The organism is Nitrospirillum goiasense, assembly GCF_034427435.1.
GTDB lineage: Bacteria > Pseudomonadota > Alphaproteobacteria > Azospirillales > Azospirillaceae > Nitrospirillum.
Map to the genome: position 1 here is coordinate 113870 of NZ_JAXQNP010000001.1, position 55835 is coordinate 169704.

Genomic DNA, 55835 nt, shown 5'->3' on the forward strand with positions numbered 1-55835 from the left:
CAGCAGTGGCAGGCCCAGGGCGGCCAAGCCCACAGCCGGAGCGGCATAGGCTGCCTTGATCAAAACACCCATACGGACCCTGTGCCCCCGATCCATTCAATCCCAAGAGCGCCAATCGTTCCTGTGCCGACGGCGGCGCGATCCTGCCACCCCCACCGTCCGAAATCCACGCCGGTGCGGCCGGGGTGTGCAGCCGGGGCGGGAGCGCCCCAGGGACCTCAGGCGCTCAGCGCCTCACGCTCGCATGTCGTGGGCAGTTGCGAGGCGGGCGGGGTCAGGGTCAGCTGGTTGTGCCTCAGCGCGAAAGCCAGGGCCCGCGCGGTCATGGCCAGGGCGGCCCTGTCCTCCTCGGCGGCCAGCCAGCGCAGTTGGGCATCGAACTGCGCATCCTTGCCGTTCTGCGCCGCCGCGACCAGCAACAGAACCTGGCGTTCGTCCGCCGTTAGGCTGGGACAGCCAGGATGGCCGATGGACAACTCCCGCCGACAGGTATGGATCAACGCCAGCAGGAAGGTGTGCAGGGTGGCCAGCACCTCGCGCCCATCCTCGCCGCAGGTGTCGGCGAACTCCCGCCCCACCAGGGGGCCATAGTCCTTGCCCTTGACCATGCGGCGCAGGGCCCAGACGAGCAAATGCTCCCCCGGCCCGAATTCCGGCGCCTGGTCCATCGTCCCGCCAATGGCATCCATCAACGACATCATCATGTCCCCCGGCGGCTTCCGCCCCGTCCCGGAGGCAGCCAAGCGCCGTAGATGCAAATCATTCTCAAATCATAGCCCATCTCAAGGCTATTAGCAAAGGCCGGCATCACAGGTGGGTATGTCCATCGATCCCGGCTCCAGGCATCCTATACCCATGGACCCTGACTCCGCCATCGCGGCCGCGGAGCTATGCCAGAGGGGCACCAGAGCGTCACGGCGGGCACAGGCGAGATGTCAATGGCCGAGGGCGACAGCCGTCCGTCGGCATCCTATTCTGGCGCGGCCCGCACCTGGCTGTTACCGCTGGGATTGAACTGGGGGCTCTTCCCCCGGATGGCAAGGGGCATGACAGAAGGACCTGGCAGAATGGCCCCCCGCTTCGATATCGACCTGCTGATGCCCGCACCCATGATGCCCTTCGTCTTGGAGCGGCTGGACCAGGCCTTCCGCGTGCACAAGCTGTGGCTGGCCGAGGACCGCGAGACCATGTTGGCGGAGGTGGCGCCCCATATCCGCGCCATCGCCGCCGGCGGGGCCGCCGCCGTCACCGCCGAACTCATGGCCCGTCTGCCCCGGCTGGAATGCGTCGCTGGTTTTGGCGTGGGCTATGACGCCATCGATGCCAAGTGGGCGGGCGCCCACGGCATTACCGTCACCAACACCCCCGACGTGCTGACGGAGGAGGTGGCGGACACGGCGCTGGCCCTGATCCTGATGACCGTCCGGCGCCTGCCCCAGGCGGAGCGTTACCTGCGCGCCGGCAGGTGGCTGGAGAAGGCCTTCCCCTTGTCCCCCACGCTGCGGGGACGCACGGCGGGCATCCTGGGGCTGGGTCGAATTGGCAAGGCCATTGCCCAGCGTCTGGCCGCCTTCGGCGTGGCCGTGCACTATCATGGCCGCCGGCCACAGGCGGACGTGGCGTTGCCCTATCACGCCACGCCCCTCGATCTGGCGCGGGCGGTCGACGTGCTGGTGGTGGTCACCCCCGGCGGGCCGGAGACGCGCGGGCTGGTCGATGGCGCGGTGCTGGAGGCCTTGGGCAGCGATGGCGTGCTCATCAACATCGCCCGCGGCACGGTGGTGGATGAGGATGCGCTGATCGCCGCCCTGAGGGATGGCACCATCCTGGGTGCCGGCCTGGACGTGTACGCCCGGGAACCAACCGTGCCCCAGGCCCTGCTGGACCTGGATAACGCGGTGCTGCTGCCCCATGTCGGCTCCGCCACCCTCCACACCCGCCAAGCCATGGGCCAGCTGGTGGTGGACAATTTGCTGGCCTGGGCCGAGGGACGGCCGGTGCTGACGCCCGTGCCGGAGACTTCGGCGCGGCCGGCGCGGACTGGCGCCTGACCCGGAAGCGGGCCGCGCGGTCAGCTAAGGCTACAGCCAGCCCCGACGGCGGAAATACCAATAGGGCAGGATGGCGGAGATGACCATCAGGCACAGCGCGCCCGGATACCCGAACACCAGATCCAGTTCCGGCATGTGCTTGAAGTTCATGCCATAGATCGAGGCGATCAGTGTCGGCGGCAGGAAGATGACGGCCGCGACGCTGAAAATCTTGATGATGGCGTTCTGCTGGATGTTGATCAGGCCCAGGGTCGAATCCAGCAGGAACTGCGTCGTCTGGGCCAGATAGAGGTTGTAGTCCAGCAGCGATTGGATGTCGCCGTTCAGGGTATTCAGGATCAGCTTGGTTTCAGGCGCGATGGGTGTGGCCTTCTCCGCCGCCTTGAGGAAGGACACGGTGCGGGCCAGGCTGTGCAGGCTTTCCCGCACGCGGGACGCCAGGTCGCCGCTGCGGCCGATACGCTTTAGCGCGTTCTGCAAATCGGCGTCGATGATGCTGGGCGACTGATCCTCCCCCTGGCTGAAGACGGATCGGGAAAGGGTGTCCAGCCCATCCTTCACCTCCTCCAGAACGTCGGCCACCCGGCCGACGATGGCGGTCAGAATACCCAGCAGGATGGCTTCGGGATCGGTGGGCACGTCGGTGCCCTGGTCCACCCGCCCGGCGAAGGTGCGGAAGGGCGTGCTGTCCAGGTAGCGCACCGTCACCAGATGGCCCGGCCGCAGGATGAAGGTGGCATCGGCCAGCGCCGGGCCCAGCGGCGTCTGCCGGGTCAATACCCGCACCGTCATGACCAGCGCGTCGCCGGATTTGTAAACCTGGCTGCTGGTCTCGATTTCCCGCATCTCTTCCCGGGTGGGGATCTCCACACCCAGCGCGGCCTCGACCGCCGCTTCCTCTTCCTTGGTGGGCGCGACCATGTCGATCCACAGGTCGTCCGCCAGGCAGTCGGCGCCCGCTTCACGTCGCGTCAGGGTGCCCTTGTCCAGGCGGTACAGCGTCAGCATGCGTGGGATTCTTTCCGAAGGGTGTCGCCCGCAAGAAGAAAGGGTGGCCGTTGGCAAAGGCAAGTGCCATCGCGTGTGCGCCAGTGTCCGCCTCATGTGCTGTAGGCAATTGACCAAGTTTACCGGTGCCGCTGTGGCATGCGGCCCCCATACGCAGGGGGACACGCGTGGGGGCCGTCACGGCTTCGTCAGCGCCTGGATTTTCCGGCCCAGTTCGTCCAGGTCGAAGGGCTTGGCGATATAGTCCATGCCGTCGCCGACGAAGGCGGAACGTTGGCTGGCCCCCTCCGCATAACCGGTGGCGAACAGGATCTTCAGCCCGGGACGCAGACGCCGCGCCTCGGCGGCCAGATCGCGGCCATTCATGCCGGGCAGGCCGACGTCGGTCAGCAGCAGGTCGATGGTGCCGGGGCCCTGAAGATGGGGCAGGGCGTCGGCCGCCGTCTCGGCCTCGATCACGCCGTATCCATGTTCCTCCAGGATGTCGACCACCACCATGCGCACCACCAGCTCATCCTCCACCACCAGCACGGTTCCCCGGCCCCGGTGTGGATTTTCCGCCGCCCGCGCCCCGGGATTCTCCAGGCCGTCCTTGGCGGTGACGTCGCGGGGCATGTAGAGGCAGATGGTCGTGCCCTTGCCCGGCGTGGACGACAGCGTGACATGGCCGCCGACCTGGCGGGCGAAGCCATAGATCATGGACAGGCCCAGGCCCGTGCCCTGGCCGATGGGCTTGGTGGTGAAGAAGGGGTCGAACGCCTTCTCCAGCACGTCCGGTGGCATACCGATCCCGGTATCCGTGACACAGGTCAGGACATAGTCACCCGGCTGCAGGTCGGCGGAGGCGCGCTCATCCCCGGCGGTGACGGTGACGTTGCTGGTCTGGATGGTCAGGCGACCGCCCCCCGACATGGCGTCCCGGGCGTTGATGGCCAGGTTCAGCAGGGCGCTTTCGAACTGGTTGGCGTCGGTGATGGCCGGCCATAGATCCGGCGCCAGGGCGATCTCCAGCTCGATGGCCTGCCCCAGCGTGCGCCGCAGCAGATCGTCCAGCGATCCGACCAGCTGGTTGATGTTCGCGGTCTTGAGGTCCAGCGTCTGGCGCCGGGCGAAGGCCAGCAGGCGATGGGTCAGGCCCGCCGCGCGATGGGCGGATGACAGGATGCTGTCGACGTAGCGGCCGATGCTGTCGAAACGTCCGTCGCGCATGCGCTTCTGGATCAGGTCGGCGGCACCGACGATGCCGGCCAGCATGTTGTTGAAGTCATGGGCGATGCCTCCGGTCAGCTGGCCGATGGCCTCCATCTTGTGCGATTGGCGCAGCGCCTCTTCCTTGACGCGCAATTCCTCCGTCCGCGCCGCCACCTCCGCCTCCAGCGCGTCGCGCGCCAGCTTGGTCTCGGTGATGTCGATGGCGCAGCCGACATAGCCCAGGAAGGTTCCGGCGTCGTCGAAGCGTGGGCTGCTCTCGCAACGCAGCCAACGCACCTCGCCCGTGGGTTTGCGCACCCGGATGTCGTCCAGGAACAGCGCCCGGTCCCGGAACAGCGCATCGCGCGTGGCCCGGAAGGCGCGCCAGTCCTCCTCATGGATAAGGGCGGCCCAGCCTTCCTCTTCCACCCGGGCCGGCGGCACGCCGAACTCCGTCTCGAAGCGGCGGTTGGCGAAGACGATGCGGCCGGTGGTGTCCACCGACCAGATCAGGGCGGGCGCGCTGTCCGCCATCAGGCGGAAGCGGTGCTCACTTTCCCGCAGGGCTTGGGCGGACCGCCGGGCTTGGCGCCTGTCCTCCGCCTCGCGCAGGGCGCGGGTCACCACCATGGGAATGCGGGCCAGGTTGCGCTTCGTCACATAGTCGGTGGCGCCGGCGCGCAAGGCCTCGGTCGCGAACTCCTCGCCGATGACGCCCGAGATGAAGATGAAAGGCACCGCCGGGTCCCGCGCCCGGGCCAATTCCAGGGCGGCCAGTCCGTTGAATCCCGGCAGGGAATAATCCGACAGGATGATGTCGAAGCTGCCGGAGGCCAGGGCCGCCTCATACTCGGGGCGCACCGCCGCGCGGGCCATGGCAACCGGCTGGTCGATCTTGCGGAACTGGTGGGCGATCAGTTCCGCATCGATGTCGCTGTCTTCCACCAACAGCAGGGACACAGGCTTTTCCGCGGGTTCCGACACTAAAAATCTCCAGGCACGGGCTCGTTCAGCACCGCCCAGAAGATACCTAGGTCGCGGATCGCTTCGAAAAAGGCCTTGAAGTCGACCGGCTTCACCACGAACGAATTCACGCCGTAATGATAGCTGCGCACCACGTCGCTTTCCTCGCGGGAGGAGGTCAGCATCACGATGGGGGTGGCCCGGTGCTTGGGGTGGGATTTCACCTTCTCCAGCACCTCCAGCCCATCGACCTTGGGCAGCTTCAGGTCAAGCAGGACCACGGCGGGCGCGCCCGGCTCACGGTCCGCATACTGGCCTTCGCTGAAGATGTACTCCAGCGCCTCCACCCCGTCGCGGGCCACGATGATCTCGTTGGCCAGCTGCGTTTTCCTGAGGGCGGCGAGGGTCAGCTCCACGTCGGCGGGATTGTCCTCGACCAGAAGGATGGGTCTAAGCGATGCCACGGTTTCCTCCTGTCTGGCGTTTCGGCAGGGTGAAGCTGAAGGTGGCGCCTCGGCCGACCGCGCCCTTGGCTTCCAGCGTGCCGCCGTGCCGGTCGATGATGCGCTTGGTCAGCGCCAGGCCGATGCCCGTCCCCTCGAAATCCTCCTGCCTGTGCAGTCGCTGGAAAACCTGGAACAGTTTGCCGGCATAGTTCATGTCGAATCCCACGCCGTTGTCCTCCACGCAGTACACGACGTCGGCGGCCCGCTCCTGTCCCCATATCCTGATGCGGGGTGGATTGGCGCCGCGGCTGTATTTGGCGGCGTTCTCCACAAGGTTGAACAAGGCCTGGCGCACCAGGGTGGGATCACCCCAGGCGGTGGGCAGGGCGCCGATGCTCCATTCCACCCGGCGCTGCCGCTCGTCGATGTCCAGGCTGCGGCGGATTTCGGTCACCACCTTGGCCATGTCGATGCGCGTCATCTTCAGGCTGGTGCGGCCCAGTTGCGAGAAGTGCAGCAGATCGTCCACCAGCTGGCCCGCCGACAGGGCGGCGGCGATGATGCCGTCCAGGTAATGACGGGACAGCGTCTTCAACCCCGGCTCCTCCTCCCCCAACAGCTCGGCATAGCCGGCGATGTGGCGGAACGGGGCCCGCAGGTCATGGGAGATGGAGTAGGAGAACGCCTCCAGCTCCTTGTTGGACCGCTGCAGCTCCTCCGTCAGTTGGGCGCGCTCCTCGGCCCGTTGCAGGACGAAGTTGACGATGGCGCCCCGGAAATCGGCGGCGCTCAGCAGTTCGGCCGCGCGCCAGGGCTGGGCTTTTTGCCGCACCTCCTGCTTCCATGCCTCGAACGACAGACGGGGGTGCAGGCGCCCGGCGAGGTCCACCGCCTTGGTGGCGCGCGGGTCGCCGCCCCAGCGCACCGTCTCCACCACCTCCGGCCGGAACCAGAAGATGAAACTGGCATGGATGCGGGAGATGGGCACGGCGATGACGCCGCTGGCCACCTCCGCGATGTCCGCGCCGGGTGGCCAGTCCGTGGCCAGGCTATTGGTGGAATAGAGTTGCGCGATGTTCCGGGTACGCAGCCAGTCGGCCAGGGCCAGGATGCTCTGGATGGGGGGGCCTTGCCGGTGGACAGCACCATCCCGTCGGTGACCACGGCGGCGCCGGCGCTGTTGGTCAGGGCCAACCACTGGGGCGCGCAATCGACCAAACCGGCCTGGAAGCCCGGCGCCCGCGCCAGGTGGGCCACCAACTCCGTCTCTATGGACTTCAGCCTCAGCCGTTCATCGATTTCCGCCGCCCGTTCCCGTGCCGCGATCTGCTGCGCCACGATGCGGCCCAGGAAGTCGCAAGCCGCGCGGATCGGGGGTCCTATGTAACGGGGCTGGGCATGGTGGCAGGAGATCAAGCCCCACAGCCGGCCATCGATGACGATGGATATGGACAGCGAGGCCGCCGTGCCCATGTTGCGCATGTATTCCAGATGCACGGGCGACACGCTGCGCAAGGCCACGAAACTCATGTCCAACGGCGCGCCGTCCGTCGGGCACAGGGTCGGCACCAAGGGAATGGGCGTGTATGTGGCGGTGGGAATGAGGCGGAGCCGGTTCAGCCGGTACAGCTCGCGCGCCTGGGCCGGGATGTCGGACGCGGGAAAACGCAGGTCGAGGTAGGACGGCAAGGTGCCGTCGCCCGTCTCCGCGACGACCGTGCCGTTCCAGTCCTCATCGAAGCGGTACACCATGACCCGGTTGAAGCCGGTCAAGGCCTGCACCTCCGCCGCCACGCCGGCGCAGATGTCCGCCACCGTGGTCAGCCCGTCGGACCTGTCCAGGAAATTGCGCAGCAGTTGGTTCAGGCTGGCGTTGCGGGCGCGTTCGGCCTCGTCGAAGGCCTCGAATTCCAGGATGATGCCTTGCGGGACATGCTGGCCGGTGACATGGAACACCCGGCCGTCGATCTGGTATTGCTCCAGGAAGCCGGCTTCCGCCCCGGCACGCCAGCGGCCGACATCCCCTTCCAAGGCCGAGCCGGGGCCCACCAGGTCGCCCAGCGTCTGGCTTCCATCCAGGGCGACGGGACGGTCGAGGATGGCGCCGAGGTTGGCGCTGGCCTGCACCAGGACCAAGTCGGTCGGCCGGAACACGGCTACCGCGCCATGCGGTTGGATGCCGCCGGGAATGCGGATGGGTTCCTGGGCGCACTGGTCCAGCACTTCCTGGGGAACCAGCGGCACGGGCGTGGACGGTGCATCCACCGCCCTGCCGTTCTCGCTCTGTCCTGGATTGTGTGACGTGACCACGGGTTATCCCATCTGTCCGCCCGGCCGCTGGCCGCGCGCACTGCGAAAATTTAAGTCAATTGCCGGGCGCGGCTCAGTTTTCTGACACCCGGCGGCGGTCATGGCTAGCCTCATAATGGTACAGCGCTTGTTCGACAGCCTTCTGGAATAAACCGAAGGACAGGATCGCGGCCTCCACGGCCTTTGCCCGAAGGGTTGGGTCCGACGGCTCCGCGTTCAACAGCGCCAGGAAGTCGCGCCAGTACGGTCGCCCCCGGCCGTGGGCCAGGAAGCGCGTGGCAAGGGGTATGCGCGGATCTCCACCGGCCAGGGCCCGGCGCAACAGCACCTCACCCCCCAGCCGCGATCCTTCAAGCACGTACAGGTGGCCCAGGGCCTCGGCCCGGCAGCGGATCGTGGGTGTCTCCACCAGAACGGCGGGTGGATCGCCCCACACCTCCAGCGCCACCAGGTCGGCCTCAAGGGCATGGCGGCGGCGGCGTTCGGACCAGTCGGGCAAGAGGGCATCCACGCCCGCGGCCTCAAGGCTCATTTCCACGGCGCGCAAGGCGGGATACTGGGCTTTCAGCAGCAGGGCGTAATCCGGCAGGTGGCGGACATCCAGGCCGGCGAACCGCTGATCCAGGGCGGCGTGGCACGCCGCCGTGCCGGCGCGCAGCACCTCTCTGTAGTCCGTCACAGGCGTCCCTTTCACTGTCCAAACACCAAAAGTCACATAACGCCCGGTGCCGGGATTTCAATACAGCGCCCGGCTATCGAAGGTAAAGCCTTGGCCGAGCGCGCCAGCGCCCGGCCTATTCCCTTGGGCTGTCCATGACTTGGGGGGCCATGACTTGGGGGGGGGGCGGGTGCGCCCCCAGGGTGGGGCCATCGTCCGAGGAACCCTCCGCACCGTCCCGGCGTTGCTTCATCCAGTGACTTGATCCCGTGACTTGGGCGCCGACGGAGGAACCCCACGATGGAACGCAAGAAAGACCATGTCGTCCTATCCGCCCGTGAGGCGCGCGGGGCGACCCTGGGCCGGCCCGTGCTGGCCGTGCTGCTGACCAGCTTGGCCTTGGTGATCATCGCCTTCGCCCTGGCGTGGTGGCTGGGCAAGTGGTGGTAGGGTGGCGGGAAGGACGCGCGGCATCATGGCGACCCCGGCGGACGTCCGCATCGGTATTTCCGGCTGGACCTACGCCCCCTGGCGCGGGGCGTTTTATCCGCCCGATCTTCCGCAACGGCGGGCGCTGGAATACGCCAGCGGTGTTTTTCGCAGCATAGAGATCAACGGCACCTTCTATGGCCTGCAAAAGCCCGACGTCTTCGCCCGGTGGGCGGCGGAGACGCCCGCCGGCTTCGTCTTCGCCGTCAAGGCGCCGCGCTATATCACGCATATCCGCCGCTTGAAGGAGCCCCTGGCGCCGCTGGCCAATTTCCTCGCGTCCGGGCTGCTGCGGCTGGAGGACAAGCTCGGCCCGATCCTCTGGCAGTTTCCGCCCAGTTTCCGGTTCGACGCCGCCTTGCTGGGCGACTTCCTGGCCCTGCTGCCCCGTGACACCGAACACGCGGCGGATCTGGCCCACCGCCATGACGCCAACCTGAAGGCTCGCGCCTGGATGCGACCCGGCCCCCATCGCCGGCTGCGCCATGCGGTGGAAATCCGCCATGACAGCTTCCGCGACCCGGCGTTCACCGACCTGTTGCGCCGCCACGATGTGGCCTTGGTATGCGCGGACACGGTCGAATGGCCGCGCCTGATGGACCTGACCGCCGACTTCGTCTATTGCCGCCTGCATGGGTCCAGCGAGCTTTACCGCAGCGGCTACGGGCCGGATCAGCTTGACCGGTGGGCCCGGCGGGTCGCGGCCTGGACGGCGGGCCGGCCGTTGGCGCCGGGCGATTATGGGCCGCGGGATTATATCGAGCGGCCGGAGGAGGCCAACCCGGCGCCCCGCGATGTCTTTCTCTATTTCGACAACACCGACAAGCTGCGGGCCCCCGACGACGCCCGGGCCCTTGTCGACCGCCTGAAGCCGGTTGCCCAGACCAGGGAGGGGAGGGACGCATGAGCCATGACGAATCTGCCAAGGATGCGGTCCTGGACAAGACGCATCCAGATAAGGCGCATCCGGACAAGGCGCAGGCGACGCCGCTTAAGGCCGGTCCCCCCGTGACGCTGACACACGCCGACCGCGTGCTGGACCCCGTATCCCATCTCACCAAGCAGGGCTTGGCCACTTATATGAGGGCGGTGTCGGCGCGCATGTTGCCCCTGGTCGCCGGCCGTCTTCTCAACCTGCTGCGCTGCCCCGAAGGAACGGCGCAGGCCTGCTTCTTCCAACGCCACGCCGCCGCCGGCACGCCGGTGCAATGGCGCCGCAAGCTGGTCAAGGAAAAGGACGGGCGGGCCGTAGACCATGTCTACCTGACGGATGTCGACGGGCTGGTGGCGGCCGCCCAGATCGGCGTGTTGGAACTGCACCTGTGGGGCAGCCAGGCGCGCAAGCTGGAATCCCCGGACCGCCTGGTGTTCGACCTGGATCCCTATCCCGACCTGCCGTTCAACGAGGTCAAGGTCGCGGCGACCGCCGTGCGCGACGTCTTGGCCGCCCTGGACCTCGCCAGCTTCCCCCTGCTGACGGGGGGCAAGGGTATCCACGTCGTCGCCCCGCTGGGGCCGGGCGCGGGGGGCGGGCGGCGGCAATGGCCGGTGGTGTCCGTCTTCGCCAAGGCGGTGGCCGAACAGCTGGTTGAGGCGCGGCCCGACGCCTACGTCGCCACCATGAGCAAGGCGCGCCGCCAGGGCCGCATCTTCATCGATCATTTTCGCAATGCGCGCGGCGCCTCCGCCATCGCGCCCTATTCTCCCCGGGCCAAGCCGGCGCGAGCGGGTGGCGGAACCCCCGTCGCCTGTCCCGTCACCTGGGAAGAACTGGCGGCCGCGGAACGGGCCGATGCGTACACGACGGCCGACGCCCCGGCCCTGATGCGCCGGCCCGATCCCTGGGCCCGGTATTTCGAGGTGCGGCAGGATTTGGGCAGTGGCGCCTGCCGCGTGTTGGGGGTGAAGGTGGGGGCGGGGGCCTACAATTCATGAGCCATGAAGCCGTCACCCTGGCCGTGCTGATGTATGGCATCGTCCCCTTGTGGTTTCTGGCGGGCCTGGCCGATTGGCTGTGCCACCGCGCCACCGACATCCAGCACACAACCGGCGCCAAGGAATCGCTGCTGCATCTGCTGATGTTCAGCGAGGTGGCGGTGCCCTTGCTGGCGTGCCTGTTCCTGGAAATCAACGCCCTGGTCATCGCCCTCATGGTCGTGGGCTTTCTCGCGCATGAGGCGACGGCGCTGTGGGACGTCAGCTATGCCGTTACCCGGCGGCGCGTCTCCCCCATCGAGCAGCATGTGCACAGCTTCCTGGAACTGGTGCCGCTGATGGCCTTGATCTTGGTTGGCACCCTGCACTGGCCGCAGGCGCTGGCGCTAGTCGGACTGGGCCCGGAACCGGCGCGGTTCACCCTGAGGTGGACGCTGGGCGACCTGCCCGTGGGCTATGTCGCCACCATCCTCGGCGCCGCCTTCGTGGTGGAGTTCCTGCCCTATGTGGAGGAACTGGCGCGCGGATGGCGCGCCGCTGGCGGTCGCCTTGCGCCCACGCGCCGGCCGGCGGAGGGCAACAGGCATGCCTGAGGCGGTGGACATGATCGGCTGGGCGGCGGCCTTGGTGCTGTTCCTGACCCTGGCCGGCCAGATCAGGACGCAGTGGCGGGAGCGTTCCACCAAGGGCGTCTCGCCGTGGCTGTTCGCGGGTCAGATCGCCACCTCCATCGGCTTCGTGGTCTATTCGTGGGCGTTGGGCAACTGGGTGTTCGTCACCACCAATGCCGTGATCCTGGCCACCGCCATCGTGGGCCAGGGGCTTTATCTTCTTCAACGCCGTTGGATGGACCGATCCGGGAACCGGCCCGAGGCCGCTGAATGAGCGACGCGGCGGGCTTGGTCTATGTGGGTGACGGCGAGCCTGGCATCCGCCGGCTCAAATGCGGGGCGGGCTTCCGCTATCGCCTGCCGGATGGCGCCACGGTGCGGGACCCAGCGCTGCGCGCCCGCATCAAGGCCCTGGTGATCCCGCCGGCCTGGACCGACGTGTGGATCTGCCCCGATCCCAACGGCCACCTGCAGGCTACCGGCCGCGATGCCAAGGGGCGCAAACAGTACATGTACCATCCCGCCTTCCGCCAAGCGCGGGATGGTGCCAAATTCCACCATCTCATCGATTTCGCCCGGCGTTTGCCGCGCATCCGCGAGCGCGTCGCGGCGGATTTGACGCTGCCTGGCCTGCCCCGTGACAAGGTGCTGGCCACCATCGTCCACCTGTTGGGCACCACCCTGATCCGTGTGGGCAATGCCGACTACGCCCGGACCAACCAGAGCTACGGCCTGACCACCCTGCACGCCGCCCATGTCAGTGTCGAGGAATCGGCCCTGCGGTTCGATTTCAAGGGCAAAAGCGCCAAGATATGGCGCCTGAAGGTGACCGACCGGCGCGTGGCGCGCATCGTCAAAGCCTGCCAGGAATTGCCGGGGCAGGCCCTGTTCCAATACCTGGACGGCGACGGCCACCGGCGGGAGGTCAGCTCCGCCGACCTGAACGCCTACCTGCGCGATGCGACCAGCCAGATTGGCGGCCGGGCGGACGGGGGCATCACGGCGAAGGACTTCCGCACCTGGGCGGGCACCGTGATGATGGCGCTGGCGCTGAGCGACAGCCCGCCGCCCACCAGTCCCACCCATGGCCGCCGCATGGTGACCGCGGCCTTGAAGCGGGTGGCCTCGCGGCTGGGCAATACCGTGGCCATCTGCCGCCAATGCTACGTCCACCCGGTGATCATGGACGATTACCTGGCTGGCCGCTTCCATCTGCGCCCGCGGCGGGACGGTCCGCCCGGCCTGTCGCCGGCCGAGGGCGCGGTGCTGACGGTGCTGCGCCGGGCGGAAAAGACGCGTGAGACGGGAACCTGAGCGTTGCCAGGGGGTTGGGGGCCTGCGTCGTGCCCGCCCCGCGCCCCTTTCCCATCCCGCTTTCCCGCTTCGCCCTGGAGAAGACCCCCTATGTCCGACACCCGTTTCGATGACATGCCCGTGCATCCCCTGCCGCCCCCGCCCAGCCCCACGCCGGACGCCCCCTTTCAGCCGGCGGCCGGCAAACCTGCGATGCCCGGCGTGCCCTTCGTTGGCGGGGACACCGCCAAACAACGGGACTTGGCGGCGGATACCCATGAGGCGGGTGTCGCCCTGACCACCAACCAGGGCCTGAAGGTCAGCGACGACCAGAACTCCCTGCGCGCCGGTCCGCGCGGCCCGACGTTGATGGAGGACTTTCATCTTCGGGAAAAGATCACCCACTTCGACCACGAGCGCATTCCCGAAAGGGTGGTGCACGCCCGTGGCGCCGGCGCCCACGGGGTGTTCCAGGTCTATGAACCCCTGACCGACCTCACGACCGCGGCGCCGTTCCAGGACCCGGCCAAGGAAACGCCGGTGTTCGTGCGCTTTTCCACCGTGGCGGGCTCGCGCGGATCGGCAGACACGGTGCGGGACGTCCGGGGCTTCGCCGTGAAGTTCTATACCGATGAAGGGGTGTGGGACCTGGTGGGCAACAACATGCCCGTCTTCTTCATCCAGGATGCCATCAAGTTCCCGGACCTCATCCACGCGGTGAAGCCGGAACCGCATAACGAGATACCGCAGGCACAGTCCGCCCACGACACCTTCTGGGACTTCGTGTCGCTCACCCCGGAATCGGCCCACATGCTGATGTGGCTGATGAGCGACCGCGCCATCCCCCGCAGCTACGCCACCATGGAGGGCTTCGGCGTTCATACCTTCCGCCTGGTGAATGCCGAGGGGAAGGCGCGCTTCGTCAAGTTCCATTGGAAGCCGCTGAAGGGTGTCTTCAGCCAGGTGTGGGACGAGGCGCAGAAGACCGCTGGCAAGGACCCCGACTTTCACCGCCGCGACCTGTTCGACGCCATCGAGCGCGGCGACTTCCCGCAATGGGAACTGGGCCTGCAGGTCATCGAGGAGGAGGATGAGTTCAAGTATGGCGTCGACATCCTGGACCCCACCAAGATCATTCCGGAAGAGGTGGTGCCCGTTCGGCGCGTGGGCCTGATGACCCTAACGGCCAACCCGGGCAATTTCTTCGCGGAGACCGAACAGGTTGCCTTCCATGTTGGCCATGTCGTCCCCGGCATCGACTTCACCAACGATCCGCTGTTGCAGGGGCGCCTATTCTCCTACCTCGACACCCAATTGCGCCGCGTGGGCCCCAACTTCGCGGAGCTGCCCATCAACCGGCCCTTGCAGCCGGTGGACAACAACCAGCGGGACGGCATGGGCCGGCGCCAGATCGACAAGGGGCGGGTCGCCTACTTTCCCAACAGCCTGGCCCATGGCTGCCCCATGCACTCACCCGAAGCCGCCGATGCCTTCCGCAGCTATGCGGAGAAGGTGGACGGTGCCAAGGTCCGTGTCCGCAGCGCCAGCTTCGGCGACCATTTCAGCCAAGCCGCCCTGTTCTGGAACAGCATGTCGACCTGGGAGCAGGATCACATCGCCGCCGCCTTTTCCTTTGAATTGAACCAGTGCGCCGATTCCCTGGTACGCCAGCGGGTGATGGACGACATCCTGGGCAATATCGCCCCGGATCTGGCCCAGGCGGTTTCCGCGCGCACGGGCCTGTCTCTGGCCGGCGTCAAGCCGCATCCGCCCTCCGTTCCCGGTGCCGAACGCTCCCCCGCGCTCAGCCAGGACCATCCGGCCGAGGACATCCGCGGTCGCAAGGTGGCGGTGCTGGTCGATGCGGGCGTGGAGGCCGAGCAGCTCAGCATCATCCAGGAGACCCTGATGGATGAGGAGGCGATTGTGGAGGTCGTGGCCCCGGTCGCCGGCACCATCGCCGGCGGCGATGGCTCCCCCATCCCGGTTACCCGCGCGGCGCCGAACGCGGCCTCCGTCCTTTATGATGGCGTCATCGTTCTGGGTGGGGACAAGCCAGCCCCTTGGGGGAGGTGGGTCCCACCCGCCATTTCATCAATGAGGCTTTCCTGCATGGCAAGCCCATCGCCGCCATCGACGCGGGCGAAGGCGTGCTCGCCGCCGCTCACCTGCCGACACGGGTGAAGGAGCAGGGCGTGATTACCGGGGAAGCGCTGGAGGACATGCTGACGCTGTTCGTCGAGGCGTTGCGCCGCCATCGCTTCCCCCAGCGTGACGTCAGGCTGGTTCCGGCGTGAGGTCGGTTTTCCGGAACGGCTTCAGTGTTTGCGTTTCTTGTGGGTGTCCAGCCGGTCGACCAGGTCCAGAAGGTGTTGGGGAACGGGTTCGCCCACCTCGTCCTCGAACATCTCGCGCAATGATCGCTCCAACGCGTCGTGCGGCCCGGGTGGCATCGGCCGGGCGCCAGCAGTCAGCAGCGGCCGTTTGCCTTGCGGCGTGCCACTGGGGGGTGACACGCCATTGGGGGGCTTGGGCTGCTTGGTCATGAGGGACCCCTTCAGTCACGGCCCCCTGCTTGGCGGCCTTGTTGGCTGGCGCGCTCCTCCGCCCCTTGGTGGACAAGCGATACCAGCGGGGGCCGGCGGCGATGGCCATGCCTGAAAATCGCCGCCCGGCGCCCATGCGGTACTTTAATGCACGTTGGGCTTTAATGCACGTTGGTGGCCATTCCGCCGCCACTGGCCAATGGGGAGGCCGCGACCACGGCGTCGGGAAGACCCAGGATCATGTCATCCTCCAGCTTCAGGACACCCGACCGCAGGTTTTCGCGGAAGGCCTGGCGGGCCAAGTCCACTTCCCGTTCCACCGCGTCCTGCGACAGGCCCAAGATCCAGGCCGCCTCTTCTGGGAGGAAGCCCTCCACCGCGGTCAGCAGCAGGGCCTCGCGTCGTTCGCAGGGCAGGGCGCGCAGCAACATGCCGGGCGCCAGGGTTGGTGCGTCGGGGGCCTCGTCGCCCAATTCCAAATGGCCACCGGCGTAGATGCGGTGGAACAGGCGGAACAAGGCCACACGGTCCGCATCCGGCCCAAGGATTCCCACCCCGTCCTGCACCAGCGTCTCCAGCACCATGCGGACATAAGCGTCCCCGCTCACGCCGCTGCCGGTCAAGGCGCGGGCGTAGCGGCGCAAGTAGGGAAGTTGGGATGAGATCATTTCCGCCACAGGGGTACTGGACACCGTGGCGGTGGGCTCGGATGCGATGGGGGCGATGCGATGCGCGGGCATGACCGACGTCTCTCCTCTTTTCGTGTTGCTGTTCGGCCGTGTTGCTGTTCGGCGGTGTGTTGATCGCGATGGCCTGCTGTCGTTTTCCCAACCCGGCGATGGCGGGGAAAGTTTCCTCCCGCCGGAACTTTGCCCGGCGCCGCGCGATACGGCGCACGCCATAGCGAATTCGTTTGGTATAGGCGGTTCCGCCTAAGACAGATACGTAATGTTGGCAAAATAGAGGCGTCCATCCCCCTCCCGGAAAAGCCAGAGACGCACCAGTCTTAAAGGTCTATTGTTGCCCTACACGTCACAGAACGTGGGGCGATACACCTGATCGCCCCGACGACCTCATCTATCCGATTTCTGAGGATTTTGATTTCCTTGGGAGAATCCCGATAGGGGGCACCATATGCCATCTGATTTATTGTCGACGGACCCGACCTCGGGCCCGCACGCGCCGGAATTCCGTGACGAAGTTTTGCGCCTATTGCCGGCCCTGCGGGCCTTCGCCCGTTCGTTGACCAGCAACGCCGCCGATACCGATGACTTGGTGCAGGATTGTGTCGTCCGGGCTTGGTCGCATGCGGACCAGTTCACCCCTGGCACCAACTTGCGTGCCTGGCTGTTTACCATTCTGCGCAACCGGCACTATTCCATCGCCAAGCGCCGCCAGCGCGAGGTGGCCGATCCCGATGGTTTCCACACCGCGCGGCTCATGATGGAACCCGCGCAGGAGTGGGGCATCGCCGGGCGGGAACTCAAGGCCGCCCTGGCATCCCTGCCGGAAGACCAGCGTGAGGCCCTGATCCTGGTGGGCGGGGCGGGCGTCAGCTACGAAGAGGCGGCGGAGATCTGCGGTTGCGCCCTGGGCACCATCAAGAGCCGGGTGAACCGGGCGCGGACCAAGCTGGCCGCCCTGATGGGTCTGCCCAACCGGGTCGTGCCCTTGAGCGGCACCAGCCTGCCCGCCGGGGCGGACGCCACCTCCACCACGCAATGGACCCGGCATTGATGCCCCCATTTGGGATGCCCATTCGGGATGCCCAATGGTGATGCCGGTCGGGCCGCTGACCCCGCGTTAATGTTTTGGGCATTTGTGGGGCGATGGTGTCTATGTGGCGCCCGCGCGGAACCATGGCCGCTTCCGGTGGTTGTTCAAGCGGTTAGCAGCCGCCTTCAACAACCTGGCGGAGCCTCCCGGACAGCCCAGCGGGCGTACCGGGCAAGGCCCCGCGCAATCGGAGGAGTTACCATGAACCGCGCGAACCTGTACCTGGCCGCCGCGCTCGGCATGTCCGCCCTGGGTGGCGCTTTGGCCCTGCCCGCCGCGCCGTCGTTGGCGCAGGGCACCACGCAGCGCATCGCGAACACCAAGGTTGACGTGGCCAACGTGGCCACGGGCCATCGGTCGTCCAAGATCGTCGGCGCCAAGGTCGTGAACGACCAGAACGACACCGTCGGCACCGTCGATGACCTGATCATCTCGCAAAAGGACAGCGTGCCCTATGCCATCCTGTCCGTGGGCGGCTTCCTCGGCGTGGGTGATCGTCTGGTGGCGGTTCCCTACAGCGCCCTGCAGGTCACGGACGACAAGGTGGAATTGCCCGGTGGCAACAAGGACGTGCTGATGAAGCAGCCGGCCTTCCATTACGCCAAGAGCTGAGCTTAGCCGTTGGCAAAAGGCAAAGGCCCGCAGGGGACGCTTCCCTGCGGGCCTTTGTCGTTTTCAGCCGTCGTATTGTTCAGCTCCGCCGGCCAAAAATGAAGCCGAGGACCACGCCGAAGGCCGTGTAGGCCACCGGGGCGCTGGTCAGGATATCGGTCAGCTTGGTCCCCAACCCGCGTTCCGCTTGACGGCGCGGCGGTGGGGTCTCGCCCGTGCCGTGATAGGCGCCCTCCGCCAGTTGCTCCAGCTTGGTTCGGGGGCGGGGACGCGGCGGGGACAGGGGCGGTTCGCTGGGCGGCGCGTAAGAGGCCATGGCCTTCCTCCATTTGATGTGTCTTGCGTCGGGCGGATCCCACGATGGCTCCACCCTGCCGTGATGGTGAAAACCGCCAGGGCGCCAGCGCTGTTCCTCGGTTCCGGCAATTAGGGCGGAACCAAGCCCGGCTTGGGGCCTTTCTCCGCTGTCCGCAGGGCCGCCACGATGACGTCCGTGTCGAGAACGAGCCTCATGGCGAATTTGATATCACGCTGCCGGTGATGTCAGGACGGGTGTCCGCTCTCCGCCGCGGGCCATGGGGGGCGGGCTGAACTCCGCCATAAGACGGTGCCGGTTCCGATCACGCCACTTCAGATACCCGCCGCCTGGTAGGCCATGCCCTCCACCCCGTGCAGGAAGCCGTTGCTGAAGCGCCGGCCGGGGCACAGTTCACGCAGGCGGTCGCGGGCCGGGGCCACCGGCACGGTGCCGTCCAGCACGGCGCGGAAGGTTTCCGCCACTGCCACCATGTCGCAATCCTGGGGCGACAGGCGGAAACGATCCACACCCAGCGACCGCAGGCGGTCCAGGTCGCCCAGCAGGTCCAGATAGCTGCCCGACAGGGTCTGCACCCCGTTCACCGCCAGGAAGGGCGCGCCGTCCAGGGTGTCCAGGTCCATGCCGTCGGGATGCTTCTCACAGACATAGCGGCAGCCGTCCTTGTGCAGGCCATGGGCGCGGGCGTGGTAGCAGCGGGCGGAGATGGCCAGCGGCAGGCGGCCGAAGGCCTGCACCTCAAGCTCGGTTCCTGTCTCCCTGGCCGCTGGCGCCAGCGCCGCGATGGCGTCGGCCGTCAGCTCGCCCGGCAGGCACACCCGGGTGGCGCCCTGGCGCGCCATCAGTTCCAGGGTGCTGGGGTTGTAGACGGCGACCAGGGGCCCGATGGCGTGCGGGCGTCCGGCGCAGGCGGCCAGGGCGGTCAGGTCGTTGGCCTCCACCAGGAAGTCGTCGCTGGCGGCCAGGTCGATCACCCCTTGGCGTTCGCGCGCCTGCATGACCAGGGCCAGGCTGCCCAGCACCACCTCCTTGCCGGCGCGGCGCAGCCGTTCCGCCACCTCGGGGATGTCGCCGTCGAAAAAGGGCGCACGCTTGGAACACACCACCTCGCCCAGCACGACGGTATCGACTGGGGCCTCGTCCGCGATGCGGGCGTAGAAGTCACGGCGCCGCGCGGCCGGCCAGTGGAAGTGCAGGGGGCCCAGGGTCAGCTTGGGGCCCGTCGAAGTCTTGGCGGCCAGGGTCATGGCATGTCCTCCGTTCAGCGCCAGCGCCGGTCATAGGCGCCGGCGGTGGCCCGGCCGCCTTCCATCTCACTGGCCAGCCCCCGGGCCAGGTCGGGCACGGTGAAGCCGCCGGACAGGGCGGCGTCGATGGCGCGGCGGAATTCCCCCACCACGCGGGTGACATAGGCGCGGCCGCGCTGGCGCCCCTCGATCTTCAGGGCGCGGACGCCCGCCTTGATCAGGCCGGGGATGTGGTCGGCGGCGTTCAGGGATGTTGGCTCTTCGAACAGGTATCCGGTGGTGCCGTTGGCCCGGAACCGCCCCTTGCACAAGGTGGGATAGCCGGCCGGCGCGCCCGCCGGGTGGCGGTCGATGGTGACGTCGCCCAGCCGGGCGGTGACGTCGCCGCCGGCCTCGCGCCGGAATTGGACGGCCCCGGCGGGAGAGCAGACACCATGGGTGTTGGGCGATTGGCCAGTGACGTAGCTGGACAGTTGGCAGCGCCCCTCCGCCATCACGCACATGCCGCCGAAGGCGAACACTTCCGTTTCCACCGGGGCCACCGCCGCCGTCAGGTCCGTCACCTCCGCCAGGGTCAGCACGCGGGGCAGGACCACCCGCTGCACGCCAAAGGTCCGGGCCAGATAGCGGATGGCTTCGGGGGTGGAGGCGGCGGCCTGCACCGACAGATGCAGGCGCAGGGCCGGGTGATGGGCCTGGGCATAGGCCAGCAGGCCCAGGTCGGCCAGGATGACGGCGTCGGCGCCCGCGTCCGCGGCGTTGTCCACGGCCCGGTGCCAGGTGCCCTCATCCCCCGCCTTGGGGAAGGTGTTGATGGCGATGTAGAGCGACCGGCCCGCCTTGTGGGTGCGGGTCGCGGCGGCCCGCATCTCCGCCGGGCTGAAATTCAGGCCGGGGAAGTTGCGGGCGTTGGTCGCGTCGGCGTAGCCGCAATAGACGGCATCCGCACCGGCCTCCAGCGCCGCGTCCAAGGCGGCCGGCGTTCCGGCGGGGCAGACCAGGGACAGCGATGCCGCGCTCATGGCCGGATCTCCGTTCCCGGCAGGCCGGCGGGCTGTACCGCCGCGCGGGCCGCCAGATGCAGCAGGCTGTCGATCTCGCCATACCAGCGCCGCCCCAGGGACAGCAGGCGCGGGGGCAGCCGGTCTGCCAGGTCGCGCTCCAGCGTCACGTCCGCGCCGTCCACGGCGTTGCGCAGGATCAGCACCGCCTCCATGTCGCCCTCGATCATCAATTGCCGGCTGAAGAACAGCGAGTCCCCATCCACCCGCCCTTCCAGCAGAGCCAGCAGCGCGCCCAGCGGCGCCCGCAGGGTGGCGGCGGCGGGCGGGGCGGCGTCGCCATCGGCGATGGGCCAAAGACCGGGGCGCGTCCCCGCCGGCCGCAGCAGGAAGCGCACCGGCAGGTCGCTGGGATCGACCAGGAAAGCCCGCTCCCCCAACACCGCCAGCCGGTCGAACACCCCCGGGTGCCGACGGCGCAGGCGCTCGAACGCCGCCTGCGCCAGGCGTGCGGCGACGGGGCCCGCCAGGGGCCGGCCCAGCAGCGGCAGGGGTGGCATCAGGCGCACGGCCAGCCCGGCCAGCAGCACGGGCGACAGGGGGAGGGTCGGTAGGGTCTAGGCTCACAGGATCATCCCCAAGGCTGCCCCAAGGCTGCGCGAAACAGGCGGTGCGGCGGCGGGTGGAAAACCAGCCGACTGTGGGCGGCCGCTGCCGGGAATGTCGTTGACATGGCACAATAATGCGGCGGCATCGCCCTTGAAATGGCCCCCACCCATCCCGATAAAAGGGAACGGTTTCAGCCACGCACGGTGCGGCCCCCGAATGCCTGATAATCCGTATTACACCGGTCCGGTGACAGATCATTTTAATGGTGTCCGCTTTTTCAACCCAGGGCAGGCCCCGACGGATCGAAGCTTGGCGGAAATACTGCGTTGGCGCTGGGGCGGAACCCGGCCGGTGTGGCCTGAGGCGGCCCCCGGGCGCCAGGTCCGTCCCCTGGAACGGGTGGACGGCCTGGCCGTCACCATGATCGGTCACGCCAGCGTGCTGATCCAGGTGGCCGGCCTGAACCTGCTGGTGGACCCGGTGTGGTCGGAACGGGCCAGTCCTTTCCAATGGATCGGGCCGCGGCGTGTCAACCGGCCGGGCGTCGCCTTCGATGACCTGCCGCCCATCGACGTGGTGCTGCTCACCCACAACCACTATGACCATCTGGACGTGGGCACCTTGCGGCGGCTGTGGGCCGCTCACCGTCCCCGCATCGTGGCGCCCCTGGGCAATGACCGCGTGGTGGCGCGGGAGGTGGGGCCGCTGCCGGTGGAAACGGGGGATTGGGGCGACACGGTCGCGCTGGGCCCCGCCGTCACCGCCTGCTTCCACCCGGCCTATCATTGGTCGGCGCGGCGGTTGGGCGACCGGCGTATGGCGTTGTGGTGCGGCTTCGTGCTGCGCACCCCCCACGGGCCGGTCTACGTCGCGGGCGATACCGGCTATGGCGATGGCGCCATCTTCCGCGATGTCCGGCGTCACCATGGCGCGCCCACCGTCGCCATCCTGCCCATCGGCGCCTATGCCCCCCGCTGGTTCATGAAACAGCAGCACTGCGACCCGGCGGAGGCCGTGCGCATCCTGGCCGATTGCGGCGCCCATCAGGGCTTGGCCGTGCACTGGGGCACCTTTCCGCTGTCGGATGAGGAACGCCTGGCCCCACCGGAGGAGTTGGCCCAGGCCCTGGCGCGCAAGGGCCTGGCCCCTGATCGCTTTCGGGCCCTGGAACCGGGGGACGTCTGGACGGCGCCCTGACGTCCCTCCAAGGACCCGCCGTCCATCAAAAGTCCAGCGTCGGCGTCAGCAGTTTGACGTTGATGGCCAGCCACACCAGGAAGACCAGCGACAGCGCCACCAGCACGGCCCAGACGATGCCCCAGGGCCGCCGCCCGGCCCGGGTGGCGATGTCGTAGGCGTTCCAGAGGGAGGCGACGGTGCCGGCGATGACGGCCAGCAGCACCAACTGCATCAGGCGCATCCAGATATCCAGGCGGCCATCCAGGGCGTCGACCCCTTGGTTGATGGCCGCCAACATCATCGTCCAGCCCAGGATGAAGACGAGGATGCCCCACGCCGCCGCGCGGGTGGCGCGGTGCAGGACCAGGGCGCGGCCGGTGATCCCGGGATTGTAGCCGTAGCGCCGCCGCACCAGGGCGACGATGGGCCAGGACAGCGCCGTCAGCGCCAGGACGGCCAAGGCGGCCACCGCCACGGGTATGATCCAGCCAGCGTCGAGATTGCCCGGCGCGGGCACGAACTCGAAGATGGGGGCGAAGCCGCCGATGGAGAACATGGCGACCTTGCCGTCCTTCACCACGGCCGCCAGATGCTCTTTCCCCTCGGTGTCCTGCCACAGCCAGGGGCCGACCTCACGCCAGCGCTTCGGCACCCGGGCGGCGTTCAGCAGGGCGGAGACGGAGATGGTACCGTCCTCGTTGGCCACCACCTGGGCCTCGCCCAGCAGGCCGACCAGGCGCATGAAGTTGGTTTCGGAGCCGCGGCTGCTGACATAGTGGCCGGCCATGGCCCGGGCATGTTCCTTGGCGGTGGGGGCTGTCGGCAGCAAGGGCTTGGCCTGGGGGAAATAGCGGTCGGTGAAGTCGACAAAGATGTGCTCCCTCAGCACGTGGGCGGCCGCCTCGCGCCCCGCGCTGTTGAAGGACAGGTAAAGGCCGACGCCGTCGTCGATGAACAGGTGCAGGTCGGAATGGAAGACGTCGGTGTCGCCGCCATGGCCCACGATGCGCCGGCCGTTGCGATCCTCATGGTAGAAGCCCAGCCCCATGGAGGGCAGGTTGGGGATGGGGGTGTTGACGTTGGCGTACATCTGCTCCGCCGTCGCCTTGTCCAGCAGCGGCCCGCCATGCGCCAGGTGGGCGATCATGAACTGCGCCATGTCGGCCCCGGTGGCGGACAGGGCGCCCGCCGGCGACAGGTCGATGATCTCGAACGGCTGCGGGTCGCCGGAGGCCAGGGCATAGCCCTTGGACATGCCCGCGGCGAGGTCGGGGGGCAGGGGCTGGACAAAGCTGGAATGCCGCATGCCCAGGGGGGCGAAGATGTGGTTCTGGATGTACTGGGCGAAGGGCTCACCCGACACCCGCTGCACGATATAGCCCGCCAGCGACGCGCCGTAGTTGGAATAGGCGGGGATTTGCCCCGGGGCGTAGATGCGCGTGGGCACCCAGCGCTTCATGGCCTGGTCCAAGGGCTTGGCCAGCTTGGGGTCGTTCAGCAGCAGGTACTTGGCCGTCTCTTCGAACCCCGGGGTGTGCGTCATGATATGGCGCAGGGTGATGGGTTTGCCGAAGGCCGGCGGGATCTTGAAGTCCAGGTAGTCGTTGACGTCGCGGTCCAGGTCCAACTTGCCGGCCTGCACCTGCTGCATCACCGCCGTCCAGGTGAACAGCTTGGAGATGGAACCGGGGCGGAACAGCGTGCCGGCCGGGTCCACCGGCTTCTTCTCCTTCACGTCGGCGTAGCCGAAGCCCCGCTCTGTCAGGATCTGCCCGTCCTTCACCACCACCACCACGGCGCCGGCGATGTCGCCGGTCTGCAAGGCGTAGGGCATGTAGCCATCCAGCCAACTGTCCACGTCCGCCTTGGTCAGGGTGGACGCGGGCGCCGCTGGGGTTTCGGAGGCCATCGCCGCGGGTCCCGAGGGGACCGGCACCGGGGGTGTGGGCTTCAGGTCGGCGGGGGACTGCGCCGCGGCGGCCGAGGCCAGCGCGGTCATGAGAAGCGCTAAGAGGCGAACCTTCCACATCTTGTCCTGTCCTTGCCTTTAGTAGCGGAAGCCAAGCGTGGCCCCGAAGGAACGGGGACGCACGATGGCCGCAGTGACGTTGCCGTCGAGGGCCGACCCGGCGGCGCCCACATCCAGGATGCCGCGGCTGTCTGTCAGGTTGCGCACGAACGCCTCGATCCGATAGGGGCCCATGGTGACCCCGGCATGGGCGTCCACCTGGCTGTAGGCGCTGAGGTGCCGTTGGCCGTAGCTGGTGTCGAAGGCCGAGAGGCGGTCCCCGGTGTAGCGCCAACTGACGCCGGCGAACCCATCGACCGTCCCACTCAGGGGCCGCTGATATTCCACCGCCAGGGTGGAGGAATAGCGGGCGGTGTAGGGCAGGCGGTCGCCCTTGAGGCCGCCGACCAGCGGGGGCGCGTCGCTGGTGAGCGCGGCATCGACCAGGGCCCCGTTCAGCGACACGGTCAGGCCGCTCACCGGCTTGACCGTGACCGACGCCTCGATGCCCCGGCTGCGGGCGGAACCGCCGTTGATGTTGACGCCGTAGTCGTCGACCGAACTGAACAGCTGGATGTTGTTCCAGTCGATGTAGAAGCCCGTCAGTTCCAGCGACAGCCGGCGTCCCCACGCCTCGGACTTCACGCCGATTTCATAGTTCGTGGTGGTGTCGGCGCCGAATTGCCGGGGCACGGCGCCGGGTGCTGTGGGCGGCAACACGTTGGGGCCGCCGGGGCGGTAGCCGCGCGCCACGCGGACGTACAGGGTGGTGTCCTCGTTCGGCTTGAACGATGGCGCGACGGAATAGGTGAACACCCCGTCGGAAGAGTTGGCGGTGTAGTTCGCGTCGCCGGCCAGGGGACCGCTGCCCAACTGCACCGCGTCCTGTTCGTTGTGGCTGTAGCGCCCGCCGACCGTCAGGTCGATCTGGTCGGTGATGTGCAGGGTACCGCTGGCGAAGCCGGCATATTCCTCATAGCGGGAGTCGAGCCGGACATCGGCCAGGTTGGCGAAGTCGGCGATGGGCGCCCCGCTTGGGTTGTCCACGCCGTTGACCGACTGGATGACGGCGTTCCGCTCCCGCGTGTAGAAGCCGCCCACCGTCCAGTCCAGCCGGTCGCCGCCGGTGGAGGCCAGGCGCATTTCCTCGGTGAGGCGGCGCTGCTGCACCCGCTGCACCTGCGACGCGCCGAGGGGCACGCCGAAGGCTCCTGTCAGCACATCGCCGTAAACGCCGCTCACATCCACCAGCGCGTTCTGCAACAGGGTGCTGTAGCTGGTGGAGGACAGAAGCTGCACCGGGCCGAAATCATAGGTGCCGGTCAGGTTGTAGACCCGATACTGCATGTCATTGGGCTGGGCGACCACGCGCGCCTGCCGGTAATCGCCCAGAACCGGGCGCAGCGTGATGGGGTCGACGTCGACCTGGTTGGTGCCGTTGCTGTCCAGGTTCTGCACGACCACCGACCCGCGCAGGGTGAGGGCGTCCGTTGGGCGGAACAGGGCGGAGACGCGGCCGCCATAGGTGCGGCCGTCGTTGATGTCCTTGCCGCGCTGGTCGTCGATGAAACCGGGGTCCCGGCGGTAGAAGCCGCTGGCCCGCACGGCCAGGCTGTCGGCCAGGGGCACGTTGACCGACGCGCGGCCGGACCAGCCGGTATCGCCGTGGGCCACGGACTCGGTGCTGATCTCCGCGGCGGTGTGGACGCCGTCCGTGCTGGGCGCCACCGTCACGTACTTGATGAGGCCGCCCAGGGAGTTGGCGCCGTAGAGCGTGCCCTGGGGGCCGCGCAGCACCTCCACCCGTTCCAGGTCCGACGGGTCCAGGTCGGGGGTCAGAATGGAGCCATTGGCCAGCGATGTGGCCGATCCATAGGGCGTCTCGTCCACATAGGTGGCGACCGTCGCCCCCACCCCGCCGGTATTCACTCCGCGCAGGATCAGGCGCGCCTGGCCCGCCTGCGTCTCCACCAGCGCGGCGCTGGGCACGCGGGTGAAATAATCATCCAGCCGTTCGGCATGGGCCTGCTGCAGGGCCTCCGCCGAGACGGCGGAAACGGACTGGGGCACGTCGATCAGCCGTTCGGTCCGCTTCTGCGCCGTGACGACGATTTCGTCCAGCACGTCGGGCGCGGCGGGTGCGGCCGCCGGTCCCGCCGCGTTCGGTGCCTGTTGCGCCCAGGCGCCGGTGTTGACGGCCAACGCCGCCACGCCAGCGCAGAGGAATGCCCTGGTTCCCCGCATTTGCCCGATCTCCCTGATCGTTATCTGGCGCGTATGATGGCACGTGTTTCAGATTTGGCAACAGTGTTTCTGCGGCGCGAATGGCCGGTGTCGCAGCACTGGTTTTCTGTCAGGCCCTGATGCAACTTGGGGGCCTTGGAAAGCTTGAGCATGAAGGAGACGCACGCATGGCCAAACCTGCCTCGGACCGGGCCCATCCGGCGCTGGCCTTGCGGGCGGCGCGGGTCAAGCAGGGGCTGACGTTGCGCGCGCTGGCGGCCCGTATCGGCATGCCGTTCTCCACCCTGTCCAAGCTGGAGAACGGCAAGATGGAAATGACCTACGACAAGCTGCTGCGCCTGGCGCAGGGGTTAGGCGTGGACATCGGCACCCTGGTCAGCGGCGCCGGTCCCGAGACGCCGGCTCCGCCGGCGGGCGGCCGCCGCAGCGTATCCCGCGCCGGTCGTTCCCCCGGCGCCACCTCCGACCTGCACGCCCATCAGTACCCGGCGGCGGACTTGCTGGGCAAATTGATGGTCCCGATCATCATTGAAGTAAGGGCGCGCAGCGTGGAGGAAATGGGGGGCATGGTGCGCCATTCGGGGGAGGAGTACCTGTACGTCCTGTCCGGCGCCATGGAACTGCATACCGACCTTTATGCCCCCTTGCGCCTCGAGGCCGGCGATTCCGTCTACTTCGACAGCGGCATGAGCCACGTCTACGTGCGCGTGAGCGAGGAGACCTGCCGCGTGCTGTCCGTCTGCGCCGGGCCTGGAATCCAGCGCCTGGCCCAGTCCGCGGCCAAGGCGTGGAAGCTGTCGCCGGCCACGGACGAGGAAACGGTTTGAGTCGCTGTTTCTGATATTGAAACATCCAGCAGGCTGTGTGATGCTGATCCCATCATGCAGATCGTACCCCTCGACAGTGGCATAACCACCAGGGACACCCAGGCATGGCCGCGGCCCGTGGTGGCCTGGTCGGTCGTGAGCCTTTTTTGCGTCGCGGCCGTCCTGTCCTACACGGACCGGCAGATCCTCAGCCTGCTGGTGGATCCCATACGGGACGACCTCGGCATCAGCGATACCCAGATCGGGGTGCTGCAGGGTGTCGCCTTCGCGCTCATCTATTCCATCGCCGGGCTGCCGCTGGGTCGCCTGGCCGACATACTGCCGCGCCGCGCCGTCATCTGGGCCGGCGTCGGATTGTGGAGCGTCGGCACGCTGCTGTGCGGCTACGCGCCCTCGTTCTGGGTGCTGTTCGCCGGCCGCCTGATCGTGGGGGTGGGGGAGGCGGCCCTGGCGCCTGCCGCCATGTCCATGATCGCCGACATGTTCCCGGCCGAACGCCGGGGCCTGGCCACCGGCGTCTTTGTCATGGGTATGACCATAGGCGGCGGTGTCGCCATCGCCATCGGCGGCGCCGTGCTGGGCTTGGCGGCGTCCGGCGGCTTCCAGGGCGTTCCCTTGCTGGACGGGCTGGCCGCCTGGCGCGCGGTGCTCGTGCTGTTGGGCCTCGCCGGCCTGCCGCTGTTGCTGGCCCTGCTGCCCATCCGCGAACCCGCACGACGCAGTGAAGTATCGGCGGGCGTGGCTTTGGCTGGCGGGCGGGAGGCGACGGCGCTGCGCGAGATTGTCGCCCAGCTGGCGGCCGTGCGCGCGGTGCTGATCCCGGTCATCGTCTGCTGCGCCTTCATGTCCGTGGGGGACTTCGCCCTCATCGCCTGGGCCCCGGCCCTGCTCAGCCGCCGCTACGCCATGACGCCGGATGCGGTGGGCCTGGCGCTCGGCTCCCTGGTCGTCGTCGCCGGGGTGGTGGCGACGGTCGCGGGCGGTGTCATCAGCGACGTGGCGGTCAAGCGGTACGGTCCTCCTGGCCGCATCTGGGTCGCCACCGTCTGCACCGTCCTGGCCTTTCCTTTCGCCTTGGTGTCGCTGACGTCCTCCTCGTCGCAGGTGCTGGCCGCGGTCACCCTGTGGACCCTGTTTTCCAGCGCCGCCGGCACCATCGGCATCACGGCGGTGCAGGAGATCGTGCCCAACCGGGCCCGGGGCCTGACCGTGTCCTTTATTTCCTTCGGCAACATCCTGCTGGGCCTGGGCGGCGGCGCCACGCTCACCGGCTATGTCACCGACCACGTCTTCGCCGATCCCCTGGCCATCGGCCAATCGCTGACGCTGGTCATCGCCCCGCTGGCGGGGGCGGCCGCCCTGCTTTTCCTCCACGCCTCCCGAACCGCTCGGAGTGTCAGTCGGTGAGCCTTTCCATTACCTATCGCCGGGACGCCATGCGCATGCGTGAACCGTTCCGCATCTCTGGTTATCTGCTGAACGCCATGCCGGCCGTCATCGTCACCCTGGGTGACGGGGACCACTTCGGCCATGGCGAGGCGGCCGGCGTCTATTACCTGAACGACGACCCACCCCATATGGAGCGGGAGATCGAACGGGTGCGCGACGCCCTGGAGGCGGGCGTGGACCGCCGGGGCCTGCAATCCCTGCTGCCGCCGGGTGGTGCCCGCAACGCCCTGGATTGCGCGCTGTGGGAGCTTGAGTCCTTCCAGACCGGGACGCCGGTCTGGCGGCTGGCCGGCGTGCCGGAACCCCGGCCCCAGGTGACCACCTTCACCCTGCCGGCCGACGATCCGGCGGAGATCCTGCGCCGGTTGGAGGGTTTTACCGGCGCCACCGCCATCAAGCTGAAGCTGGAGGGTGATTTGGCGGCGGACACGGAACGGGTGCGGGCCGTGCGCGCCCGGCGGCCCGATGTCTGGCTTTCGGTCGACGCCAACCAGGGCTTCGGCGCGAAGGACCTGGAACCCTTGGCCGCCCTGTTGGTGGACCAGGGCGTCGCGCTTCTGGAGCAGCCGATACGGCGGGGCAGCGAGCATCTGCTGGATGGCTGGGACGCGCCGCTGCCAGTGGCGGCGGATGAAAGCATCCTGGACCTGGCGGAGCTGCGGCAGCATCAGGGTCGCTTCGACATCGTCAACATCAAGCTGGACAAGTGCGGCGGCCTGACCGAGGGGCTGGCCATGGTGGCGGAGGCCCGGCACCTGGGCCTGGGCGTCATGGTCGGCAACATGGCGGGCTCGGTCCTTTCCACGGCGCCGGGATTCGTGCTGGCCCAGCTATGCGACGTGGTTGACCTGGACGGGCCTTATTTCCTGGCGGAGCCGGGCGCCGACCGGGGCATCTACCAGGCGGGGAAGGTCATGGTCCCGGCCCACTTCTGGGGGGTGGGCTGATCGGGCGGCGGTGTCCCCTTCGCTTCTCGGGGTATCTCTCCCTGGTCCCGGTTGGCGACGACGCTCCTGCTCGACGCCGCCCAATTGTGGAGCACCGTCTATCTCGCCGTTCGGCCGTCCTCCGGCCGGTGAGTGGCACGGGGCCGGAAATGGTCCTTTACCAAATTCGCGCAACCGCGATAGAACGGGGACCCGTTTCCTTGTTCGCCGTTTCTTGTTCGGACGGCTTTCCAGAAACCCAAGGACGATGAAAATGGCGCAAAAGCTCGCCTGGGGCCGCGCTTGGCACGGGCGCAGTTACGACCTGGGCCGCATGACCCTGGCGGACCTGTGGGGCGCGTATCTCACCCATCCCGCGATCCAGGTATACGCGGCCCTGGCCGTCTTCGCGGCCGTCTTCGCCGCCCTGACGGCGGACAGCGCCGTTACGCCGGCGCTGGCGATGGTGGCCGTTTTCCTGGTGTACCCGATGGCGTGGTACCTCATTCACCGCTACATCCTGCATGGTCGCTGGCTGTACAAGATGAAGTGGACCGCCACGCTGTGGAAACGCATCCATTTCGACCATCATCAGGATCCCCACCTGCTGGAGGTCCTGTTCGGTTCGCCGCTGAACACGCTGCCCACCATCGCGTGCGTGACGGTGCCCGTCGGCTATGCCATCGGCGGCTGGCCGGCCGCCGCCGCCGCGCTGTCCATGGGCCTGGTCCTGACTTGCGTTTATGAATTCATCCACTGCATCCAGCATCTGAATTACAAGCCCACGAACCCGTTCATCCTGAAGCTGAAGCGGGATCATCTGATCCACCATTTCCATAATGAGGATACCAACTTGGGTATCGTCAGCTTCACCCCCGACCGGCTGTTCGGAACCTATTTCGCGTCCGCCCGCGATTGCCCGAAAAGCGCCACCGTCTTCAACCTGGGCTATGACGTCGCCGAGGCGCAGCGTTATCCCTGGGTGATGCGCGCGACCGGCGCGCCGCCGCGTGACCGTCCGCCGTCCGCCTTCGCCGCTTCTGAGACAGGGGGTGCCGCCTCGTGAGTTCGGTTGAGATCATTCCGGTCGCGGGCGCCGCCCTGCTCGACCGCTTCATCCGGCTGCCCGAGAGGCTGCACAAGGACGATCCCCACTACATCGCGCCGCTGCACCTGGAACGGAAAGAGGCGCTGACCAGCAAGAACCCGTTCTTCGGACACGCCGATGTCCAGTTCTGGCTGGCGCGCCGCGACGGCCGCGACGTGGGCCGCATCAGCGCGCAGATCGACCATCACGCCCGGGCGCGCGACCCCGGTGTCGCCGGTCAGTTCGGCATGATCGCCGCGGAGGATGATGCCACGGTGGTCAAGGCGCTGTTGGAGACGGCGGCGGCCTGGCTGCGGTCGCGCGGCATGACCCGCATGCAGGGCCCCTTCAACCTCAACATCAATGAGGAGATCGGCCTGCTGGTGGATGGGTTCGATACCCCGCCCATGTTGCTGATGGGCCATGACAAGCCCTATCTCGGGCCGCGGCTGGAGGAGCAGGGGCTGGGCAAGGATATGGATGTCTACGCCTATATCTACGACATCACCCAGCCGCTGCCCGCCGGCGCCCGTCGGCTGATCGAGCGGCCGTTGCCCAAGGGCCTGACCGTTCGCCGCATGGACTTCAAGCGCTACGACGACGAGATCCGGGCCGTCACTTCTATCTTCAACGATGCGTGGCAGGATAACTGGGGCTTCGTGCCCCTGACGGAGATCGAGACCGATCACCTGGCGAAGTCGTTGCGGCCCTTGCTGGACCCCCGCCTGGTCCGCTTCGTGGAGATGGGCGGGCAGCCGGTGGGCTTCATCGTTTGCCTGCCGAACTTGAACGAGGCGATCCGCGACCTGAACGGTCGCCTGTTGCCCTTCGGTTGGGCCAAGCTGTTGTGGCGGATGAAGGTCGCGGGGCTGAAGAGCGCCCGTGTGCCGCTGATGGGCATCCGCAAGTCGGCGTCGCAAGGCGTGATCGGCAGCCTGCTGCCCTTCCTGCTCATCGACGCGGTGCGCAAGGATGCCGCCGCCATGGGGTTCCAGCAGATCGAACTGTCCTGGATCCTGGAGAACAACATGCCCATGCGCCGCATCAACGAAAGCCTGGGCGGCGTCGCGTACAAGACCTACCGCATCTACGGTCAGGACCTGTAAGGCCAAGCCGCCGCTTGGCTTATTTCAGCCAGCCGGCGGCCCTGTACCAGGCGACGGTGTCGCGGAACCCCTCCGCCAGGCCGATCCGGGCGGTATGGAGGGCGCTGGGCAGCAGCTCATGCGGCGGCACGGTCCAGTCCGGATGTAGGATTTCCCGCGCCTTGCCCTCGGTGAAGATGGGGGCCGTGCCCCGCAACGCCCCCCATCGGGACGACAGCCGCCCGGCGGCCAGCAGCATCGGCCCCGGAATGGCGATCAAGCGCGGTGGGGAGGGGCGCCCCATCGCGTGGGCGGCCTGGCGCATCACCTCGGCCATGGGGTAGCCGCCGGGCGTGTCGTCGGCCAGGGCCCAGGTGCGGCCGGCCGCCTGGTCCGCATTCGGGCCGATCGCCACGGCCGCGATGGCGGCGGCGGCGTCCGCGACATGGATGGCCGCGATGCGTCCGGTACCGACCAACACCGCCCAGGGCCAGCGTGCCGCCTGAAAGATGGCCAGGGTCTCGCGATCCCCGGGGCCATAGATCATGGGCGGCCGCAGGATGGTCAAGGCGCGCGGCGCGTCAGCATGGGCCAGGCGCAGCGCGTCCTCACCCGCCCGCTTGCTGGCGGCGTACGGGGATAGCTCCGGCTCTCGCGCGGCGAGGGAGGAAACAGCGACGAGTCGCGCGCCGGGCGCCGTCTCCCTCAGGATCCGGCCCACCAGGGCGGCGCCGTCGCGGTTGACGCGCAGGAAGGTTTCCCGATCCCGCGCCTTGATCAGCCCGGCGGCGTGAATCAGGACGTGGGCGTTCCGGACCAGGCGCCGCAGGGCGCCGTCGTCCGCCAGATCACCCGGGATGACCTCCACATCCCGGCTTGCCCCTGCGGCCGGAGGCCGGCGGGCCAGGATGCGCACCCGCGCGCCCGCGTCGGCCAGGGCCTGGACAAGATGTCCGCCGAGAAACCCCGTCGCCCCGGTGACCGCGACAAGGGGCGCGCCCGTCATGCGCTCTTGGCCACCGGCGGCGCGTTGGCGGCGGTGAAGGCGCCGTCCAGGTACATCGCCCGCGCGCGGCTGCGACTGAGCTTGCCCGACGTCGTCTGCGGCAGGCTGTGCGGGGGGACCAGGACGATGCGCGACATGACGCCGTGCCGGGTGCGGAAGACATTGGCGATGGCGTTGGTCAGCGAGTCCCGCGCCGCCGGATCGGGGCTGCGGCACTGGACCAGCGTCACCACCTCTTCCTCCAGCCCGTTATCGACAGAGAAGACCGCGACGTCGCCGCTGCGCAGGGAATTGACCTCCGCCTCGGCGGTCCATTCCAGATCCTGGGGCCACAGGTTGCGGCCGTTGACGATGATCAGGTCCTTGGCCCGGCCGGTGATGACGATCTGGTCATCCAGCAGATAGCCCAGGTCGCCGGTGTCCAGCCAACCATCGGCATCCAGGACGCGGGCCGTTTCCTCGGGCGCGCCGTAATAGCCGCTCATCAGGCTGGGCCCGCGGACGAAAATACGGCCGATGCGGCGGGGCGGCTGTGGCGCCCCGGTCGCGTCGCGCACCTCGATCTCATGCTCGGGCAGAATACGCCCGCACAGGACGAAGGTGCGGCTGCGGTCCCCGTCGTTCGCCGGCGCCACGGCCCGGTGCTCGTTCTCCAGGACGATGCTGTCAACCACATCGACCTGGGCGCCCTGGCCCCTGGGGGTGAAGTTCAAGGCCAGAGTGGCCTCCGCCATGCCGTAGCTGGGCACGAAGGCGCCGGCGCTGAAGCCGTTGGCGGCGAAGCGGCTGGCGAAGTTGGCCAGCACCTTGGGCCGGATCATGTCGCCGCCGATGCCGGCGCTGCGCCAGCTCGACAGGTCGATGCCGTTGGTCGGCAGCGTCTCCGCCCGCCGCGCGCACAACTCATAGCCGAAGGACGGGCTGTAGGAGATGGTGCCTCGGTTGCGGCTGATGAGGTCCAGCCAGATCAGCGGCCGGCGCGCGAACTCCCGCGTCGGCAGCGTATCCACTGACACCTGGCAGGCCATGGGGATCAGCAGGAAACCGACCAGGCCCATGTCGTGGTAAAACGGCAGCCAGGACACGCACCGGTCGCCGTCGCCGATCATCAGTCCGCTGCGGCCCACATGGGCGGCGTTGCTGAGAAAGGCGCGGTGGGTGACGGCGATTCCCATGGGGAAGCGGGTGCTGCCGGACGAGAATTGCAGATAGCTGATGCCGTCCAGATCCTGCGGCGGCAGGTCCCCGTCATGCGGCGCCACGGTCGCCAGCTGGTCCAGCGTGCCGGAGATCCGGAGACCCAATCCCGCCACCGCGGGGGCCAGCCAGTCGCTCAGCAGGGCGGGACCGAAGGCCGCCGTCGCCTCGCAGCTTTCCAGCATGCGCCGGATGTGCGCGATGTAGGCGTCCTTGCCCCCGAAGGCGGCGGGCAGGGGCAGGGGGGCCGGCACCAGGCCGGCATACTGGCAGGCGAAGAAGGCGCGGACGAAGTCGCCGTCGCTTTCGGCGATCAGGCCGACGCGCTCACCCGGTTGCAGGCCGGCGCCCAGCAGCCGCCGGGCGAGGGTGATCGCCTCGTCGCGCAGCCTGGCGTAAGTAAGCGCTTCGCTGAGTACACCTTTGCCCGAGTAAAAGTTGAAGCCGGTGGGCCCTTGTGCCGCGTAATCCAGCGCCTCGGCGATGGAACCGAAATCCGCGTAACGCACGGGAAGCCCAGGACGATGGGAGGGTGTGGCTGACGTCATAGTCGGAATTCTAACCTAGCTCTACCGTGGCTAGCTGAAAGGCTGCTGACAGCTATGCAAATTAGTAGCTAAAACGCAATATGCGCGCGGGTGGAGGCTCCCTCCCGAAAAGGTGCTGGCATCGCCCCTCGCAGCGACCGGGTGTTCAGGATATGACTTAGCAGAAATATGTCAGTGCTGTTTCTAAGCTGTTTCACGCATTATCGTCATGCAAGTGCGCGGGGTATCGCCGCTGCAACGATAAGCTGTCCGCAACAAAACGCGGCAGACGTGGTTCCGATAACCTAGCAACTCACAGGTTACGTCATGCAAAAGGGCAAAATCCGTATCGCCATTGCGGGGATCGGAAACTGCGCGAGCGCGCTCATCCAAGGCATCCACTACTACACGGCGGAACGGTGCCGGGAGGGTGTGGTCGGTCTCATGCACCGCGAGATCGGCGGTTACCTGCCGTGCGACATCGAGGTGGTGGCCGCTTTCGACGTCGATGCCCGCAAGGTCGGCACGGATGTGCACCGCGCCATCTTCGCCAAGCCGAATTGCACCAAGATTTTCCAGGCCGAGATTCCCGACAGCGGCGTCATCGTGAAGATGGGCCAGGTGCTGGACGGCATTTCCGAGCACATGGCCGACTATTCCGAGGATCGGACCTTCGTCCGTTCCGACGCGGTCGAGCTGACCAAGGCTGAGATCGTGGCCGAACTGAAGCGCACCGGCGCCGAGGTCCTGCTGAACTACATGCCGGTGGGGTCGGAGCAGGCCGCCCGCTTCTACGCCGAATGCGCGCTGGAGGCCGGCCTGGCCTTCGTCAACAACATGCCGGTGTTCATCGCCAGCGACAAGGCGTTCGCCGATCGCTTCAAGGCGCGCAACCTGCCCATCGTCGGCGACGACATCAAGTCCCAGGTGGGCGCCACCATCACCCACCGCGTGCTGACCGACCTGTTCGCCAAGCGCGGCGTGAAGCTGCTGCGCACCTACCAGCTCAACACCGGCGGCAACACCGACTTCCTGAACATGAAGAACCAGAGCCGCCTGGTGTCCAAGAAGACCTCGAAGACGGAGGCGGTGCAGGCCGTCGCCCACAAGCGCATCGAGGATGAGAACATCCACGTCGGCCCCAGCGACTATGTGCCCTGGCAGAACGACAACAAGCTGTGCTTCATCCGCATGGAAGGCCACCTGTTCGGTGACGTCCCGATGGACATTGAGCTGCGCCTGTCGGTCGAGGATTCCCCCAACTCCGCCGGCGTGGTCATCGACATGATCCGCTGCTGCAAGCTGGCCCTGGATAACGGCATCGGCGGCGTTCTCGAAGGCCCCAGCGCCTACTTCTGCAAGCATCCGCCGGTGCAGTACACCGATGACGACGCCTATCAGATGACCGAGACCTTCATCCGCGGCAACACGCTGAAGCTCGCCGTCGCCAAATGAAGTGCCTGATCGTCGCCGCCGGGCAGGGAACCCGGCTGCGGGATAAGGGGCTGTCCAAGCCCCTTATCCCGATCAAGGGCAGCCCGCTGATCGAGCGGGTGATCCAGGGCGCCCACAGCGCCGGCGTCGACGAATTCGTGGTCGTCAGCGGCTATCGCGGGCAGGAGTTGCGCGCGGCGTTGGATGCGTTCGCGCCCACCCTGGGTGTGACCATCACCCACGTCGTCAACGATGAATGGGACCGTGCCAACGGCATCTCCGTGTACAAGGCCCGGGCGCAGTTGACCGAACCCTTCCTGCTGACCATGTGCGACCACTTGGTGGATCCCGGCATTTTCCGGGCCCTGATGGCGGCGCCGGTGGGAACGGACACCGTGACCCTGGCGGTCGATTTCAACATCGACCGTCCGCTGAACGATCCCGAGGATGTCACCCGCGTGAAGTGCGTGGACGGCCGCATCGAGAACATCGGCAAGGTCATCCGCGACTTCAACGCCTTCGACACCGGCGTCTTCCTCTGCACCCCGGGCATGTTCATGGCGCTGGAGGCCAGCCAGGCCAAGGGTGACGACAGCATTTCCGGGGCCATGAACGTGCTCGCGGGCTGGAAGAAGGCGCTGGTGCTGGACATTGGTGAGCGTATCTGGATCGACGTGGACGACCCCGCCGCCTTCGCCAAGGCGGAAACGCTGTTGGACGCCGGCCAGCTTTGACCTGACACCATGCAAACCAGCGAACCCGTCCGGCGGACTTCCGAGATCGAGGAAGTCACCAACCTTTACTTCATCCACCCCATCTCCGCCTGGCTGACGCCGCGTTTCGCCGCCGTGGGCATCACCCCGAACGCGGTGTCCCTGGCGGGGATGGCGTTTGGCCTGGCGGCCGGCTGGGCCTATTCCCATTACCAGGGCCTGGGCTGGTCGGTGGCCGGCTTCCTGCTGATGATCGCCTGGCATGTCATGGACGGCGCCGATGGCCAGTTGGCCCGGCTGACCAATGCCCAGTCCGAGATGGGCAAGATCCTGGACGGCATCTGCGATTACGTGACCTTCATCGCCGTCTATGTCGGCTTGGCGACCAGCTTGGCGCAAGAGCAGGGCGCCTGGGTCTGGCTGGTGATCGTCGCCGCCGGCGTCGCCCATGCCGCGCAGTCGGCCGCTTATGAGATGCAGCGCCAGTGCTACAATTTCTGGGGGTGGGGTCGGAAATCCGCCGAGTTGGCCAAGCTGGACGCCCCGCCCAAGCGGGACCAGGGCGGTTTCGGCGCGCTCTATCGCGTTTATGTCCGGCTGCAGTACCTCACCACCGGGGTCACCCTGGGTTTCCATGAGGAACTGGGGCGGGCCCTGGCGGCCGACCCGGCGCGGGCGCCCGATATCCGCGCCGCCTATCGTGCCGCCTTCGCCCCGTCGGTGCGGCACTGGTCCATCCTGTCGGCGAACTACCGCACACTGGGCATCTTCATCGCCGCCGCCATCGGCCACCCGCTGTTGTACTTCTGGTTCGAGCTGGTGGGCTTCAGCCTGATCATGGCCGTGTTGCTGTCGCGCCAGGCGGCGCGCAACACCCGGTTCCTTAAGGGGCTGGAACGGGCGGCGGCATAGCCGGCACCGGGCGGACGCGGTGCGACCGGTAGAACAGGTACGCCGCCAGCCCGATCAGGATGCAGGACGGGCCCAGCGCGGTCACCGCCGGGTTGAGGTTCAACAGCAGATCCAGTCGGTTGGAGATCTGCTGGGTCAATGAGAAGACGATGCCGATGCCGGCGCCGATGGTGATCTGCTGGCCGGTGTTCTGCGACCGCGGCGGGCCGAACACGAAGGGGGCGGCGATCAGGGCCATGGCCACCATGGCCAGGGGCATGCCGATCTTGTTCCACAATTCCTGTTCATACCGCACGGCGCGCTGGCCCTGTCGGGTCATGGCCCGCGCATAGCGGTAGAGGGCGGTGGGCGACATGTTCTCCGGCGCCGGCATCAGGTCCTGGACCCGCTTGCCCGGCAGGAAGGACTGCCACGACAGCGTTTCCAGGTGTTCGGTCTGGAAGCGCCGGGCGACGATGCTTTTGCGCGTCACCTCGCGCAGCAGCCAGGGACCCTCCGCCCCGATCTCCGCCCGTTCGGCATGGATGAAGGTTTCCAGCCGTCCGTCGTCGGAGAAGTCGTAGATGTTGATGCCGCGCAGGACGTTCTTGCTCTCGATCCGCTGAACGTTCAGGTACTGCTGCGCGCCGCCCGCCCACAAGCTGTCACCGCTGTCGGCCAGCGGCGAATCGGCCAGTGCCGCCGATCGCTGGGTTATCGCCAGGTGCTGCGTCGGCGGCACGATGAATTCGGCGATGACGAACAGCACGGCGATCACCGGCGGCAACACCTTCAGCACCGATGCGATGATGCGGACTTCGGAAACGCAGAGCGCGCGCAGGGCGGTCAGCTCCGAGTCCTTGGCCAGGCCGCCCAGCGCCAGCAGCGTGCCGATCAGCATGGCCACCGGCGCCACCTGCAGCAGTCGCGACGGGCTGGTCAGCAGCACGTAGACCAGGGCGTTCAAGACCCGGTACTGCCCCTCGCCGACCGATTTAAGCTGCTCCACGAACTCCAGCAGGCTGAACAGCGCCGCCAGGCCCGCCGCCACCAGCAGGAAGGCCTTGAGGGCGGAGCCACCCACGTAACGGTCAAGCTGCGTCATGGCGCGCCGTCTGTTCCGGTGGAACCCGCAGATCGCCCGCCAACCGCCGGAGCAGGGTCCGGACGTGGAACGCGACGTTCCACTGCGGCCAGTAGAGGGCCGCCACCAGGAAAAGCCCCAGCAACGCCGGCGCCCACCAGATCCCCGGAATGGCGCTGACGGTGCCATGCTGCACCCAGGTGCGGGCCGAGGTGCACAGCAGGTAATAGCCCGAATAAACCAGGATGGCCGTGCCGAACTTGGCATAGCGGCCGCCCTGCCGGGGCTGGACGCGGCTGAGCGGCATGCCCAGCATGCCCAGCAGCAGGGTGGAGAGGGGGGTGGAAAGCCGCCACTGGAACTCCGCGATGTCGGCGGGGTTGCCGGACCGGGCCAGGCGCGCGGTTGGTACACCCGTCGCGCTGTATTCCTCCGGGGCGATATTGTGATTGGCGGGGTCCAGCGTGATGCTGCCCACATCCATCATCCGATCCTGGGTGGTATCGCTCTTGCCCAGGAAGTAGACGTGCGCGTTGTCCAGGCGGACATTCGAGCCGCCATCCTGCCTCGGCGGCAGGGCGCGGGCGCTCTCTGCCATGATGATGTCGGTGGTGTCGGGATGCTGGATTTGTATGAAGACGTCCTTGGCCGGACCCCTGATTCCGTCGCGGCGGGGGAAGAAGATGACCCGGCCGCCATGCTTGTTCAGGTAGAAGGTCCCCGACTCCATCGCGTCCACGTTCATCGACAACTGGGCGCGGCGGGTGATCTCGTGGGATTTCTCGTAAGCCCAGGGCCGGACATGCAGCGACAGCAGCAACACGGCCCCGGCCAGGCCCGCCGACAGCATGAACACCGCGCGCAACACCATGCCGGGGGAGACGTTCAGGGCGTACATGGCCGTGAACTCGGAATCGCCGTACAGCTTGCCGAACGCCATGACCACCGAGACGTACAGCGATATGGGGACCAGCACCTCCAGCGCGATCAGCAGCTTAAGGCCCACCAGTTCGGCGATGGCGCCCGTGGGCAGCAGGCCGTTCACCGCGTCGGACAGCAAGCCCGCGGTGCTGTAGCCGGCGAAGAGGGCGGTGAGGATGCCGAGTACAGCCGCCAAGGGCGTGGCCACTTCCCGGATCAGATAGCGTTCGATGATCAAAGTCGTCCGTCGCCCCGTACGTTCCGTGAGTCCAGGGCGTTACGCTACCCGGGCATGGCCCGGTCACCACCCTTAGGCATGGAGAAGGCCACCGTCCCTCGCGATATATGACATCTTGCACTAATGTCTATGACAATCCGATGGCGGCCTTCTATAAAGGTTACGCTGGATATATGAACCCTTCCCCCAAAATGCGACTACGGCTACGTCGGCGCCGTCACGATATCAGGGCCAATAAAAAAGCATGGCTACCTCAATTGATCAGATCCGCGCGCTTGTGTTCGACGCTCTCCGGGCGTCGTTGCCAAGTCCAATAGAGCTGTCGGAAGATACAAACATCACCGAAGGACTAGGGCTTGACTCGGTTGCGGTCATGGATTTTGTGATGGAAATAGAGGACGCCCTCGATATTTCCATTCCGCTGGACCGGATTGCCGAGGTCAAGACCATCGGTGATCTTATCGCTACGGCACATGACCTGAAGGGTGTCGCCTAAGCCATGGCCCTATTCGACAAGTACGCGGCGCTCATAGGCCAGTTCGCCAGCCTTGAGGCCACCGGCTACAATCCGTTCAACGTCAGCTTCGACACCGTCCTCTCCCCGACGGAGGCGATGATCGGCGCGCGGCGGATCCTGTTGTTCGGCACCAACAATTACCTGGGGCTGACCTACGACCGCGCCGTGATCGAGGCGGCGGCGGAGGCGACCCAGCGCCTGGGTGTCGGCACCACGGGGTCCCGGGTGGCCAACGGCAGCTATGGCACGCATCGGCAGTTGGAGCGGCACCTGGCCGACTTCTACGGCCGCAAGCACGGCATGGTGTTTTCCACGGGCTACCAGGCCAACCTGGGCATCCTGTCGGCGCTTGCCGGCAAGGATGACCACCTGATCCTGGACGCCGACAGCCACGCCAGCATCTATGATGGCTCGCGCCTGGGCCACGCCCAGGTCACCCGCTTCCGCCACAACGATCCCGCCGACCTCGACAACCGGCTGCGCCGCCTGGCCGACACGCCGGGCGACAAGATCATCGTCGTGGAAGGCATCTATTCGATGCTGGGCGATACCGCGCCCCTGCGCGAATTCGTCGAGGTGAAGCGCAAGTGGGGCGCCTACCTGGTGATCGATGAGGCCCATTCCCTGGGCGTCCTGGGCCGCACGGGCCGGGGCCTGGCCGAGGCGGCCGGGGTGGAGGCCGATGTCGATTTCGTCGTCGGCACCTTCTCCAAAAGCCTGGGGGGCATCGGCGGCTTCTGCGTCAGCGACATGGACGGCTTTGACATCCTGCGCGTCGCCAGCCGCCCCTACATGTTCACGGCCTCGCTGCCGCCGTCCGTGGTCGCGGCGGTGACGGAGGCGCTGAACCAGTTGCGCCACCGGCCGGCCCTGCGCCAGCAGTTGCTGGACAACGCGCGCCGCTTCCACGCCGGGCTGGCCGATTTGGGCTTCAACATCGGGCCGGAGGCCAGCCCCGTGGTTTCGGCCATCATGCCCGACCCCGCCACGGCCTTCACCTTCTGGTCCAAATTGCTGGAGGCGGGCCTGTACACCAACGTGAGCCTGCCGCCGGCCACGCCCAAGGGCCTGGCCTTGCTGCGGTCCAGCGTCAGCGCCGCCCATTCCCGGTCGCAGATCGACCATGCGGTGCAGTTGTTCGCGGAGACGGGCCGGGCCATGGGCCTGATCGGGGACCAGGCCGCGGCCGCGCCCGAGATGCGCGTGGCCGCTCAGTAGTATTTCATCAGCACCGACACGGGGTTGTCCCCGGTCTGGGCAGGGATGCGTACCTTGCTCAGGTCCGGCGGCCCCAGGTACAGCGTCGGATTGTTGGAGAAACCGTACCCCTCCGCCGGGATGCCCAGCATCGTCGTGTCGAAATGGCCATTGTCGTTTTCATCATGGAACAGCGCCACCGCGTAATGGCCAGCCTGGGGCACGACGATGCAGGCCTCTGTCGCCGGCAACGTGACCGGCAGGATCTGGCGCGCCACCTTGTAGGCGCCATCCAGGAAATGCTCCGCGTCGTCAGGGTAGATGGTGATGGTGACGTTGCCCTGGGCCGAGCGCATGCCGGTGACGCTGATGCGCAGCCGAACCTGGCCGCTGTCGCCTGGGTCGCAAGCCGGGCCCGGCATGGGGGTCGCCTTTTCCGCCCGCGCGGCGGCCGGCAAGGCCAGCGCCGCCAAAATACCCGCCATCATCACGCCCCGTCTCATCATGGTGCCCTTCCGTCCTCTGCGTCGGTCATCATGTATGGTCGGGACCGAACGGACCGCAAGGGCGGCGTGGGGCGGCCCCATGGCTGAGGTGGTCATCTTCCGCCACAACCTGTTCCGGGTTTCGGAAACCTTCATCACCGAACAGGCGCGTTTCCTGCGCCGGCATACGCCGCTGTACCTGGGGCGCCTGCGGTACGGTCCTGGGCCGCAGGGGGCCGAGTCCCTGGCCCTGCGGGATTTGTGGCCGCACCTTGCCCTGCCGCGCATCGGCTGGCAGATGCTCACCCGCGATCCCACCCCCTATCAGCGGCTGCTCGCCGGCCGCCGCCCCGCCCTGATCCACGCGCACTTCGGCGTGGAGGGGGTCTACGCCTTGCCGTTGGCGCGGCGCCTGGGGGTGCCCTTGGTCACGACCTTCCACGGGTTTGACGCCACCCTGTCGACGGCGGCGCTGATGCTGTCGCCGGCATGGATCAACTATCCGCTGTTCCGCGGGCGCCTGGCCCGCCAGGGCGACCTGTTCCTCTGTGCCTCCGCCTTCATCCGGGAGCGGGTGCTGGCCATGGGCTTCCCGCCGGAACGGACACAGGTGCATTACATCGGCGTGGACACCCAGGCGATCCGGCCCCGGGAAGGGGGTGAGGAAACGCCGACCATTCTGCATGTCGCACGGCTGGTGGAGGTGAAGGGGGCGGAATATCTGATCCGCGCCTTCGCCCGCCTTGCGGCCCGGCATTCCGGGACCCACCTGGACATCATCGGTGACGGGCCCTTGCGCCCATCGTTGCAGCAGCTTGCGGGGACGTTGGGCGTGGGTGAGAGGGTGCGGTTCCTGGGGGCGTTGCCCCATGCCGAGGTGTTGGCGCGCATGCGCCGCGCCGCCATGCTGGTCCTGCCCAGTGTGCGCACCGGCAGCGGCCGGGTGGAGGGCCTGGGCATGGTGGTGCTGGAGGCCGCCGCCGCCGGCGTTCCCGTGGTCGGCAGCCGCATCGGCGGCATTCCGGAGGCCGTGATCGACGGTCACACCGGCCTGTTGGCGCCGGAACGCGATGACGAGGCCCTGGCATCTCACATGGACACCTTGCTGTCCGACCGTGACCTGCGCCGGCGCATGGGGGCGGACGCCCGCAGCCATGTCGAACGGCATTTTGACATCAGCCACCAGACCGCCGCGTTGGAACGGCTGTACGACGGGGTTACCGGCCATGTGGCTTGACGGGCGGCATGACGGGCGGCAGGGGGAGGGCCGGCGGCCCACCGCCGTGGTGGTCGCTCACCCGGATGATGAGATCCTGTGGCTCAGTTCCGTGCTGGCCGACGCCGACCGCGTCGTCTTCTGTTTCGGCGACCCCTTCGGCCGTCCGGCCAAGGCGGCGGCACGGCGCCGCGCGGTCGCGGACCTGCCACTGCCCAAGCTGGTGGATTTGCGCATCCCGGAAAGTGGGGCCGGCTTCGCCGTTGACCGGGCCAACCCGGTGGCCACGCCCTTCGGCCTGGCGATCCGCGACGCGGACGCCCGCGCCCGGTACGAGGCCAACTTTCCCCGCCTGGTCGCGGCGCTGCGCCCCGTTCTGCAGGGCTGCGCCGAGGTCTACACCCATAATCCCTGGGGTGAATACGGGCATGCCGAGCATGTCCAGGTCCATCGCGCCGTCGCGGCCTTGCAGGTGGAACTTGGCTTCCGCCTCTGGTTCAGCAATTACGTCGATGCCGCCAGTTGGCCCTTCGCATCCCGCCTGGCCGGTGATCCGTGGTGGAGTGAGCGCCGCGCCGTTCGGCCCGACGTCGCCATGGCGCGACGCCTTCGGGCGGTATACCGGCGCCAGGGTGCCTGGACCTGGACGGCCTTCCACCGCTGGCCGGTGGAGGAGACGCTGTACGGCCAGGCGCCGGCTGATGAGGGGCGCCGCCCCCTGTCGGGCGAGGTGCTGCTGGACGTCGCGGGTTTGCGCTGGTGGCCGCCGCCCTGGCGCCCCGCCCGGCGGCGATTGCCGGATCGTCCAACCTGACCCTATGCCCACCCTTTCCGTTTTCGCACACCCCTTTTGTTTCCTGGCCGGCTTCCCGGCCCCTTTCCGGAATGTCCTCATGACGTCGACGACTGACAACGCCCGCCCGGGCCGCCTGGAAAACCTGGCCTCCGGCCTGCGGTTCGCGGCCCGCGCCATCGGGCAACGCTACACCCCGCTGCTGGCCCAGGTGGTGGTGACCCGCCGCTGCAACCTGGCGTGCGGCTATTGCAATGAATATGACGACTTCTCACCGCCCGTCCCGCTGAAGGACCTGCTGGCGCGCGTCGATCATCTGGCGATGCTGAAGACCGCCTCCATCACCTTCACCGGGGGGAGCCGCTGCTGAATCCCGACCTGGACAAGGCGGTTCGCCACGCCCGCAAGCGCGGCATGATCGTCACCACCATCACCAACGGCTTCCGCCTGACCCAGGAATGGATCGAGCGACTGAACGCCGCCGGCCTCCAGGGCATGCAGATCAGCATCGACAACCTGGAACCCGACGACATCTCGATGAAGAGCCTGAAGTCGGTGGAGGGCAAGCTGGAGCTGCTGTCCAAGCACGCCCAGTTCAAGGTGAACGTCAATTCCGTGCTGGGCGTGACCGGCGAGAGGACACAGGACGTGGTCACGGTGGCGGAGACGGCCGCCAAATACGGCCTGCAGCATTCGGTGGGTGTGCTGCACGACGGCAGCGGCACGCTGAAGCCGCTGAGCCCGGCGCAGATGCAGGCCTATGAGAAGGTCACCCAGATCTCGCCGTCGATGGTGCACAGCCTGAATTACTGGCTGTTCCAGAAGAACCTGATGAACGGCCAGGGCAACGATTGGCACTGCCGCGCCGGCGCCCGCTATCTCTACGTCACCGAGGACGGCCGGGTGCATTGGTGTTCGCAGCAGCGCGGATATCCCAACATCCCGTTGCTGGACTACACGCTGGAGGACATCAAGCGGGAGTATCATACGGAAAAGGGCTGCGCGGCCACCTGCACGCTGAGCTGCGTGCACCAGATGAGCATGTTCGACCGCCGTCGGCAGACCATCACCGACCCGACGACCAAGGCGTCCACGCCTCCGGTGTCCGCGGCGGGGCCGGTCAGCTGACCGGCTTTTCCCGGTCGTAGCGGAACAGCCCGCCGTAAACCGCCGCCATGGCCGCCACGACGATGGCGACCCCGGCGGCGGGCCGCTCGCTGCCCGGTAGCAGGCGCAACAGCCAAACCAGGGTCGCCATGACGGCGATCCCCGCCCCCGGCAGGGCGAAGGCCCGGACCACGGTGCCGGCGGCGATGCCCCAGGTGCCGCGCAGGTAGTGGGCGCCCCACAGCAGCAGCGGCGGGTACATCGCCAGCCATACCGCCGAAACGGCGACGATGCCGGCCGCTGCCGGCAGCAGCAGGCCCACGGCGACGATGCCGGCGCTGAGCAGCGCCAGACTGGTGGCGGACAGCCGCGCCGCCAGCCCCGGCCGCCCCGAGGCCATCATCAGCGGGGTCAGCAGTTGCGCGGTGACGCGCAGCAGGGCGGCGCCGGCCAGCAACTTCAGGGGCAGGGCGGCGGCGGCATAGCTGCCGCCGTTGTCGTCGTGAATCAGGGCGGTCAGGGAGTCCGCCGCCAGGATCAGCCCTACCATCAACGGCGCTGTCAGCAGGGCCAGCCGGCGCAGCGACCAGGTCAGCGATTGGGTCAGGCCATCGCGGTTCCCGGCCATGCGGGCGAAGACGGGCAGCGCGGTGCGGTTGATCAGCGTGCCCACCGCCATCACCGGCTCCATGGCGATGTCGAAGGCCACGCGGTACAGCGCCAGGGGGGCAGCACCATAGAACCAGCCGACCAGCAGGAAATCGATGTTCTTGAAGATCTGCTCGAACAGGTTCACGGCCGCGGCCCGGAACCCGAAGCGGACCAGGCCCCGGATGTCGTCCCGTTGGAAATGCAGGCTGGGCCGGAAAGGACGCGCCAGTGTCGCGCCGATCAGGGTGTAAAGGCCGCTGGCGACGTAGCCCGCCACCAGGGCCCAGGCGCCGGCCCCGGCCATGGCCAGTCCCAGGCGGGTGAGGGCGGCGCCCAGGGTGGCGGCGACGTTGACCATGGCGATGCGCTCATAGCGCAGGTCGCGGTTCAGCAGCGCCAGGGGGATGACGGCGGCGGCCACCAGCGGCTGCTTGGCGCCCACCGCGATGAAATAGGCGGCCATGCCGGGCACGCCGTACAGCAACTCTATTCCCGGCGCCGCCACCAGGGTCAGCGCGCCCATGGCCAGGGCGGCGGCCATGATGAACCAGAACAGGCTGTCCAACTGGCGTTTGCTGACCGATGGGGCCTGCAGCAGGGCATCGCCCGTGCCCAGGCCGTCGAAGGCCTCGATCACCATGCCGGCGGAGATGACCAGGGAGGCGACGCCGACCTGCTGCTTGCTGAGGAAGCCCAGCACCGCCAGGATAGTGGTGAAGTCGATCACCTTGGCCAGGACGGTGGCGCCGCCCAGCCAGTTGAACCCCCGGCGCAGGTGGCGCTGATGATCGGTGTCGCTCACGGGCGGTCAACAGCGGCGGAAGGGGGCGTCCCGGGGTCCGGCCGGGGCGGCAGGACCAAGGCCCGTGTGCGCAGCAGGTGCCGCAGCCAGTCCCGCGACTGGCCGAACCACGCCCGGAACTCCGCCTTGCCCCAGGGGCGCCGCGCCGGCGCTGGTGTCGTCAGGCGCTCTTGGATCAGCGCGTGGATGCGCGCCGCCCGTGCCGCCCAGGTGTAGCCCTGGCTGTCGGACAGCGCCGCTTCCGCCAGCCGGTGGGCGCGGGCGGGATCGGTCAACAGCGCGTCGATGCCGGCCACCAGCTCGGCCGGGGAATCCGGCGGGCAAAGATAGGCGTTCTCGTCATGTCGCAGTACCTCCGCCACGTCCGGCGTCTGTCCGGCCAGAATGGGGCGCCCGGAGGCCAGGTAGAAGAACACCTTCAGCGGCAGGACGGTGGACCCGAACTCCGCCAGCGGCAGCCGGGATGGGGGGATCAGCAGGATGTCGGCGGCGTAGATGTAATCGGCCAGCGCGTCCGCCGTCTGGTAGGGCACGATGCGCACATTGGGCACGTCGCGCGCCATCACCTCGATGGGGCCCTCGCCGTACGATCCCACCAGGATGAACAGCACGTCGGGCCGCAGCCTCGCCGCCTCGATGGCCAGGGCCAGGCCCTTTTTGTGGTTCACCCGGCCGGTATAGACCACCGTCTTGCGGTCGGGCTCGACACCGATGCGCCGCTTCGCCTCCGCCACCGGGATGCGCGCCTGGAAGCGCGCGGGCTCGAAGCCGTTGCGGATGCAGCGCACCTTGTCCTCCGGCAGGCCCAGCGCCAGGTACTTCCGCCGCGTGTACTCGGAATGGCAGATTTTGACGATGAAGCGCCGGTGGCCGACCAGGCGGTACAGCCAGTACTGCAGCGGCGGGATCTGGTCCGGCCAGGGGCGGTAGTGGTCGAAGGCCACCCGCTGGCCGAACAGCAGGGCCATCCAGGCGACCCAGAGGTTGCGGGTATAGACCAGATCGGCCTGTTTGAATTCCGCCCGGAAGGGCAGCGTCAGGCCACACAGGAAATGCCGCAGCGCCGCCGGGCGCGCCGGCGCGTGCGCGGGCACCACCGTCAGGCCGCTGACCCGCTCCGCCACGATGGCCGCGTCCCCTTCCGCCACCGGCACATGCATCCACGATCGCTCGGTCAGCGCGGCGAGATAACGGGCCGTTGTCGTGAAGACTTCGGCATCGGCCTCTGTACTGGCGAGGGAATTTTCAAAGGTGAACAATATTCGCATTGAAAACCATACCAGGCAGGGACCCGGGTGCAGGGTCGTGGGGAGTGTTCGCACATATGGCCTGGTGACTCAATCGCCGGCCGCGCCGTGCCGACGCGCTACCCGGCCTGCTGGTTGCGCATGAAATCGGCCAGGGGTGCCAGTGCGCCCAGGATGGCCTGGCGGCCCCGCGCATCGGGAATGGTCTCGTCCAGCGCCCGCTTCATGCACAGCAGCCAGGCGTCACGCTCCGCCTCGCCAATCCGAAAACCCAGGTGGCGGGCGCGCAGGCGGGGGTGGCCACGCTCGGCGGAATAATCGCCCGGCCCCCCCATCCATTGCGCCAGGTACAGCGTCAGCACGCGCTTGGTTTCGGCCAGATCCACGGGATGCATGGCGCGCAGGTCGCGCGCCTCCGGTACCGTGTCCATCTGGTGATAGAAGGCCTCGACCAGCCGGCCGATGGGCTCCATCCCGCCGATCCACTGGTAAAGGGTGGTCTTCTGTCCGCTGTCGCCGGTCATGGTCTGGGCTCTGCCTGTCCTGCGGCCCCGAGGTGTGGGGCGCGGCGCCTTGTACCGCAAAGCCGCCCCGCCCGGAAGCACGGCGCGCCCACCCGTGGCCCCAGGGCATTCATCAAGGGATATGCGATATCCCGGAATTATCACCTTCGCCCGCCCGCCGCGTGCTGGTATGAAGGGGAGCGGCACCCACCCGGGTATGCCCAGGGAGAATACGCGCCAGCGGTGCCGTCACCGGCCCCGCCGCCTTAGCGACCAAACGAAAATCGGGAACGTCCATGTCGGTTAAACATCACCTGCTGCTCTCCACTGCGTTGCTTATGACAACGCTTACCTATGCCGGTTCCCGCGCCGCCTGGGCCGCCGACGCGCCGGCCGCCCCGGTCACCGGCGCCTGGCAGGATGCCGCCCAATCGCCCGACGCGCGCACCAGCGCCCTGCTGAAGGTGATGACGCGGGAAGAGAAGCTGCAGTTGGTGTTCGGCTACTTCTCCACCGACTTCAAGCCCAAGGCCTACACGCGCATCGAGGGCGGCATGGCCGACTCCGCCGGCTATGTTCCCGGCATCGCCCGCCTGGGCATTCCCGCCCAGTCGCAGACCGACGCCGGTGTCGGCGTGGCCACCCAGGCCAGCCCCACCCCGCGCCTGCGCACGGCGCTGCCGTCCGGCCTGGCGACGGCCGCCACCTGGAACCCGGATATGGCGTTCGCCGGCGGCGCCATGATCGGTGACGAGGCCCGCCGCTCCGGCTTCAACGTCCAGCTGGCCGGCGGCGTCAACCTGATGCGCGAGCCGCGCAACGGCCGCAATTTCGAATACGGCGGCGAGGATCCTTTGCTGGCCGGCACCATCGTCGGCCATGCCATCAAGGGCATCCAGTCCAACAACATCATCTCGACGCTGAAGCACTATGCCTTCAACGACCAGGAGACCAGCCGCAACTTCATCGACGTGAAGGTCGATGAGGCGGAAGGCCGGCAGTCCGACCTGCTGGCCTTCGAGATCGCGCTGGAGACGGGCAACCCCGGTTCCGTCATGTGCTCCTACAACCGCGTCAACGGCGCCTATGCCTGCGAGAACGACTGGCTGTTGAACCAGGTCCTGAAGAAGGATTGGGGCTTCAAGGGCTTCGTCATGTCCGACTGGGGCGCCACCCACTCCACCGCGCCGGCCGCCAACGCCGGGCTGGACCAGCAATCCGGCTATCCCTTCGACAAGTCACCTTATTTCAAGGACGCCCTGGATGAGGCGGTGAACAACGGCCATGTCAGCGCCGCCCGCCTGGACGACATGGCCGCGCGCATCCTGCGCGCCATGTTCGCCAATGGCCTGTTCGAGCATCCGCTGAACGGCGACCAGGCGGCCACCATCGACTACGCCGCCCACGCCAAGGTCACCCAGGCCGACGCGGAAGAGGCCATCGTCCTGTTGAAGAACCAGGGCGACGTGCTGCCCTTGGCCAAGACGGTGAAGACCATCGCCATCATCGGCGGCCATGCCGACGTCGGCGTGCTGTCGGGCGGTGGCTCGGCCCAGGTCTACCCCTATGGCGCGCCCGCCAACGGCCTGATCATCCCCAACGAGGGGCCCGCCGTCTTCCCCGGCCCCATGGTCTATGACCCCTCCTCGCCCCTCAAGGCGCTGCAGGGCCTGACCCAGGCCAAGATCACCTACATCGACGGCAAGGACGCCAAGGCCGCCGCCAAGCTGGCGGCCAGCAGCGACGTCGCCATCGTCTTCGCCACGCAATGGACGGGCGAGGGCCAGGACGCCATCGACCTGAACCTGCCCAACGACCAGGACGCCCTGATCAAGGCCGTGGCCGGCGCCAACAAGAAGACGGTGGTGGTGGTGGAGAACGGCGGCCCGGTGGTCATGCCCTGGCTGGACAAGGTGGCGGCCGTGGTTGACGCCTGGTACCCCGGCACCAGCGGGGGCGAGGCCATCGCCCGTGTGCTGGCCGGTGAGGTCAACCCCTCCGGTCACCTGCCGGTCAGCTTCCCGGCCTCGGTCGATCAACTGCCGCGCAAGGTGGTGGACGGCGACCGCAAGGACAAGGCGGAACATCCGCATGTCGACTACACCATCGAGGGCGCGGCCGTCGGGTACAAATGGTATGAGAAGAAGGGCCTGAAGCCGCTGTTCCCCTTCGGCTACGGCCTTAGCTACACCACCTTCGCCGCGTCCGACCTGGCCGCCGCGCCGGAGGGCAAGGGCCTGAAGGTCAGCCTGACGCTGCGCAACACCGGGGCCCGCGACGGCAAGGCCGTGGCCCAGGTCTACGTGGCCCCGGCCGCCGGCGGCTGGGAAGCGCCGAAGCGCCTGGGCGCCTTCCACAAGGTGGCGCTGAAGGCCGGTGAAAGCCAGAGCGTGAGCCTGGCCGTGGACCCGCGCCTGCTGGCGACCTACGACACCGCGGCGCACGCCTGGAAGATCAAGGGCGGCGATTACACGGTGATGACCGGCACGTCCTACCAGGACATCACCGCCAAGGTGACGGTGCACCTGCCGGACGCCACCCTGCCCGTGGGCGCGCCGTAAGCGCATCATCGCGTGAGTAATACGCGCGGCATGAGGTATTGCCTCATGCCGCGTAGGCCGCGACTGCGGCCGCCGGAGCGAGTACCGCAGGGCGCAGCGAGGATGAGCCAAGCCGGCGGATGTCGGCGCCCGGCGACTGAGGGCGGCATTTGAGCGGTCACGATCAAATGCCGTTAGTATAATAGGGGCGTCCTTGGGGGCGCCCCTTTCATTTCGGGCTTCAGCCGGTCAGGCCCGCCTCGCCCCGGCAGGCGGCGGCGATGGGCTTGGCCTTGTCCATCAGCAGGGCGGGGGCGCCGGTCAGGCCCTTGCGCTCCTGCTCCGCCAGGACCGTTACCTCCTTGTCTGTCAGCGCCGCGTTCACGCGCGTGGCGGTGCAGTCGCAGAAGCGGTGCAGTTTGGCGTCCGCCACCCCGGCCGGCGACGACGCCCGCGCGGCCTGGAAACAGTGCTCGGCGAAGTTGGCCGTCATGGCGGCCCGGAAACCAGCCACCTCCGCCGATTGGGCCGCCGATTGGGCCGCCGACGGGGAGGATGGCGACCGCATGAAGGCGACCCCGAGGCCGGCCACGCCGCAAACGACGACAAGCGCGACGGCCATCTTGGTCTGGTTCATGCGCATCGGCGGCTCTCCATTCTGTGTATCCCGCGTGAACGGGAGTATGGACGGACGCGGCGGTTTTGTCAGGGGCGCTTGGCCAGAATAATCTTGAACCACGCGCAGGGTTCCGACCTATCGTTGGGTCTGGTAGATCCGCATTTCTTCCGGTCGGCGGATGTATGCGCGCGCACTGCTGCTATCGACTGTGATGTTACCGCAGCGGCACTCGGCGAAATGGGCGGGCATAGATGGCACCATGTTGCCGCAGTTCAGGCATTCGTAACTTATATTTTTTCCGGCGGGATAGCCTTGCCCAGGGGAAAACGGGAGAGGGCGTCGCATTGTTCAGTAGTCTTATCCGAAATAATGGAGGAGATCGGCGATCCTATCGCGATCTTCCGGGGCGATGGGGTCGCGAAGATTGATACAGATGTCATTCAGCAGGCCGCGTACGGGGGGTGAGGGCAAATCCAAGGCCAGGATGGCCAGTAATTCCTGCCGCTTGTGCGCGTCTTTCACGTACAGGCGGACCAGATCCTTCAGAATGATGGTCGCTTCTTCTCTCGTCATCGCTTGATCCTTGTCACGCGGGCCGGATTGAGAACGCCTTGGGTTCCGTCCACGCGATCACCCAATACGGTCGATCGACACGTCCGTTGTCTCGATAGTGGGCAACAACCTCCGCAGGGCACCAATCCCGGCCAGAGGAAAACAGGGCGCCGATATCGATCAGGGCATGGATCAGGGTGATCCTGTCCTCGGTGGACGTGATGGCGCGTCTATGTTCACCGTTCCACAGCTGAAATCCTAAAGGGGCAAGGGCTCCCTGGTCGGCGGGGGTCATGGCCATCGCCACCGCGCGCGCTCCCGCCAGTTCGGTAACGATGACGCCCTGCTTAGGCAGAACCGCCGCGGGCTCCCCGTGACTCAATGGAAGATTCCCCAGGGTTGAGATTGGCCACCTTCGGGCCATGGATCGCTCATCAATATGCGGGCCCCAGCCGGACCAAGGCGCTCACCAGCGGATCATAGGCGAAATGCCAATCGGCCCAGGGTTCCGTCAATTTCATCGCTCCACAGACTATGGAGACGCCGGTTTCCAGATTGCTGGACAAGTATCCGAAGATATAGCCCGCTGGTGGCGGCAGCTCCGCCACCAGCGCGCCATCTGGGCCGAATATCTTCAGCATGAGATGAACGACGTCGTAGGTGGGCGGGCAGGCGGCAAGGACGAACAAGCGGTCGCCGTACGCATAGGCTGACTCCGCGCCCGGAATGGCTAGGGTGAGCGGTCCACCCTCCCGCGCCCAGAAAACATTCTTGCCTGGGTGCACCGTGATCAGTCCATCCATGGTGGCCTCCCGGTTCTACGATGGAATGCCCCGGTCTGTGCCCGGCGGTGCCAGCCGGCCTTCTGCCTGACGGTGGCGGCATTGCTCTACCAGGGGCAAGGCCGCCGACAGGTCCCGACGGTAACGCTCGAACTCCGCTCCAGGCCCAGGCTCGGTTGTTGGTGCTACAGATGCCGCTCTATTGGCATCAGCCTGGGATCTGCGCCTCTTTGCGGCAGGCGTTGGAGATGAGGTCGAGCTTGGGGGCGAGTTCCGGTGGCACGCCCGTTTGGCCCTGATGCTCCAGATCCACCAAGTGCTTGACCTCATCATCGCTCAAGGCGGCGTCCAGCTTGGTGGTGGTGCATCCGCAATAAGCCTGCACCTGGGCCGCGCTGATCCCCGGTGCGGCGCTCGCTGCCTTGACGCATTGTTCCATCATCCCGCCGGCCATGTTCTTGCGCAAGGTGGCGACATCGGGATGACTGCTTTTGAGGAATGTGTAGCCAAAACCAATCACGCCGCCGGCGATGATGGCGACACCGATCAATACTGCCTTGGAGGTCATGGCGGTCTCTCTTGATTTGGCTGAAATATTTCTGAAATTTATGACTGTGTGGTATTGTTTTCAATATTTCTCCCTGTAGAACGCCTCTAATTTCCTTGCAATTTCTATGACATCTTCGTCATCGCACCATTCTCCAAGATATCTGGTGACTCCGATGTTGGTAACACCAGGGGAAAATCCGGATGATGGGCGAGGGAATTTTTTTGCAATAACAGATTCTTTCATTTTCATCAGATTATCAATAAGCCTTTGATAATATTCAATCCGCCATAGATCGGATTTTTCGTAATTTATTTCTGATATCTTTCGTTCTGAAAGATTTATATTGTCCTGTATAAGCTTAATAAATCCTTCTTCTTTATCATCAAGTGTGTTCATTTTGGTATTCCTCTGGATTCCACGACCCAAGATGGGTCAAAATCTTTAAATCTGTATTGCAGCGCGCCGCCCTGGAAAATTGTGCCGTCAGCGCCTGTCTGTTGAGCGGCCTCACCAACATAAGCCGTTATGTCAGTTCCTTTTGGGATTTTAATAACAGTTGCCATTTCACGACTTCCCCATTCAGGGGGAGGGCAAGCCCTTGATGAACGTCGTCAATAGTCGAAAATTTGTTACCCTGCTCAAGACTCGTCCACCACTTTGCACTCCGCCCCTGACCCAGCGGAGTATTAGCATGATAAGAAGTCAGGGTTAGGTCTTCTTCCAGGGGGCCTGACATCAGCTTATAGCCAGGCTTGAAATTGGCGAGGTCATCCTCGAACCCTCTGGAGTAATCAATTCTGTTACTGGATAATGCATCCAAGCCGCATTCCAGCCCCATCGGATCAACCCACTGCACCGGGTTGGGCGCGTAGGCGGCGATGTTGCTGCCACCGCGCAGCCGGATGGGGTCCTGGGTGATGAAGCAGCCCTCGGCCGGGGCGTAATAGCGGTGGCGGTTGTAGTGCAGGCCGGTTTCGGGGTCGTGGTACTGGCCCTGGAAACGCAGGGGGTTGGGGATGGTGGCGACGGTCTGGCGGGCGAGCGCCCCCCAGGCCTTGTAGTCGGCGGCCCACACCACCTCGCCATTGTCGTTGGTCAGCTCCTGTGGCGTGCCTAGATGGTCCAGGTGGTAGTGGTAGGCCTGGGCGCGCTGCTCCGGGTCCGTCCGGCGCAACTGGGCCAGGGGGCGGAAGGTGCCGGGTTCGTAGACATAGACGGTGGCCAGGGGGTCGGCGGGTGCGGGCGCCGCGTCCGCCGCCTTGACCTCCACCGGCGCGCTTTCGGCCAGCAGGGCGTCGCCGTCCCAGAGGAAGGTGGTGCGTTGGGCGGCGACGGGCGCGGGGGCGCCAGCGTCGTTGGCCGGGACGGGGGCCGAGTGGGCGCTTTCCTTCCACACGCGACGGCCGAAGGCGTCGTAGCCGAAGCGGGTGAGGGTGGTGCCCCGGCGGCCGCTCTCCTCCACCGCCGTCAGGCGGTTGCCGGCGTCGTAGCGATAGTCCACGGTCACGGCGCCGCCGGCGGCGCGCCATTCCTTCACCCGGTTGCCCCAGGCGTCGTACTCGAACTTGGCGTCGCCATGGACCAGCAGCCGGTCGCCCCGCGCCTCGCCGCCCCAGAAGGCGGCATCGGGGCCGGAGGCCAGGATGTTGCCGGCGGGGTCGGTGACGAAGCTTTCGGGGTTGGCGCCCTCCACTGCCAGCAGGCGGTCGCAAGCGTCATAGCGATAGCGCCTGACCCCGCGCCGCGCATCCTCGATGGCGGTCAGGGTGTCGGCGCCGTCATAGCCGTAGGCGCGGGCGTAGACGGTCTCTCCCCCCGCCGCGCCGCCAGTGGCCCGGCGGCGGCCTTCCTGGCGGACCAGCCGGCCCTGGGGATCGAAGGCCTGGATTTGATGGATGCCGCCGGCCAGGCGTTCCACCTCCCGCCCCGCCGCGTCGCGGGCGAAGCGGGCCAGCGCCTTGCCGTCCAGCCCCACCGCCGCCGGCAGGTTGTCCGGACCCCAGGCGGTGTCCAGCCGCCGGCCGTCCGGCAACAGGGTGGCGATGCGCCGGCCCCGCGCGTCGCGCAGGAAGCGGATTTCCTGGTCGCCCTGCCGTTCCAGCACCGGCCGGCCGGCGGCGTCATAGGTGAGGGCGACGTGGGTGTCGGGCGTGTCGGCGGACAGCAATCGGCCGGCGACGTCGTAGCCGAAGCGATGGCTCTGGCCATCGGCGTACAGCGTTTCCAGCAGGCGGCCGGCGGGGTCGCGGGTGAAGCGGGTCACCCTGCCCTGGTCCACCGCCGCGGCGACGAAGCCGGCGGCGTCGCGGTGATAATCCAGGCGCCGCCCGTCGAAGCCCGTTTCCCCCACCAGTCGGCCGGCGGGATCGTACTCCAGGCGGTACTGTTCCCCCTTC

Annotated in this window: 57 protein-coding genes and 1 pseudogene (2 of these 58 running past the window's edge); 27 read left to right on the forward strand and 31 right to left on the reverse strand. The window is 67.3% G+C overall.

What is annotated here, in order from left to right; all coding sequences use genetic code 11:
* Positions 1–72 carry the 5' portion of an MFS transporter gene (locus ULB03_RS00505; RefSeq protein WP_322481363.1) on the reverse strand. Its footprint begins 1251 nt before the window's first position, so only the first 72 of its 1323 coding nucleotides appear in the window; its start codon is at positions 70–72; its stop codon lies off the left edge, out of view.
* A 146-nt stretch (positions 73–218) separates the two neighbouring features.
* Positions 219–698 carry a hypothetical protein gene (locus ULB03_RS00510; protein WP_322481364.1) on the reverse strand — a complete coding sequence of 160 codons (480 nt, stop codon included), beginning with the start codon at positions 696–698 and terminating at the stop codon, positions 219–221.
* A 369-nt stretch (positions 699–1067) separates the two neighbouring features.
* Here ULB03_RS00510 and ULB03_RS00515 point away from each other — a divergent pair, with 369 nt between their 5' ends.
* Positions 1068–2051, forward strand: coding sequence for a 2-hydroxyacid dehydrogenase (locus tag ULB03_RS00515; protein ID WP_322481365.1), 984 nt, complete (start codon positions 1068–1070; stop codon positions 2049–2051).
* A 30-nt stretch (positions 2052–2081) separates the two neighbouring features.
* Here ULB03_RS00515 and ULB03_RS00520 read toward each other — a convergent pair whose 3' ends face one another.
* The 6 genes and pseudogenes from ULB03_RS00520 to ULB03_RS00545 all read right to left on the reverse strand — a co-directional run bounded on the left by ULB03_RS00520 (position 2082) and on the right by ULB03_RS00545 (position 8648).
* Positions 2082–3059 (reverse strand): magnesium transporter CorA family protein, encoded by a 978-nt coding sequence (locus ULB03_RS00520; RefSeq protein WP_322481366.1) that lies wholly within the window; start codon positions 3057–3059, stop codon positions 2082–2084.
* A 177-nt stretch (positions 3060–3236) separates the two neighbouring features.
* Positions 3237–5210: a response regulator gene (locus ULB03_RS00525; RefSeq protein ID WP_322481367.1), complete on the reverse strand. Its 1974-nt coding sequence runs from the start codon at positions 5208–5210 to the stop codon at positions 3237–3239.
* Positions 5211–5233: 23 nt separating this feature from the next.
* Positions 5234–5677, reverse strand: a complete 444-nt coding sequence (locus ULB03_RS00530) for a response regulator (RefSeq protein WP_145733574.1) — start codon at positions 5675–5677, stop codon at positions 5234–5236.
* Complete coding sequence (locus ULB03_RS00535; RefSeq protein ID WP_322481368.1) at positions 5664–6857, reverse strand: sensor histidine kinase; 1194 nt, start codon at positions 6855–6857, stop codon at positions 5664–5666. Before ULB03_RS00535 ends, ULB03_RS00530 begins: the two co-directional genes overlap by 14 nt.
* Positions 6858–7036: 179 nt before the next feature.
* A pseudogene (locus ULB03_RS00540) lies at positions 7037–7969 on the reverse strand (GAF domain-containing protein); the annotation flags it as partial.
* A gap of 73 nt (positions 7970–8042) precedes the next feature.
* Positions 8043–8648, reverse strand: coding sequence for a biliverdin-producing heme oxygenase (locus tag ULB03_RS00545; protein WP_322481369.1), 606 nt, complete (start codon positions 8646–8648; stop codon positions 8043–8045).
* A 279-nt stretch (positions 8649–8927) separates the two neighbouring features.
* On the opposite strand from ULB03_RS00545, the gene ULB03_RS00550 reads away from it, so the two are divergent.
* From ULB03_RS00550 to ULB03_RS00585, 8 genes are all read left to right on the forward strand, one after another.
* Entirely contained in the window at positions 8928–9077 is a 150-nt protein-coding gene (locus ULB03_RS00550; RefSeq protein ID WP_322481370.1) for a hypothetical protein, read from the forward strand.
* Between the two features lie 25 nt (positions 9078–9102).
* Positions 9103–10023, forward strand: coding sequence for a DUF72 domain-containing protein (locus tag ULB03_RS00555; protein WP_322481371.1), 921 nt, complete (start codon positions 9103–9105; stop codon positions 10021–10023).
* On the forward strand, positions 10020–11051 hold the full coding sequence (ligD, locus tag ULB03_RS00560; protein ID WP_322481372.1) for a non-homologous end-joining DNA ligase: 1032 nt from the start codon (positions 10020–10022) through the stop codon (positions 11049–11051). The genes ULB03_RS00555 and ligD overlap by 4 nt, the downstream gene beginning before the upstream one ends.
* Positions 11048–11644: a hypothetical protein gene (locus tag ULB03_RS00565; RefSeq protein ID WP_322481373.1), complete on the forward strand. Its 597-nt coding sequence runs from the start codon at positions 11048–11050 to the stop codon at positions 11642–11644. The genes ligD and ULB03_RS00565 overlap by 4 nt, the downstream gene beginning before the upstream one ends.
* A complete protein-coding gene (locus tag ULB03_RS00570) occupies positions 11637–11936 on the forward strand; it encodes a PQ-loop repeat-containing protein (RefSeq protein ID WP_322481374.1) in 300 nt (99 codons plus the stop codon). Before ULB03_RS00565 ends, ULB03_RS00570 begins: the two co-directional genes overlap by 8 nt.
* Positions 11933–12976, forward strand: a complete 1044-nt coding sequence (locus ULB03_RS00575) for a DNA topoisomerase IB (RefSeq protein ID WP_322481375.1) — start codon at positions 11933–11935, stop codon at positions 12974–12976. The genes ULB03_RS00570 and ULB03_RS00575 overlap by 4 nt, the downstream gene beginning before the upstream one ends.
* Before the next feature lie 90 nt (positions 12977–13066).
* Positions 13067–15139 carry a catalase gene (locus ULB03_RS00580; RefSeq protein WP_322481376.1) on the forward strand — a complete coding sequence of 691 codons (2073 nt, stop codon included), beginning with the start codon at positions 13067–13069 and terminating at the stop codon, positions 15137–15139.
* Positions 15064–15252, forward strand: a complete 189-nt coding sequence (locus tag ULB03_RS00585; RefSeq protein ID WP_322481719.1) for a hypothetical protein — start codon at positions 15064–15066, stop codon at positions 15250–15252. The genes ULB03_RS00580 and ULB03_RS00585 overlap by 76 nt, the downstream gene beginning before the upstream one ends.
* Before the next feature lie 21 nt (positions 15253–15273).
* Here ULB03_RS00585 and ULB03_RS00590 read toward each other — a convergent pair whose 3' ends face one another.
* A complete protein-coding gene (locus ULB03_RS00590) occupies positions 15274–15501 on the reverse strand; it encodes a NepR family anti-sigma factor (protein ID WP_322481377.1) in 228 nt (75 codons plus the stop codon).
* Between the two features lie 161 nt (positions 15502–15662).
* Positions 15663–16241, reverse strand: a complete 579-nt coding sequence (locus ULB03_RS00595; protein ID WP_322481378.1) for an ECF-type sigma factor — start codon at positions 16239–16241, stop codon at positions 15663–15665.
* Between the two features lie 394 nt (positions 16242–16635).
* On the opposite strand from ULB03_RS00595, the gene ULB03_RS00600 reads away from it, so the two are divergent.
* Positions 16636–17238 (forward strand): sigma-70 family RNA polymerase sigma factor, encoded by a 603-nt coding sequence (locus ULB03_RS00600; protein WP_322481379.1) that lies wholly within the window; start codon positions 16636–16638, stop codon positions 17236–17238.
* Positions 17239–17478: 240 nt separating this feature from the next.
* A complete protein-coding gene (locus tag ULB03_RS00605) occupies positions 17479–17889 on the forward strand; it encodes a PRC-barrel domain-containing protein (protein ID WP_322481380.1) in 411 nt (136 codons plus the stop codon).
* Between the two features lie 79 nt (positions 17890–17968).
* On the opposite strand, the gene ULB03_RS00610 is transcribed toward ULB03_RS00605, so the two are convergent.
* From ULB03_RS00610 to ubiT, 4 genes are all read right to left on the reverse strand, one after another.
* Entirely contained in the window at positions 17969–18205 is a 237-nt protein-coding gene (locus tag ULB03_RS00610; protein WP_322481381.1) for a hypothetical protein, read from the reverse strand.
* Positions 18206–18519: 314 nt separating this feature from the next.
* Positions 18520–19452 (reverse strand): ubiquinone anaerobic biosynthesis protein UbiV, encoded by a 933-nt coding sequence (ubiV, locus tag ULB03_RS00615; RefSeq protein WP_322481382.1) that lies wholly within the window; start codon positions 19450–19452, stop codon positions 18520–18522.
* Between the two features lie 14 nt (positions 19453–19466).
* Positions 19467–20474, reverse strand: a complete 1008-nt coding sequence (gene ubiU / locus ULB03_RS00620; RefSeq protein WP_322481383.1) for a ubiquinone anaerobic biosynthesis protein UbiU — start codon at positions 20472–20474, stop codon at positions 19467–19469.
* The gene (ubiT, locus tag ULB03_RS00625) at positions 20471–21043 is read right to left on the reverse strand and encodes a ubiquinone anaerobic biosynthesis accessory factor UbiT (protein WP_322481384.1); all 573 of its coding nucleotides are present in this window, start codon (positions 21041–21043) and stop codon (positions 20471–20473) included. Before ubiT ends, ubiU begins: the two co-directional genes overlap by 4 nt.
* 328 nt (positions 21044–21371) lie before the next feature.
* Between ubiT and ULB03_RS00630 the strand changes: the two genes are divergently transcribed.
* Complete coding sequence (locus ULB03_RS00630; protein ID WP_322481385.1) at positions 21372–22259, forward strand: MBL fold metallo-hydrolase; 888 nt, start codon at positions 21372–21374, stop codon at positions 22257–22259.
* Positions 22260–22284: 25 nt separating this feature from the next.
* Here the strand turns inward: ULB03_RS00630 and ULB03_RS00635 are convergent, their stop codons facing one another.
* Positions 22285–24240, reverse strand: a complete 1956-nt coding sequence (locus ULB03_RS00635) for a serine hydrolase domain-containing protein (RefSeq protein WP_322481386.1) — start codon at positions 24238–24240, stop codon at positions 22285–22287.
* Between the two features lie 48 nt (positions 24241–24288).
* The gene (locus ULB03_RS00640; RefSeq protein ID WP_322481387.1) at positions 24289–26493 is read right to left on the reverse strand and encodes a TonB-dependent receptor; all 2205 of its coding nucleotides are present in this window, start codon (positions 26491–26493) and stop codon (positions 24289–24291) included.
* A 167-nt stretch (positions 26494–26660) separates the two neighbouring features.
* Between ULB03_RS00640 and ULB03_RS00645 the strand changes: the two genes are divergently transcribed.
* From ULB03_RS00645 to ULB03_RS00665, 5 genes are all read left to right on the forward strand, one after another.
* A complete protein-coding gene (locus tag ULB03_RS00645; RefSeq protein WP_322481388.1) occupies positions 26661–27320 on the forward strand; it encodes a helix-turn-helix domain-containing protein in 660 nt (219 codons plus the stop codon).
* 135 nt (positions 27321–27455) lie between these two features.
* A complete protein-coding gene (locus tag ULB03_RS00650; RefSeq protein ID WP_322481389.1) occupies positions 27456–28727 on the forward strand; it encodes an MFS transporter in 1272 nt (423 codons plus the stop codon).
* Complete coding sequence (locus ULB03_RS00655; RefSeq protein WP_322481390.1) at positions 28724–29716, forward strand: dipeptide epimerase; 993 nt, start codon at positions 28724–28726, stop codon at positions 29714–29716. The genes ULB03_RS00650 and ULB03_RS00655 overlap by 4 nt, the downstream gene beginning before the upstream one ends.
* Before the next feature lie 253 nt (positions 29717–29969).
* Positions 29970–30761, forward strand: coding sequence for a sterol desaturase family protein (locus ULB03_RS00660; RefSeq protein ID WP_322481391.1), 792 nt, complete (start codon positions 29970–29972; stop codon positions 30759–30761).
* On the forward strand, positions 30758–31888 hold the full coding sequence (locus ULB03_RS00665; protein ID WP_322481392.1) for a dATP pyrophosphohydrolase: 1131 nt from the start codon (positions 30758–30760) through the stop codon (positions 31886–31888). Before ULB03_RS00660 ends, ULB03_RS00665 begins: the two co-directional genes overlap by 4 nt.
* Positions 31889–31907: 19 nt before the next feature.
* Here the strand turns inward: ULB03_RS00665 and ULB03_RS00670 are convergent, their stop codons facing one another.
* Positions 31908–32873, reverse strand: coding sequence for an NAD-dependent epimerase/dehydratase family protein (locus ULB03_RS00670; RefSeq protein WP_322481393.1), 966 nt, complete (start codon positions 32871–32873; stop codon positions 31908–31910).
* Positions 32870–34579, reverse strand: coding sequence for a fatty acyl-AMP ligase (locus ULB03_RS00675; protein WP_416210967.1), 1710 nt, complete (start codon positions 34577–34579; stop codon positions 32870–32872). Before ULB03_RS00675 ends, ULB03_RS00670 begins: the two co-directional genes overlap by 4 nt.
* Before the next feature lie 345 nt (positions 34580–34924).
* Here ULB03_RS00675 and ULB03_RS00680 point away from each other — a divergent pair, with 345 nt between their 5' ends.
* Genes ULB03_RS00680 through ULB03_RS00690 form a run of 3 tightly spaced genes read left to right on the forward strand, consistent with a single transcriptional unit; the run spans position 34925 to position 37656 of the window.
* The gene (locus ULB03_RS00680; RefSeq protein WP_322481395.1) at positions 34925–36052 is read left to right on the forward strand and encodes an inositol-3-phosphate synthase; all 1128 of its coding nucleotides are present in this window, start codon (positions 34925–34927) and stop codon (positions 36050–36052) included.
* Entirely contained in the window at positions 36049–36765 is a 717-nt protein-coding gene (locus ULB03_RS00685) for a phosphocholine cytidylyltransferase family protein (protein WP_322481396.1), read from the forward strand. The genes ULB03_RS00680 and ULB03_RS00685 overlap by 4 nt, the downstream gene beginning before the upstream one ends.
* Before the next feature lie 9 nt (positions 36766–36774).
* Positions 36775–37656 (forward strand): CDP-alcohol phosphatidyltransferase family protein, encoded by an 882-nt coding sequence (locus ULB03_RS00690; protein ID WP_322481397.1) that lies wholly within the window; start codon positions 36775–36777, stop codon positions 37654–37656.
* On the opposite strand, the gene lptG is transcribed toward ULB03_RS00690, so the two are convergent.
* The gene (gene lptG, locus ULB03_RS00695) at positions 37628–38740 is read right to left on the reverse strand and encodes an LPS export ABC transporter permease LptG (RefSeq protein ID WP_322481398.1); all 1113 of its coding nucleotides are present in this window, start codon (positions 38738–38740) and stop codon (positions 37628–37630) included. The genes ULB03_RS00690 and lptG overlap by 29 nt on opposite strands.
* A complete protein-coding gene (gene lptF / locus ULB03_RS00700; RefSeq protein ID WP_322481399.1) occupies positions 38727–39878 on the reverse strand; it encodes an LPS export ABC transporter permease LptF in 1152 nt (383 codons plus the stop codon). Before lptF ends, lptG begins: the two co-directional genes overlap by 14 nt.
* Before the next feature lie 244 nt (positions 39879–40122).
* Here lptF and ULB03_RS00705 point away from each other — a divergent pair, with 244 nt between their 5' ends.
* Positions 40123–40374 carry an acyl carrier protein gene (locus tag ULB03_RS00705; protein ID WP_322481400.1) on the forward strand — a complete coding sequence of 84 codons (252 nt, stop codon included), beginning with the start codon at positions 40123–40125 and terminating at the stop codon, positions 40372–40374.
* 3 nt (positions 40375–40377) lie between these two features.
* Positions 40378–41613, forward strand: coding sequence for a serine palmitoyltransferase (spt, locus tag ULB03_RS00710; protein WP_322481401.1), 1236 nt, complete (start codon positions 40378–40380; stop codon positions 41611–41613).
* Here spt and ULB03_RS00715 read toward each other — a convergent pair.
* Positions 41607–42098, reverse strand: a complete 492-nt coding sequence (locus ULB03_RS00715) for a DUF2141 domain-containing protein (RefSeq protein ID WP_322481402.1) — start codon at positions 42096–42098, stop codon at positions 41607–41609. The genes spt and ULB03_RS00715 overlap by 7 nt on opposite strands.
* 79 nt (positions 42099–42177) lie before the next feature.
* Here ULB03_RS00715 and ULB03_RS00720 point away from each other — a divergent pair, with 79 nt between their 5' ends.
* The 4 genes from ULB03_RS00720 (at position 42178) to ULB03_RS00735 (ending at position 45214) form a co-directional block, all read left to right on the forward strand.
* Positions 42178–43314 (forward strand): glycosyltransferase, encoded by a 1137-nt coding sequence (locus ULB03_RS00720; RefSeq protein WP_322481403.1) that lies wholly within the window; start codon positions 42178–42180, stop codon positions 43312–43314.
* Positions 43304–44107, forward strand: coding sequence for a PIG-L family deacetylase (locus ULB03_RS00725; protein WP_322481404.1), 804 nt, complete (start codon positions 43304–43306; stop codon positions 44105–44107). The genes ULB03_RS00720 and ULB03_RS00725 overlap by 11 nt, the downstream gene beginning before the upstream one ends.
* 79 nt (positions 44108–44186) lie before the next feature.
* Entirely contained in the window at positions 44187–44456 is a 270-nt protein-coding gene (locus ULB03_RS00730; protein ID WP_322481405.1) for a radical SAM protein, read from the forward strand.
* An 8-nt stretch (positions 44457–44464) separates the two neighbouring features.
* Positions 44465–45214 carry a radical SAM protein gene (locus ULB03_RS00735; protein WP_322481720.1) on the forward strand — a complete coding sequence of 250 codons (750 nt, stop codon included), beginning with the start codon at positions 44465–44467 and terminating at the stop codon, positions 45212–45214.
* Here ULB03_RS00735 and ULB03_RS00740 read toward each other — a convergent pair.
* The 3 genes from ULB03_RS00740 to ULB03_RS00750 form a co-directional block, all read right to left on the reverse strand.
* Entirely contained in the window at positions 45207–46646 is a 1440-nt protein-coding gene (locus ULB03_RS00740) for an oligosaccharide flippase family protein (protein ID WP_322481406.1), read from the reverse strand. The genes ULB03_RS00735 and ULB03_RS00740 overlap by 8 nt on opposite strands.
* Complete coding sequence (locus ULB03_RS00745; protein WP_322481407.1) at positions 46643–47914, reverse strand: glycosyltransferase family 4 protein; 1272 nt, start codon at positions 47912–47914, stop codon at positions 46643–46645. Before ULB03_RS00745 ends, ULB03_RS00740 begins: the two co-directional genes overlap by 4 nt.
* A gap of 98 nt (positions 47915–48012) precedes the next feature.
* Positions 48013–48417 (reverse strand): group II truncated hemoglobin, encoded by a 405-nt coding sequence (locus tag ULB03_RS00750; protein WP_322481408.1) that lies wholly within the window; start codon positions 48415–48417, stop codon positions 48013–48015.
* 317 nt (positions 48418–48734) lie between these two features.
* Between ULB03_RS00750 and ULB03_RS00755 the strand changes: the two genes are divergently transcribed.
* Positions 48735–50957 (forward strand): glycoside hydrolase family 3 C-terminal domain-containing protein, encoded by a 2223-nt coding sequence (locus tag ULB03_RS00755; protein WP_322481409.1) that lies wholly within the window; start codon positions 48735–48737, stop codon positions 50955–50957.
* Positions 50958–51177: 220 nt separating this feature from the next.
* Here ULB03_RS00755 and ULB03_RS00760 read toward each other — a convergent pair whose 3' ends face one another.
* The 7 genes from ULB03_RS00760 to ULB03_RS00790 form a co-directional block, all read right to left on the reverse strand.
* A complete protein-coding gene (locus ULB03_RS00760) occupies positions 51178–51579 on the reverse strand; it encodes a hypothetical protein (protein ID WP_322481410.1) in 402 nt (133 codons plus the stop codon).
* Between the two features lie 333 nt (positions 51580–51912).
* On the reverse strand, positions 51913–52128 hold the full coding sequence (locus ULB03_RS00765; protein WP_322481411.1) for a hypothetical protein: 216 nt from the start codon (positions 52126–52128) through the stop codon (positions 51913–51915).
* Between the two features lie 13 nt (positions 52129–52141).
* Positions 52142–52489: a hypothetical protein gene (locus ULB03_RS00770; RefSeq protein WP_322481412.1), complete on the reverse strand. Its 348-nt coding sequence runs from the start codon at positions 52487–52489 to the stop codon at positions 52142–52144.
* 52 nt (positions 52490–52541) lie between these two features.
* Positions 52542–52910, reverse strand: coding sequence for a hypothetical protein (locus ULB03_RS00775; RefSeq protein ID WP_322481413.1), 369 nt, complete (start codon positions 52908–52910; stop codon positions 52542–52544).
* A gap of 187 nt (positions 52911–53097) precedes the next feature.
* Positions 53098–53457 (reverse strand): hypothetical protein, encoded by a 360-nt coding sequence (locus ULB03_RS00780; RefSeq protein WP_322481414.1) that lies wholly within the window; start codon positions 53455–53457, stop codon positions 53098–53100.
* A gap of 60 nt (positions 53458–53517) precedes the next feature.
* Positions 53518–53835 (reverse strand): hypothetical protein, encoded by a 318-nt coding sequence (locus ULB03_RS00785; RefSeq protein WP_322481415.1) that lies wholly within the window; start codon positions 53833–53835, stop codon positions 53518–53520.
* 127 nt (positions 53836–53962) lie between these two features.
* Positions 53963–55835 carry the 3' end of an RHS repeat-associated core domain-containing protein gene (locus ULB03_RS00790; protein WP_322481416.1) on the reverse strand. The gene runs 2399 nt beyond the window's last position, so the window shows 1873 of its 4272 coding nt (coding positions 2400–4272); the start codon falls outside the window, past its right edge; the stop codon is at positions 53963–53965.

Coding starts and splice junctions, on each gene's coding strand:
- ULB03_RS00510 (WP_322481364.1), bottom strand. CDS start 698: ATGTCGTTGATGGATGCCATTGGCGGGACGATGGACCAGGCGCCGGAA.
- ULB03_RS00515 (WP_322481365.1), top strand. CDS start 1,068: ATGGCCCCCCGCTTCGATATCGACCTGCTGATGCCCGCACCCATGATG.
- ULB03_RS00520 (WP_322481366.1), bottom strand. CDS start 3,059: ATGCTGACGCTGTACCGCCTGGACAAGGGCACCCTGACGCGACGTGAA.
- ULB03_RS00550 (WP_322481370.1), top strand. CDS start 8,928: ATGGAACGCAAGAAAGACCATGTCGTCCTATCCGCCCGTGAGGCGCGC.
- ULB03_RS00555 (WP_322481371.1), top strand. CDS start 9,103: ATGGCGACCCCGGCGGACGTCCGCATCGGTATTTCCGGCTGGACCTAC.
- ligD (WP_322481372.1), top strand. CDS start 10,020: ATGAGCCATGACGAATCTGCCAAGGATGCGGTCCTGGACAAGACGCAT.
- ULB03_RS00565 (WP_322481373.1), top strand. CDS start 11,048: ATGAGCCATGAAGCCGTCACCCTGGCCGTGCTGATGTATGGCATCGTC.
- ULB03_RS00570 (WP_322481374.1), top strand. CDS start 11,637: ATGCCTGAGGCGGTGGACATGATCGGCTGGGCGGCGGCCTTGGTGCTG.
- ULB03_RS00575 (WP_322481375.1), top strand. CDS start 11,933: ATGAGCGACGCGGCGGGCTTGGTCTATGTGGGTGACGGCGAGCCTGGC.
- ULB03_RS00580 (WP_322481376.1), top strand. CDS start 13,067: ATGTCCGACACCCGTTTCGATGACATGCCCGTGCATCCCCTGCCGCCC.
- ULB03_RS00590 (WP_322481377.1), bottom strand. CDS start 15,501: ATGACCAAGCAGCCCAAGCCCCCCAATGGCGTGTCACCCCCCAGTGGC.
- ULB03_RS00595 (WP_322481378.1), bottom strand. CDS start 16,241: ATGCCCGCGCATCGCATCGCCCCCATCGCATCCGAGCCCACCGCCACG.
- ULB03_RS00600 (WP_322481379.1), top strand. CDS start 16,636: ATGCCATCTGATTTATTGTCGACGGACCCGACCTCGGGCCCGCACGCG.
- ULB03_RS00605 (WP_322481380.1), top strand. CDS start 17,479: ATGAACCGCGCGAACCTGTACCTGGCCGCCGCGCTCGGCATGTCCGCC.
- ULB03_RS00610 (WP_322481381.1), bottom strand. CDS start 18,205: ATGGCCTCTTACGCGCCGCCCAGCGAACCGCCCCTGTCCCCGCCGCGT.
- ubiV (WP_322481382.1), bottom strand. CDS start 19,452: ATGACCCTGGCCGCCAAGACTTCGACGGGCCCCAAGCTGACCCTGGGC.
- ubiU (WP_322481383.1), bottom strand. CDS start 20,474: ATGAGCGCGGCATCGCTGTCCCTGGTCTGCCCCGCCGGAACGCCGGCC.
- ULB03_RS00635 (WP_322481386.1), bottom strand. CDS start 24,240: ATGACCGCGCTGGCCTCGGCCGCCGCGGCGCAGTCCCCCGCCGACCTG.
- ULB03_RS00640 (WP_322481387.1), bottom strand. CDS start 26,493: ATGCGGGGAACCAGGGCATTCCTCTGCGCTGGCGTGGCGGCGTTGGCC.
- ULB03_RS00645 (WP_322481388.1), top strand. CDS start 26,661: ATGGCCAAACCTGCCTCGGACCGGGCCCATCCGGCGCTGGCCTTGCGG.
- ULB03_RS00660 (WP_322481391.1), top strand. CDS start 29,970: ATGGCGCAAAAGCTCGCCTGGGGCCGCGCTTGGCACGGGCGCAGTTAC.
- ULB03_RS00670 (WP_322481393.1), bottom strand. CDS start 32,873: ATGACGGGCGCGCCCCTTGTCGCGGTCACCGGGGCGACGGGGTTTCTC.
- ULB03_RS00680 (WP_322481395.1), top strand. CDS start 34,925: ATGCAAAAGGGCAAAATCCGTATCGCCATTGCGGGGATCGGAAACTGC.
- ULB03_RS00685 (WP_322481396.1), top strand. CDS start 36,049: ATGAAGTGCCTGATCGTCGCCGCCGGGCAGGGAACCCGGCTGCGGGAT.
- ULB03_RS00690 (WP_322481397.1), top strand. CDS start 36,775: ATGCAAACCAGCGAACCCGTCCGGCGGACTTCCGAGATCGAGGAAGTC.
- lptG (WP_322481398.1), bottom strand. CDS start 38,740: ATGACGCAGCTTGACCGTTACGTGGGTGGCTCCGCCCTCAAGGCCTTC.
- ULB03_RS00705 (WP_322481400.1), top strand. CDS start 40,123: ATGGCTACCTCAATTGATCAGATCCGCGCGCTTGTGTTCGACGCTCTC.
- spt (WP_322481401.1), top strand. CDS start 40,378: ATGGCCCTATTCGACAAGTACGCGGCGCTCATAGGCCAGTTCGCCAGC.
- ULB03_RS00715 (WP_322481402.1), bottom strand. CDS start 42,098: ATGATGAGACGGGGCGTGATGATGGCGGGTATTTTGGCGGCGCTGGCC.
- ULB03_RS00720 (WP_322481403.1), top strand. CDS start 42,178: ATGGCTGAGGTGGTCATCTTCCGCCACAACCTGTTCCGGGTTTCGGAA.
- ULB03_RS00725 (WP_322481404.1), top strand. CDS start 43,304: ATGTGGCTTGACGGGCGGCATGACGGGCGGCAGGGGGAGGGCCGGCGG.
- ULB03_RS00730 (WP_322481405.1), top strand. CDS start 44,187: ATGACGTCGACGACTGACAACGCCCGCCCGGGCCGCCTGGAAAACCTG.
- ULB03_RS00745 (WP_322481407.1), bottom strand. CDS start 47,914: ATGCGAATATTGTTCACCTTTGAAAATTCCCTCGCCAGTACAGAGGCC.
- ULB03_RS00750 (WP_322481408.1), bottom strand. CDS start 48,417: ATGACCGGCGACAGCGGACAGAAGACCACCCTTTACCAGTGGATCGGC.
- ULB03_RS00755 (WP_322481409.1), top strand. CDS start 48,735: ATGACAACGCTTACCTATGCCGGTTCCCGCGCCGCCTGGGCCGCCGAC.
- ULB03_RS00760 (WP_322481410.1), bottom strand. CDS start 51,579: ATGCGCATGAACCAGACCAAGATGGCCGTCGCGCTTGTCGTCGTTTGC.
- ULB03_RS00765 (WP_322481411.1), bottom strand. CDS start 52,128: ATGACGAGAGAAGAAGCGACCATCATTCTGAAGGATCTGGTCCGCCTG.
- ULB03_RS00775 (WP_322481413.1), bottom strand. CDS start 52,910: ATGGATGGACTGATCACGGTGCACCCAGGCAAGAATGTTTTCTGGGCG.
- ULB03_RS00780 (WP_322481414.1), bottom strand. CDS start 53,457: ATGACCTCCAAGGCAGTATTGATCGGTGTCGCCATCATCGCCGGCGGC.
- ULB03_RS00785 (WP_322481415.1), bottom strand. CDS start 53,835: ATGAACACACTTGATGATAAAGAAGAAGGATTTATTAAGCTTATACAG.